This window comes from Alteromonas lipotrueae (assembly GCF_019249215.1).
Classification (GTDB): Bacteria; Pseudomonadota; Gammaproteobacteria; order Enterobacterales; family Alteromonadaceae; genus Alteromonas; species Alteromonas lipotrueae.
This window is the reverse complement of record NZ_JAESDI010000007.1, coordinates 173,014-229,910: the sequence shown is the minus strand read 5'-3', so window position 1 is coordinate 229,910 and position 56,897 is coordinate 173,014. Positions and strand designations below refer to the sequence as shown.

The 56,897-nt window shown below is 43.9% G+C and carries 57 protein-coding genes (1 of these 57 running past the window's edge); 40 read left to right on the top strand and 17 right to left on the bottom strand.

Going from position 1 to position 56,897, the window contains the following annotated elements; all coding sequences use genetic code 11:
• Positions 1–218 precede the first annotated feature (218 nt).
• From JKP82_RS10255 to speA, 5 genes are all read left to right on the top strand, one after another.
• Positions 219–1,376, top strand: coding sequence for an NAD(P) transhydrogenase subunit alpha (locus JKP82_RS10255; protein WP_159533973.1), 1,158 nt, complete (start codon positions 219–221; stop codon positions 1,374–1,376).
• Positions 1,377–1,378: 2 nt separating this feature from the next.
• Positions 1,379–1,663: an NAD(P) transhydrogenase subunit alpha part 2 gene (locus JKP82_RS10250; RefSeq protein ID WP_159533971.1), complete on the top strand. Its 285-nt coding sequence runs from the start codon at positions 1,379–1,381 to the stop codon at positions 1,661–1,663.
• 11 nt (positions 1,664–1,674) lie between these two features.
• Entirely contained in the window at positions 1,675–3,063 is a 1,389-nt protein-coding gene (locus JKP82_RS10245; protein WP_159533969.1) for an NAD(P)(+) transhydrogenase (Re/Si-specific) subunit beta, read from the top strand.
• Between the two features lie 224 nt (positions 3,064–3,287).
• On the top strand, positions 3,288–3,722 hold the full coding sequence (locus JKP82_RS10240) for an arginine decarboxylase (RefSeq protein WP_159533967.1): 435 nt from the start codon (positions 3,288–3,290) through the stop codon (positions 3,720–3,722).
• A gap of 115 nt (positions 3,723–3,837) precedes the next feature.
• Complete coding sequence (gene speA / locus JKP82_RS10235; RefSeq protein ID WP_218396899.1) at positions 3,838–5,748, top strand: biosynthetic arginine decarboxylase; 1,911 nt, start codon at positions 3,838–3,840, stop codon at positions 5,746–5,748.
• Between the two features lie 85 nt (positions 5,749–5,833).
• Here speA and JKP82_RS10230 read toward each other — a convergent pair whose 3' ends face one another.
• Positions 5,834–6,982, bottom strand: coding sequence for a serine hydrolase domain-containing protein (locus JKP82_RS10230; RefSeq protein ID WP_159533963.1), 1,149 nt, complete (start codon positions 6,980–6,982; stop codon positions 5,834–5,836).
• A 206-nt stretch (positions 6,983–7,188) separates the two neighbouring features.
• Between JKP82_RS10230 and JKP82_RS10225 the strand changes: the two genes are divergently transcribed.
• From JKP82_RS10225 to JKP82_RS10215, 3 genes are read left to right on the top strand one after another with little or no spacing between them, the layout of a single operon-like run.
• Positions 7,189–8,601 carry a DNA-3-methyladenine glycosylase 2 family protein gene (locus JKP82_RS10225; RefSeq protein WP_218396897.1) on the top strand — a complete coding sequence of 471 codons (1,413 nt, stop codon included), beginning with the start codon at positions 7,189–7,191 and terminating at the stop codon, positions 8,599–8,601.
• Positions 8,602–8,639: 38 nt separating this feature from the next.
• Positions 8,640–9,125, top strand: a complete 486-nt coding sequence (locus JKP82_RS10220; RefSeq protein WP_218396895.1) for a methylated-DNA--[protein]-cysteine S-methyltransferase — start codon at positions 8,640–8,642, stop codon at positions 9,123–9,125.
• Positions 9,116–10,006, top strand: coding sequence for a DMT family transporter (locus tag JKP82_RS10215; protein ID WP_218396893.1), 891 nt, complete (start codon positions 9,116–9,118; stop codon positions 10,004–10,006). The genes JKP82_RS10220 and JKP82_RS10215 overlap by 10 nt, the downstream gene beginning before the upstream one ends.
• A 155-nt stretch (positions 10,007–10,161) precedes the next feature.
• Here JKP82_RS10215 and JKP82_RS10210 read toward each other — a convergent pair whose 3' ends face one another.
• Positions 10,162–11,583 (bottom strand): sensor domain-containing diguanylate cyclase, encoded by a 1,422-nt coding sequence (locus JKP82_RS10210; RefSeq protein WP_218396891.1) that lies wholly within the window; start codon positions 11,581–11,583, stop codon positions 10,162–10,164.
• A 198-nt stretch (positions 11,584–11,781) separates the two neighbouring features.
• On the opposite strand from JKP82_RS10210, the gene glmU reads away from it, so the two are divergent.
• The 4 genes from glmU (at position 11,782) to JKP82_RS10190 (ending at position 16,715) form a co-directional block, all read left to right on the top strand.
• Complete coding sequence (glmU, locus tag JKP82_RS10205) at positions 11,782–13,140, top strand: bifunctional UDP-N-acetylglucosamine diphosphorylase/glucosamine-1-phosphate N-acetyltransferase GlmU (RefSeq protein WP_159533953.1); 1,359 nt, start codon at positions 11,782–11,784, stop codon at positions 13,138–13,140.
• Between the two features lie 272 nt (positions 13,141–13,412).
• Positions 13,413–14,192: a DeoR/GlpR family DNA-binding transcription regulator gene (locus JKP82_RS10200; protein ID WP_159533951.1), complete on the top strand. Its 780-nt coding sequence runs from the start codon at positions 13,413–13,415 to the stop codon at positions 14,190–14,192.
• Between the two features lie 2 nt (positions 14,193–14,194).
• Complete coding sequence (glmS, locus tag JKP82_RS10195; RefSeq protein WP_218396889.1) at positions 14,195–16,027, top strand: glutamine--fructose-6-phosphate transaminase (isomerizing); 1,833 nt, start codon at positions 14,195–14,197, stop codon at positions 16,025–16,027.
• 28 nt (positions 16,028–16,055) lie between these two features.
• Positions 16,056–16,715, top strand: coding sequence for a hypothetical protein (locus tag JKP82_RS10190; RefSeq protein WP_159533947.1), 660 nt, complete (start codon positions 16,056–16,058; stop codon positions 16,713–16,715).
• A 37-nt stretch (positions 16,716–16,752) separates the two neighbouring features.
• On the opposite strand, the gene JKP82_RS10185 is transcribed toward JKP82_RS10190, so the two are convergent.
• The gene (locus tag JKP82_RS10185) at positions 16,753–17,433 is read right to left on the bottom strand and encodes a spermidine synthase (protein WP_218396887.1); all 681 of its coding nucleotides are present in this window, start codon (positions 17,431–17,433) and stop codon (positions 16,753–16,755) included.
• Positions 17,434–17,616: 183 nt separating this feature from the next.
• Entirely contained in the window at positions 17,617–19,122 is a 1,506-nt protein-coding gene (locus JKP82_RS10180) for a S10 family peptidase (RefSeq protein WP_232370706.1), read from the bottom strand.
• A gap of 386 nt (positions 19,123–19,508) precedes the next feature.
• Between JKP82_RS10180 and JKP82_RS10175 the strand changes: the two genes are divergently transcribed.
• From JKP82_RS10175 to JKP82_RS10160, 4 genes are all read left to right on the top strand, one after another.
• Positions 19,509–19,727, top strand: a complete 219-nt coding sequence (locus tag JKP82_RS10175) for a hypothetical protein (RefSeq protein ID WP_159533941.1) — start codon at positions 19,509–19,511, stop codon at positions 19,725–19,727.
• Positions 19,724–20,146 (top strand): RNA polymerase-binding protein DksA, encoded by a 423-nt coding sequence (gene dksA, locus JKP82_RS10170; RefSeq protein ID WP_218396886.1) that lies wholly within the window; start codon positions 19,724–19,726, stop codon positions 20,144–20,146. Before JKP82_RS10175 ends, dksA begins: the two co-directional genes overlap by 4 nt.
• A 99-nt stretch (positions 20,147–20,245) precedes the next feature.
• The gene (locus tag JKP82_RS10165) at positions 20,246–20,848 is read left to right on the top strand and encodes a ZrgA family zinc uptake protein (protein ID WP_218396884.1); all 603 of its coding nucleotides are present in this window, start codon (positions 20,246–20,248) and stop codon (positions 20,846–20,848) included.
• A 40-nt stretch (positions 20,849–20,888) separates the two neighbouring features.
• Positions 20,889–21,308: a MerC domain-containing protein gene (locus tag JKP82_RS10160; protein WP_218396881.1), complete on the top strand. Its 420-nt coding sequence runs from the start codon at positions 20,889–20,891 to the stop codon at positions 21,306–21,308.
• A gap of 239 nt (positions 21,309–21,547) precedes the next feature.
• On the opposite strand, the gene JKP82_RS10155 is transcribed toward JKP82_RS10160, so the two are convergent.
• From JKP82_RS10155 to JKP82_RS10145, 3 genes are read right to left on the bottom strand one after another with little or no spacing between them, the layout of a single operon-like run.
• Entirely contained in the window at positions 21,548–22,303 is a 756-nt protein-coding gene (locus JKP82_RS10155; RefSeq protein WP_218396880.1) for a DUF3299 domain-containing protein, read from the bottom strand.
• Positions 22,304–22,319: 16 nt separating this feature from the next.
• On the bottom strand, positions 22,320–22,775 hold the full coding sequence (locus tag JKP82_RS10150; protein ID WP_218396878.1) for a hypothetical protein: 456 nt from the start codon (positions 22,773–22,775) through the stop codon (positions 22,320–22,322).
• 3 nt (positions 22,776–22,778) lie between these two features.
• Entirely contained in the window at positions 22,779–23,366 is a 588-nt protein-coding gene (locus JKP82_RS10145; RefSeq protein ID WP_218396876.1) for a DUF3299 domain-containing protein, read from the bottom strand.
• Positions 23,367–23,569: 203 nt separating this feature from the next.
• Between JKP82_RS10145 and JKP82_RS10140 the strand changes: the two genes are divergently transcribed.
• The 4 genes from JKP82_RS10140 to JKP82_RS10125 all read left to right on the top strand — a co-directional run bounded on the left by JKP82_RS10140 (position 23,570) and on the right by JKP82_RS10125 (position 28,116).
• Positions 23,570–24,313, top strand: a complete 744-nt coding sequence (locus JKP82_RS10140; protein ID WP_159533927.1) for an ABC transporter ATP-binding protein — start codon at positions 23,570–23,572, stop codon at positions 24,311–24,313.
• Positions 24,313–25,548: an ABC transporter permease gene (locus JKP82_RS10135; protein WP_159533925.1), complete on the top strand. Its 1,236-nt coding sequence runs from the start codon at positions 24,313–24,315 to the stop codon at positions 25,546–25,548. Before JKP82_RS10140 ends, JKP82_RS10135 begins: the two co-directional genes overlap by 1 nt.
• Positions 25,549–25,691: 143 nt before the next feature.
• Positions 25,692–27,029, top strand: a complete 1,338-nt coding sequence (locus JKP82_RS10130) for a serine hydrolase domain-containing protein (RefSeq protein ID WP_126874010.1) — start codon at positions 25,692–25,694, stop codon at positions 27,027–27,029.
• Between the two features lie 94 nt (positions 27,030–27,123).
• Positions 27,124–28,116 (top strand): LLM class flavin-dependent oxidoreductase, encoded by a 993-nt coding sequence (locus tag JKP82_RS10125; protein WP_159533921.1) that lies wholly within the window; start codon positions 27,124–27,126, stop codon positions 28,114–28,116.
• 111 nt (positions 28,117–28,227) lie between these two features.
• Here the strand turns inward: JKP82_RS10125 and JKP82_RS10120 are convergent, their stop codons facing one another.
• Complete coding sequence (locus JKP82_RS10120; protein ID WP_201299285.1) at positions 28,228–28,743, bottom strand: cupin domain-containing protein; 516 nt, start codon at positions 28,741–28,743, stop codon at positions 28,228–28,230.
• A gap of 407 nt (positions 28,744–29,150) precedes the next feature.
• Here JKP82_RS10120 and JKP82_RS10115 point away from each other — a divergent pair, with 407 nt between their 5' ends.
• Genes JKP82_RS10115 through JKP82_RS10105 form a run of 3 tightly spaced genes read left to right on the top strand, consistent with a single transcriptional unit; the run spans position 29,151 to position 33,230 of the window.
• Positions 29,151–30,173 (top strand): ABC transporter substrate-binding protein, encoded by a 1,023-nt coding sequence (locus JKP82_RS10115; RefSeq protein ID WP_159533916.1) that lies wholly within the window; start codon positions 29,151–29,153, stop codon positions 30,171–30,173.
• A 19-nt stretch (positions 30,174–30,192) separates the two neighbouring features.
• A complete protein-coding gene (locus JKP82_RS10110) occupies positions 30,193–32,094 on the top strand; it encodes an ATP-binding protein (RefSeq protein WP_159533914.1) in 1,902 nt (633 codons plus the stop codon).
• 47 nt (positions 32,095–32,141) lie between these two features.
• A complete protein-coding gene (locus JKP82_RS10105; RefSeq protein WP_218396874.1) occupies positions 32,142–33,230 on the top strand; it encodes a diguanylate cyclase in 1,089 nt (362 codons plus the stop codon).
• Between the two features lie 23 nt (positions 33,231–33,253).
• On the opposite strand, the gene JKP82_RS10100 is transcribed toward JKP82_RS10105, so the two are convergent.
• Complete coding sequence (locus tag JKP82_RS10100; RefSeq protein WP_218396872.1) at positions 33,254–34,252, bottom strand: NADP-dependent oxidoreductase; 999 nt, start codon at positions 34,250–34,252, stop codon at positions 33,254–33,256.
• 335 nt (positions 34,253–34,587) lie between these two features.
• Here JKP82_RS10100 and JKP82_RS10095 point away from each other — a divergent pair, with 335 nt between their 5' ends.
• Positions 34,588–35,910 carry a porin gene (locus JKP82_RS10095; protein WP_159533908.1) on the top strand — a complete coding sequence of 441 codons (1,323 nt, stop codon included), beginning with the start codon at positions 34,588–34,590 and terminating at the stop codon, positions 35,908–35,910.
• A gap of 74 nt (positions 35,911–35,984) precedes the next feature.
• Here the strand turns inward: JKP82_RS10095 and JKP82_RS10090 are convergent, their stop codons facing one another.
• Entirely contained in the window at positions 35,985–36,869 is an 885-nt protein-coding gene (locus tag JKP82_RS10090; RefSeq protein ID WP_159533906.1) for a LysR family transcriptional regulator, read from the bottom strand.
• 353 nt (positions 36,870–37,222) lie between these two features.
• Here JKP82_RS10090 and JKP82_RS10085 point away from each other — a divergent pair, with 353 nt between their 5' ends.
• Positions 37,223–38,230: a 5'-methylthioadenosine/S-adenosylhomocysteine nucleosidase gene (locus JKP82_RS10085; RefSeq protein ID WP_218396870.1), complete on the top strand. Its 1,008-nt coding sequence runs from the start codon at positions 37,223–37,225 to the stop codon at positions 38,228–38,230.
• A gap of 134 nt (positions 38,231–38,364) precedes the next feature.
• Here JKP82_RS10085 and JKP82_RS10080 read toward each other — a convergent pair whose 3' ends face one another.
• Complete coding sequence (locus tag JKP82_RS10080) at positions 38,365–38,808, bottom strand: DUF2721 domain-containing protein (protein WP_159533902.1); 444 nt, start codon at positions 38,806–38,808, stop codon at positions 38,365–38,367.
• 279 nt (positions 38,809–39,087) lie between these two features.
• Between JKP82_RS10080 and JKP82_RS10075 the strand changes: the two genes are divergently transcribed.
• Positions 39,088–41,193: a TonB-dependent receptor gene (locus JKP82_RS10075; protein ID WP_218396868.1), complete on the top strand. Its 2,106-nt coding sequence runs from the start codon at positions 39,088–39,090 to the stop codon at positions 41,191–41,193.
• Between the two features lie 241 nt (positions 41,194–41,434).
• Positions 41,435–42,727 carry an NAD(P)/FAD-dependent oxidoreductase gene (locus tag JKP82_RS10070; protein ID WP_159533898.1) on the top strand — a complete coding sequence of 431 codons (1,293 nt, stop codon included), beginning with the start codon at positions 41,435–41,437 and terminating at the stop codon, positions 42,725–42,727.
• Between the two features lie 95 nt (positions 42,728–42,822).
• Here the strand turns inward: JKP82_RS10070 and JKP82_RS10065 are convergent, their stop codons facing one another.
• Complete coding sequence (locus JKP82_RS10065) at positions 42,823–43,389, bottom strand: YceI family protein (RefSeq protein WP_159533896.1); 567 nt, start codon at positions 43,387–43,389, stop codon at positions 42,823–42,825.
• Positions 43,390–43,411: 22 nt separating this feature from the next.
• Positions 43,412–43,939 carry a cytochrome b gene (locus JKP82_RS10060; RefSeq protein WP_218396866.1) on the bottom strand — a complete coding sequence of 176 codons (528 nt, stop codon included), beginning with the start codon at positions 43,937–43,939 and terminating at the stop codon, positions 43,412–43,414.
• 262 nt (positions 43,940–44,201) lie between these two features.
• Between JKP82_RS10060 and JKP82_RS10055 the strand changes: the two genes are divergently transcribed.
• The 4 genes from JKP82_RS10055 (at position 44,202) to JKP82_RS10040 (ending at position 46,245) form a co-directional block, all read left to right on the top strand.
• Positions 44,202–44,495, top strand: coding sequence for a hypothetical protein (locus JKP82_RS10055; protein ID WP_218396864.1), 294 nt, complete (start codon positions 44,202–44,204; stop codon positions 44,493–44,495).
• Between the two features lie 51 nt (positions 44,496–44,546).
• Positions 44,547–45,110, top strand: coding sequence for a CBS domain-containing protein (locus tag JKP82_RS10050; protein WP_159533890.1), 564 nt, complete (start codon positions 44,547–44,549; stop codon positions 45,108–45,110).
• 173 nt (positions 45,111–45,283) lie between these two features.
• The gene (locus tag JKP82_RS10045; RefSeq protein ID WP_159533888.1) at positions 45,284–45,733 is read left to right on the top strand and encodes a hypothetical protein; all 450 of its coding nucleotides are present in this window, start codon (positions 45,284–45,286) and stop codon (positions 45,731–45,733) included.
• Positions 45,734–45,819: 86 nt separating this feature from the next.
• Positions 45,820–46,245, top strand: coding sequence for a hypothetical protein (locus tag JKP82_RS10040; RefSeq protein WP_159533886.1), 426 nt, complete (start codon positions 45,820–45,822; stop codon positions 46,243–46,245).
• A gap of 43 nt (positions 46,246–46,288) precedes the next feature.
• Here JKP82_RS10040 and JKP82_RS10035 read toward each other — a convergent pair whose 3' ends face one another.
• Positions 46,289–47,245 (bottom strand): alpha/beta fold hydrolase, encoded by a 957-nt coding sequence (locus JKP82_RS10035; protein ID WP_159533884.1) that lies wholly within the window; start codon positions 47,243–47,245, stop codon positions 46,289–46,291.
• 138 nt (positions 47,246–47,383) lie between these two features.
• Between JKP82_RS10035 and arfB the strand changes: the two genes are divergently transcribed.
• From arfB to JKP82_RS10015, 4 genes are all read left to right on the top strand, one after another.
• Positions 47,384–47,797 (top strand): alternative ribosome rescue aminoacyl-tRNA hydrolase ArfB, encoded by a 414-nt coding sequence (arfB, locus tag JKP82_RS10030; RefSeq protein ID WP_159533882.1) that lies wholly within the window; start codon positions 47,384–47,386, stop codon positions 47,795–47,797.
• A gap of 150 nt (positions 47,798–47,947) precedes the next feature.
• Positions 47,948–48,625 carry a hypothetical protein gene (locus JKP82_RS10025; RefSeq protein WP_159533880.1) on the top strand — a complete coding sequence of 226 codons (678 nt, stop codon included), beginning with the start codon at positions 47,948–47,950 and terminating at the stop codon, positions 48,623–48,625.
• Positions 48,626–48,798: 173 nt separating this feature from the next.
• A complete protein-coding gene (locus tag JKP82_RS10020) occupies positions 48,799–49,458 on the top strand; it encodes a RodZ family helix-turn-helix domain-containing protein (protein WP_218396862.1) in 660 nt (219 codons plus the stop codon).
• A 152-nt stretch (positions 49,459–49,610) separates the two neighbouring features.
• On the top strand, positions 49,611–50,615 hold the full coding sequence (locus JKP82_RS10015; RefSeq protein ID WP_218396860.1) for a hypothetical protein: 1,005 nt from the start codon (positions 49,611–49,613) through the stop codon (positions 50,613–50,615).
• 29 nt (positions 50,616–50,644) lie between these two features.
• On the opposite strand, the gene JKP82_RS10010 is transcribed toward JKP82_RS10015, so the two are convergent.
• Positions 50,645–51,991, bottom strand: coding sequence for a S8 family serine peptidase (locus JKP82_RS10010; protein ID WP_218396858.1), 1,347 nt, complete (start codon positions 51,989–51,991; stop codon positions 50,645–50,647).
• Positions 51,992–52,238: 247 nt separating this feature from the next.
• Here JKP82_RS10010 and JKP82_RS10005 point away from each other — a divergent pair, with 247 nt between their 5' ends.
• Genes JKP82_RS10005 through JKP82_RS09995 form a run of 3 tightly spaced genes read left to right on the top strand, consistent with a single transcriptional unit; the run spans position 52,239 to position 54,083 of the window.
• Positions 52,239–52,727, top strand: coding sequence for an RNA polymerase sigma factor (locus tag JKP82_RS10005; protein WP_159533872.1), 489 nt, complete (start codon positions 52,239–52,241; stop codon positions 52,725–52,727).
• Complete coding sequence (locus tag JKP82_RS10000; RefSeq protein WP_218396856.1) at positions 52,724–53,572, top strand: anti-sigma factor; 849 nt, start codon at positions 52,724–52,726, stop codon at positions 53,570–53,572. Before JKP82_RS10005 ends, JKP82_RS10000 begins: the two co-directional genes overlap by 4 nt.
• Positions 53,562–54,083 (top strand): CC0125/CC1285 family lipoprotein, encoded by a 522-nt coding sequence (locus tag JKP82_RS09995; protein ID WP_159533868.1) that lies wholly within the window; start codon positions 53,562–53,564, stop codon positions 54,081–54,083. Before JKP82_RS10000 ends, JKP82_RS09995 begins: the two co-directional genes overlap by 11 nt.
• Before the next feature lie 114 nt (positions 54,084–54,197).
• Here JKP82_RS09995 and JKP82_RS09990 read toward each other — a convergent pair whose 3' ends face one another.
• Together JKP82_RS09990 and JKP82_RS09985 are read right to left on the bottom strand one after the other, a co-directional pair.
• Complete coding sequence (locus JKP82_RS09990; RefSeq protein ID WP_126874026.1) at positions 54,198–54,389, bottom strand: CsbD family protein; 192 nt, start codon at positions 54,387–54,389, stop codon at positions 54,198–54,200.
• Between the two features lie 196 nt (positions 54,390–54,585).
• A complete protein-coding gene (locus JKP82_RS09985; RefSeq protein ID WP_159533866.1) occupies positions 54,586–55,365 on the bottom strand; it encodes a siderophore-interacting protein in 780 nt (259 codons plus the stop codon).
• Between the two features lie 491 nt (positions 55,366–55,856).
• On the opposite strand from JKP82_RS09985, the gene JKP82_RS20845 reads away from it, so the two are divergent.
• Positions 55,857–55,988 (top strand): hypothetical protein, encoded by a 132-nt coding sequence (locus tag JKP82_RS20845; RefSeq protein ID WP_258544374.1) that lies wholly within the window; start codon positions 55,857–55,859, stop codon positions 55,986–55,988.
• Positions 55,989–56,678: 690 nt separating this feature from the next.
• On the top strand, positions 56,679–56,897 hold the 5' end (the start) of the coding sequence (locus tag JKP82_RS09980; protein ID WP_218396854.1) for an efflux RND transporter permease subunit. 2,367 nt of this gene lie beyond the right edge of the window; only the first 219 of its 2,586 coding nucleotides appear in the window; the start codon lies at positions 56,679–56,681; the stop codon falls past the right edge of the window.

Below are 56,897 nucleotides of genomic sequence, written 5' to 3'. Positions count from 1 at the left end.
GTTGAGCATGTGCAAATGCCGTAAGTTCTTTTGCTGAGTGGTAAAAGTGGTGAACAGTAGTGGCTACTTTTATGACTTTTAAAAGAAGTGTTTTAGCGTAAATAAGGGATGAGAACAGTTTTGATTTCCAAAAGGCATGTTAAGCATAAGTGAATAAAATGGCTTGTTCATCTATAAAGGATGTCATTCTCGTGGAGCCTGGACGTGAGGAGAAGCGTGTGAAAATCATAGTATTAAACGAATCGAAAATACCGATGCCACTATCCAATGTGGAGAAGCGCTGTGCAGTAACCCCATCAAGTGTACAACGCTTGGTGAAGAAAGGGGCTGAGCTTCACATAGAAAGTGGGGCAGGTTTGTTATCGGGGTATGCCGATAAAGAATATGTAGATGTGGGTGGAATTGTTATTGATGATGTGAATAGTGCATTATCAACAGCCGATATGCTTGTAAGCGTAAATAAACCGGCTGAATCCCAACTGTCGGTGATGAAAAAAGGGGCCATTGTGGTTGGCCATCTTGACCCTTTCTTTGAGCAACCGCTGGTTGAGTCAATAGCAAACAAAGGCTTAACGGCTATTTCGGTTGAAATGATCCCCCGCTCATCTCGAGCCCAAAAAATGGATGCGCTAAGTTCACAAGCGAGCCTTGCTGGCTATGTAATGGTAATGCAAGCCGCGAACTACTTACCTTCTATATTACCTATGATGATGACACCGTCGGGAACAATAAAGCCCGCCAAAGTGTTCATTATTGGTGCTGGCGTGGCTGGCTTGCAAGCTATTGCCACGGCGAAACGATTAGGGGCGAACGTACTCGCCTACGACACGCGCCCCGTTGTTGCTGAGCAAGTGGAGTCTCTAGGCGGTAAGTTTCTTAAAATCGATATTGGCGAAACCGGTCAAACTAAAGACGGCTACGCCAAAGAACTCACCGATGAACAAAAAGCGAAACAGCAAGACGCGCAGCGTGATGCAATTGCTGATTCAGATATTGTTATTACCACCGCACAGCTGTTTGGTCGCAAACCACCAGTGCTAATTAGCAAAGAGACTTTGGCACTAATGAAGCCTGGTAGCGTGGTGGTCGATATGGCAGCCCAATCAGGCGGTAACGTTGAAGGTTCTGTGGCCGGTGAAGTAGCCCAAGTGAATGGCGTAACAGTGATAGGCACCGGTAACTGGAGCCAAGCGGTTGCCCGCGCAGCCACTGATATGTATGCGAACAATATTTATAACTTGGTAGATGAATTCTACGACACCGAAAGCAACGTGTTTGGTTTGAATCTAGAAGACGATATTTTAAGTGGCTGTGTTATTGCTCATAACGGTGCCATTACCAACGATATGTTAACCAACGCCTACAAAGGAGCGTAATTATGGAAATTATCTATTTACTATTTATTGTGCTGCTTGCTGGTTTTCTTGGATTTGAGTTAATTCGCAAAGTACCTGCGACTTTACATACGCCATTAATGTCGGGCTCTAATGCTATTTCAGGTATTACCTTGGTGGGGGCATTGGCAGCGTCTGGTGGCGATAACAATGTGTTGACCACGATATTAGGAACCGCGGCGGTAGCGCTTGCCAGTATAAACGTTGTGGGTGGTTACTTGGTAACCGATCGCATGCTAAGCATGTTTAAAAAGAAAGATAAAAAATAAGGAGTATGCAAGTGAATGATATCGAAACCATAATCAATCTTGCGTACGTTGTAGCCGCAGCGTTATTTATTTTAGGGCTAAAATTACTTAGCCATCCAGATACAGCAAAACGGGGTAACTTTGTTTCTGCTGTGGGTATGTTGATTGCCGTTATAGTGACGTTGCTCGATCAACAAATAATCACTTATCAATGGATTATTTTAGGCGTTGTTGTTGGTGGTGCGTTTGGTGCTTGGAAAGCCAAATCAGTTGAAATGACAGCCATGCCAGAAATGGTGTCGTTGTTTAATGGCTTTGGTGGTGCAGCTTCATTATTGCTCGGTTGGGCTACATTGTCTGGCATGAGCATGGTTGCCCTTCAAGCCGCTACTGCGTTTACGTACATTACCTTGTTCTTCACTATTTTAGTGGGGGGCGTTACGTTCTCTGGTTCTGTGGTAGCGTGGGGTAAGTTGTCTGGCAAAATGTCGTCTAAAGCCGTAATTTTTACCGGTCTTCGCGAACTTAGCGTACTGCATCTAATTGCTATGCTAGTAGTAGGGTACTTTTTTACCACAGAACCCCAAAATACCCTGTGGCTATACTGCGCTATTGCGCTGGCGCTCAGCTTCGGCCTGTGGGCAACTATCTCAATTGGTGGCGCCGATATGCCAGTGGTTATTGCCTTATTGAATAGTTATTCAGGTGTAGCGGCTACGGCGGCAGGTTTAGCCACCGGCAACACTATTTTGATTGTTACTGGTTTGTTGGTTGGTGCTTCAGGTCTTATTCTTACTAACATTATGTGTAAGGCAATGAACCGCTCGTTAATGAACGTGTTGTTGTCTGGGTTTTCGAAGCCTGTGGAAGCGGGTGAAAAAATTGAAGGCGAAATTAAGATTTTGTCTGCCCAAGATGCATTTTATGTATTAGAAGCGGCGCAGTCGGTATTGGTGGTACCTGGTTACGGTATGGCAGTAGCGCAAGCGCAACATGCGGTGCGTGAAATGCAGTCGTTGCTGGAAGATAACGGGTGCACCGTAGACTATGCCATTCACGCGGTAGCCGGGCGTATGCCGGGCCACATGAATGTTCTGCTCGCCGAAGCCGATGTTCCGTATGACCAACTGTACGAAATGGATGATGTTAACCCGCGTATGGAAAACTACGATGTGGTTATTGTTATTGGGGCTAACGACGTGGTTAACCCTGCCGCGAAAGAAATGAAAGGTAGTCCAATTTACGGGATGCCGGTTATTGAAGCATATCGCGCTAAGACCGTATTCGTGCTTAAACGCTCTGCCAATGCTGGTTTTGCTGGGGTAGATAACCCGCTCTTCTTTAAAGACAATACCCGTATGGTATTGGGCGATGCTAAAGAAACAATTAACAGTATCGTGAGAGAGTTTGGTGACGATTAAGGTATAAAATATCAGTGGCAGGTATGAAAATGCCTGCTGCTGTTTTGTCCTCAGCGATAGCTGTTAATTCTAAGTTGCTGTTTTTTAGTTGATTTCATTTCTTAATATGCACCATTTTTTTTCCACGAAAAAGATGAGACATTTCTTGTACAACGATAATAATCACCTTTACCATTGCATATGCTACTTTAGTCGAGCTTTTGAAAGGGATTGCAGTTAGACAGATGTCAAATCAGTATTATCACATTGAAGTGTTTCAAGATCTTATTTTGGTAACACTGCGCGGGCGTTGGGACATGAGCACCAACATTCAGTATCTAGCAACGTTTGCGGATACGCTCAACGCTAGGCGAGGAAAAGCCTTTCATATCATTGTAGATATGCGGTCTTGGGAAGTGCCAGATTCGGAGTTTTTTGCCCGAATGAAAGCGCCGATACAAATTGATAGACGAAATCAGAAAATTGAAATTTGGCTTGAAGACGACAAAACTGTCGCCGATCACATAGCCGCAAAATTCTTTAATGAGCAAAACTTCACATTGCACCGTACCAAAAACCAAGATTCGTTTATTAGGCAAGTCGATTCGGTGTTTAGTGGTGAAACAAAGGCGTATATTCTTGAATGGGTTAGCCGACAAGTCATCGATAAACAAAATTAGTCGAGACAATCGATATTTTACGTAGCACCACATTGTACGTTGTCTATAATACCGCCCTATTTCGCATTAATTTCTGAACAGCAGCGTTCAGCATAGTTTTTAAAAGGTGACTACATTGTCAGATTGGAGCATTGAAGAAGCAGAGCGCGTCTATGGCGTGTCTCAATGGGGTGGCGGCTATTTTCAAGTTGGTGAAAATGGTAACGTACATGTGACTCCAGTTCCTGATGATCCCAGTATTCGCATCGATTTTAAATCGGTTGTTGAAGAGATTCGAAAAGAAGGGGTTCAATTCCCTGTAGTAGTTCGTTTTCACGATATCTTACGCTCCCAGGTTGCTAGTCTGAATAAGGTGTTTCGTAGCACTATTGAAGAAGCTGAGTACAAGGGCGTATACCAAGGCGTTTATCCGGTAAAAGTAAACCAGATGCGTGAAGTGGTAGAAGAGATTGTAGAGGCAGGCGCACCTTTTAACTATGGTTTAGAAGCGGGCTCAAAAGCTGAGCTGCTTACCGTACTTGCCATGAACAACAACGAAGATTCCCTGACCATTTTAAATGGCTATAAAGATGATGAGTTTATGCGCCTAGCATTGTTAGGTCGAAAGCTTGGTCGCAAGATAGTGGTGGTGGTTGAAAAGTACAGTGAACTACTGCTGTTGGTAAAAGTGTCTAAAGAACTGAAAATAGACCCTATTATCGGCGTGCGCGCTAAAATGACGGTGAAAGGCCGTGGTAAATGGGAAAGCTCTGGTGGCGAACGTGCCAAGTTTGGCCTTACCATTACCGAAATCATTAAAACCGCCCGTTACCTTGAAGAGCAAGGTATGTCTCATTGTCTTAAGTTACTGCATTTCCACATTGGTAGCCAGCTTACCGATATTCGTGCGGTAAAAGAGGCCATGACCGAAGGCGCACGTATTTATGCAGATTTGCACAAGATGGGCTTTCCACTAGATTATGTGGATGTAGGTGGCGGCTTAGGCATTGATTACGACGGTAGTAACTCTACTAACGAATCTTCACGCAACTACAGTATGCAAGAATACGTCGCCGACGTGGTTTACGGCATGAAAGAGATGTGCGACCTAGAAGGCGTACCGCATCCCAATTTAGTGAGTGAAAGTGGCCGAGCTATCACCGCACACCACAGTTGTGTAGTGACAGAAATTGTGGGCGAAATTAAGTCGAATGCGGCACAAATCGATACGTCTGAAAATGCAAACGAACATGTGTTTTTGAAAAATATGCGTGAGTTGTCAGACGATTTCGAGAATCAAACCAACATGCACGAAGTGTATAACGATGCGTCGCAATATAAAGAACAAGCACTCGGTGCCTTTAAATTGCGCGTGTTGTCTTTAGAAGAGTTGGCAAAAATTGAAACCCTTTACTGGGATATCATGGCGCGTTTGCAAATATGGTATCGCAAAGAAGAGTACGTACCTGAAGAACTGCAAGAGTTAGATTACAGCTTGTCTTCGCAATACTTGTGTAACTTTTCGGTATTTCAGTCTGCCGCTGATACATGGGCCATCGACCAGTTGCTTCCGGTCGTGCCGCTTACGCGCATGAACGAAAAGCCTACGGTGAACTGCTCATTGGTTGATATTACCTGTGACAGTGACGGCAAAATTGATCAGTTTTCTATTGGCCGTGAAATTACCGATGTATTGCCGATGCACCCGCTTAAGAAAGATGAGCCTTACTATATTGGCCTATTCTTAACTGGCGCATATCAGGACGTAATGGGTGACATGCACAACTTGTTTGGTCGTTTGAACGAAGTGCACATCTTTAGCTACGATGACGATCCAGAAGACTTTTATATCGAAGAAGTGGTGAAAGGCTCTTCAGTTGAAGATGTTTTAAACATTATGCAATACAACCCACGGGCTATGGCATCTGATGTGAAACGTCTTATCGACAGACAAGTGTCAGGTGGGAAAATTAACCCGAAAGAAGGTGTTCGCTGGACCGATTTTTACGAAAATTGCTTAAGCGGTTATACCTACTTAAAGCCGTAATTTCGGCGGGTTAACGTAAGAACAAACACACGGTGGCGCTTAAAATTCGTATTCGTAATAGAGAAAACGAGTGTTAAGTGCCAGCCTATTCCTTAGCCTCTGCTTGTTTAAAATAACGCTTCCAAAACTCAGCCGTTGTAGAATTTATCATATTCGATTCGGCATTCATCAGCATCACATATCCGGTTTTATAATCGGGCGCAAACGCCACATCAGCACGATACCCTTTTACCCAACCTCCATGATAGTTAATGCGCTTGCCGTCAAAGTCATAAACGCGCCAGCCTAGCCCATAATGGGCGTCTTTAAGCATTCCGCGCCAACCTCTGCGCCTAGTTTCGCGCTGGGTTTTAACCCGTGGTGTGGTGACTTCCTCAATCATGTCAGGTGAGATCACCGTAGGAAATTCGCCTAGCAAAGCCTGCAAGTAAATGGTCATATCGGTAATGCTTGCGTTTACACCCGCTGCGGGTGAAAAGCGGTAGTAGTTGCTTTCAACCGCGCCTTCCCGCCATCTATCTCTGGCAATAGCAATGTGTGGGCGAGCCCAGGATGCAGAAGCAAGCAACCCGCCTTTTCCTACACTTGCGGTATTCATGCCCAGCGGAGTAAACAGCTGAGTTTGTACTTCCCGAGAATAAGAAGAATAATTGTTCGTAAAATAGTACTCGAGCGCCCCAAAAAGCGCATTTTGGTAGGTGTAGCACTCACCAGGTACGCACAAAGGGTCGAGTTCACTCAATGACGTTAGCACCCGTTGCAGCGAATAGTCGGCTTCAATTAAGTTGTCGTAGGCATTGGGCATAAAACCGCTAGATTGGCCCACAATGTGCTGAAGCTGCAATGTTTCCATACCGTCCACAGCAAAGGGAATATCAGGTAACAGGGTGGAAATGGGGGTGTCCCAATGCAAACGTTGTTGTTCAACCAGTTTGGCAGAAAGAAGCGCGGTGAAGGTTTTTGATACCGAGGCTAGGCGAAAGACGGTGTCTTCGGTGATCCGCTTCCCGCCTTTGTGAGTTCTGCCATAGACATAAACTTGTGGTGCCTTGCCTTGCTCGTAATAAACAAAGGTATAGCCGGGCACATTATATTTTGCGGCCTCGCGCTGCACATAGTTGGCATAATCAGAAAGCCAATCGGCGCTTAATGCGGGAAGTGTCACGATAAGCGTGAAAAAGAATAGGCTAATTCTAATCAGGCGCGTTACTAAATTGCGCGTGGTTTGCAACATGAATTGGGCTCTGTAAGGGCGCACCCCAAAGGTGGCAGGCACTATTATTTTTACGCCATTATGCGGTTGCTAGTGGCGATTATCAACTCTACTGATATTTTACTGTCAGTTCCGATTTTGTCGCACCCTTGCAAGGGGAACAGGATACAATTAATTCTTAATAGCGCAGTGACTGTTTAAACCCGCACATCAACCAGAGCCATAGTATGAACACTGACATAAAAGATTCAGCGCATGTAGACAATGAGCACCGCGATACTTACGCTAAAGCTAGGGTAAGTAGAGATGCCCGTTTTGATGGTCGCTTCTTTGTGGCGGTGAAAACCACGGGCATATTTTGTCGGCCAATTTGCCCTGCCAAATTGCCAGATGAAAAGAACGTGGCTTACTATAACCACGCTGCTAAAGCCATGAGCGATGGCTTTCGTCCCTGTTTACGATGCAGGCCCGACAGCGCACCGTCTTCTTTTGCGTGGTTAGGGGTAGGGACAACGGTGACAAGAGCGCTAACGCTATTAAGTGATATACCCGTGCAGTCTATTTCCACTATTTCAAGCCGATTGGGTATTAGTGAGCGTTACTTAAATAAACTCATGGTGTCGCATACGGGGTTGTCGCCCAAACAATATCAAGATTTACAAAGGGTGCTGTTTGCTAAGCAGCTACTACAACAATCTACCATGAAGCTTACTGATATTGCGTTTAGCGCCGGATATGCCTCTACAAGGCAGCTTCAGCGGGCAGTGCAAACCTATTGCAAAAAAACGCCTACCGAATTACGAAGCAAACGCCATGCTGCATTGCCTGAAATATCCCTTAGGTTGCACTTCAGGCCACCTTACCACTGGCAGCAAGTGCGCGAATTTCTTGCTTTGCGCGCTATTCGTGGCGTAGAAGAGGTGTGTGAAGATACCTACTGCCGTTATATAAGTGTTAAGGGAGAATTGGGGTTTATTAGCGCAACTTTCAACGAGAGCGTAAATGGCTTCGATGTGAAAATGCGTTTGCCAAATTTAGGTTATGTGTATAAAACGGTAGAACAAATCAAGCAGCTACTCGATTTACATGCAGCCCCAGAGTTAATAGAAAAATCGCTATTAGCAGCGGGCTTGCCTGATAATCTTCTTACTAAAGGGTTGCGGCTTCCTGGTACATGGACGGTATTTGAAAGTGGGTGCAGAGCGATAGTAGGGCAACAAGTCAGTGTAAAAGCCGCGATTAATCAAGCGGGGCTGCTTGCACAGCATTTAGGGGCGGTAGCCGCAGAGGGGCCCGTCGAGCAAAACCAACATTATTGTTTTCCAGAACCCGAAGCGGTTGCGAATAGTGAGTTAACTTTTTTGCGTATGCCTAATGCCCGTAAGCTTGCACTTCGCGATTTTGCGGCGTTGTTTTGTAACGGTAACCAGCCAACTCATGATGAAATATTGTCAATCAAAGGGGTTGGTCAATGGACATTAGATTACCTTAAGATGCGAGGTGAACGTAACCCTGATGTGTACTTGGCTGGCGACCTTATTGTAAGAAAAATGGCAGAGAAATATCCGGTGTTGCCGCAAAAGGCTGCACCATGGCAAAGTTATTTAACACTACAGTTGTGGCAGTTAAGCAATAGTTAACGTGTTGTTGGGTATAAACATATCAGTAGGAATAAGTCATGACAGTATGCAAAAGCTACCTTGATTCACCACAAGGGCTTATTGAAATAGCGGCAACTAGCAAAGGAATTAGTGCGATTGTATTTGTAGATAGCGCTAATGGTGACGTTGACGGCGGCGTTACCAGCAATGATTTCACTGAAGCAGCAAAAGTGCAGCTAGCAGATTATTTTAATGGAAGCCTCACCCAATTCGACTTACCCTTTGATGCCAAAGGCACTGCGTTTCAGCAAGCGGTATGGAAGGCACTGTGTGATATACCTTATGGTGAAACCGCCAGTTATGCAGATATTGCCAATAAGTTAAATAATCCCAAAGCAGTTCGTGCCGTGGGCATGGCTAACGGACGCAACCCTATTGCGATAGTGGTACCCTGTCACCGGGTTATTGGGAGCAATAAAACCTTAACGGGATACGCGGGTGGGCTTGAACGTAAGCAATACTTATTGAAATTAGAAGGAGCACAAGGCGTACTATGGGCTTAAGAGATATTGCTGCACTATTACTATTAGCATCGATTTGGGGCGGCTCATTTATTTTTATGCGGGTGGCGGCGCCTGAGTTTGGGATTTATGTATTGGTAGCCATTCGTACCGTACTGGCTACCAGTGTGTTACTGCCTGTTTTGATGATGACCGGTGGCGTGAGCCAAATTTTCAGGCATTGGTTTCCCATTGCACTGGTAGGGCTAGCGAATACCGCCGTGCCCTTCGCGTTATTCAACTACAGCAGTTTGCATCTAGAAGCGGGAGTTAATGCTATTTTAAACGCCACCGCGCCAATGTTTGGCGCGTTAGTGGCGTGGCTATGGTTGGGCGACAAACTTACTCCTACTGCCATTGGAGGCTTAGCGCTCGGGTTCTTGGGTGTAACGGTTATTAGCCAGCAAAAGCTAGGGGAAGGTGATATTAGCTTTGTGCCTATTCTAACCGCTTTACTTGCCACTACCTGCTACGGCATTGCTGCCAGCATGATGAAACGATGGCTGCAAGGCGTGCGACCTTTAGTGGTGGCTACAGGAAGCCAAGCGATGGCATCTGTTATGTTAGCACCGTTCGCATTAAGTACATTACCAGCCACTATGCCAAGTACTAATGCTTGGCTAAATGCGGTTGCACTCGCCATTTTAGGTACTGCTATTGCTTATATTTTGTATTTCAAATTGATTGCCAATGTAGGGCCAGCAAAAGCGATTTCGGTGGCCTACATGGTGCCGTTATTTGGCATTATTTGGGGCGTATTGTTCTTGCAAGAGCACTTGTCGTTACAAACCATTATTGGCGGGGTAATGATACTAACGGGTGTGGCACTCACTACCGGTGTGATAGGTATAATAAAACGTAGCAGGGCAGCCAAAACGGCGTAATAAACTTGTTTGCTCGGTTTGAAAGGACGTTAGCATCACCCTAGTATACGTAATACAGCTTAGTACCATTAAGTACAGCTAATACGTGTGGTGATGCTAAGCGTTATATATTGAAATCTGTTTATTAAATTTCAAATCAAAATTTAGCAGCTTACTTATTCAATAAGCTGCATACGCACTAAATTGTGCCCATCCCTTTTAGCCTGATACAGCGCATCTTCCGCATGGGCAGTAACTTCATTCATACTGCGGGTGGTGGCAGTGAAAGATACCCCAAAAGAGGCGGTTAATTGAAGCTGCGGCGACTCACTTAACGGCGTTAACGTGGCAATGCCATGACGTAAGTTTTGCGCAGTATCGAAGGCTTCATGCGGCCCTGTTTGAGGCAATAAGATAATAAATTCTTCACTGCTCCAGCGACCAAGCACATCTTGCTCACGTAAGTGATCAGAAAGATATGCCACAACCTTATCTAACACATCATCGCCCGCATTTCGGCCATGGGCATCAATAATATGCCCAAAGTCGTCTACGCTGATTAAAATTACACTAATAGAACGCTGTTCTTTTAATAACGATTGGTAGATAAGTTCTAAGTTAGTGCGGTCGGGCAAACGATTAGCATGACGCACAATTAAGTCGGGCTGCATGTCTCGTCTGAAATAATAGAGCAAATTATATATAAGCAAAAAGAGTGAGAAAACAACCACTAGCAAAGTAACCACACTGAAGATAAAGGCTTGCGATATTTCGGTCTGCCTGTCTTCTAATGGGCTAAGTAAAAAGACGGTCCATCCAAACTGGTTCAATTTAACTTCGGCAATCAAAAAGTCTTTTTGATCGATAGTCACTAACTTATTATTAAGGGCTTGCTCGTCTTGCACCGTAATCGGAAGGCTGGCATACCAAGGTAGCTCTGAAAGGTTGGTAAAGTCAGAATACGAGGCCACAAGAGAAGGGTCGGAAGACAGCATGATGTCTCCCTTTTCATCGACAAAAAGAAAGTCGTAGCCGTATTGTTCTTTGTAAGAATCGAAGACACTAATAAAACTGCGTAAGCTTTTCCCTATGCCAAAGAAGCCCAGAAACCGGCCATCGTCATCAAAGACCTTAAGGTCGATATAAAAATGGGTGTCTTCCCATTTACCAATATCCGCCACTGCATCCTGAGATCCATCACGGTACTTAAAATACCAACTGACTTCGCCCTCAATTAACTCAATGGTAGTGCCATCGGAATTATATTGTCGTTTGGCGCTCTCGCTGGCAATAAAGAAGGATAAACCAAACTCTCTTTCAAGACGGTTTAGGGTGTTAAATATCGCGGCCTCGTTAACCTCGTCGCCTTCCATTAAGGTGACTAATTCAGTGGAATGGCCTAACGCTTCAGACGTATGAAGCGGCTTTAATAACTGCTCGACAATAAGAGACACCGCTGGCGATAGTGACTGTTGCTGTGCTCTGCTTTGCTCCGCTACAATTTTAGAAATACTAAAATGCACTAGGGTAACAATAGCTAGAACCACGACGGCAAACAGCACCAATATACTTCGGTGAAGTGTTCGAAAAGTATTCACTGACTACGCAAGCTCCTTTGCTGCTACAATCCAATTCAGTTGAGAACAAAGTATACCCGTTGATTTAATGAACTACTAGGCTGTTCAGCTCAGATATAGACTTAAGAATGAGCCCTTAAAAATCAATCGCTGACATATAATCACGGCTTAGATACACTAGGCAAAAGTTCGTATTATCGATTTTCGTAAAGGAATAGCATGGCATTTTCAGTGGTAGTTTTAGCCGCAGGCAAAGGCACGCGCATGAAGTCTTCGTTACCAAAGGTACTTCACAAAGTGGGCGGAGTGCCCATGGTGCAGCGTATTATCAACACCGTTCAAGCCCTAGAGGCTGATAGTATTCATTTAGTTTATGGTCATGGAGGCGACAAGCTAAAGGCCACATTAACAGGCGAAAACTTAAACTGGTGTTTGCAAGAAGAGCAGTTAGGCACGGGTCATGCGGTGCAGCAAGCCGCGCCTCACATTAGCGATGATGAAGATGTGCTTGTACTAGTTGGCGATGCACCCCTTATTCGTCAAGAAACCTTGGCCAAGCTAAAAGCCGTGAAAGCTGAGTGTGATTTAGCCCTGCTTACCGTTGAATTAGACGACCCAACAGGTATGGGCCGAATTATTCGTAAAGACGACAACATTACCGCCATTGTTGAGCACAAAGATGCCACCGATGCGCAAAAGCAAATTTGTGAAATCAATACCGGCATGATGATGATGGCCGGAAGCGATTTAAAACGTTGGTTGGGTGCGCTAAGCAATAGCAACGCACAAGGTGAGTATTACCTTACTGATGTCATTGAAATGGCGGCTAATGAAGGCAAGCGTATTCAATCGGCACAACCACAAGAAGTGGTTGAGGTTGAAGGGGTAAATAACCGCATTCAATTGGCGCATCTAGAGCGTGCGCTACAACTTCGCCAAGCGAACGAATTAATGACCAATGGCGTGGCATTGGCCGACCCTCAACGTTTCGACCTAAGAGGCACACTAACCACGGGGCAGGACGTAAGCATTGATATTAATGCGGTGGTAGAAGGTAACGTTATTTTAGGCAATAACGTAACGATTGGGCCGAACTGCGTTTTGAGAAATTGTGAAATTGCCGACAACGCAGTCATTGAGGCAAATTCTATTATCGAAGAAGCCATCGTAGGTGAAAGCTGCACGGTAGGGCCATTTGGTCGCTTGCGCCCTGGCGCGGTTATGCATGCAAAATCTAAAGTCGGTAACTTCGTTGAAATGAAGAAAACCGTGCTAGGTGAAGGAGCTAAGGTTAATCACCTTACTTACCTAGGTGATGCGGAAGTGGGCGCTAATGCCAATATTGGTGCTGGCACTATTACTTGTAACTATGACGGCGTGAATAAATCTAAAACCGTTATAGGTCAGAATGCCTTCGTGGGCTCTAATTCTTCGTTAGTGGCTCCCGTAACGATTGGTGACAATGCCACGGTAGGTGCTGGCTCAGTCATTACCACCGAAGTAGAGAGTGCGGCATTAGCAGTAGCACGAGGCAAGCAGCGTAATATTGCTAACTGGCCCCGCCCGACTAAAAAATAGCGAGTATGTAATAGCTTTAGAGCTTTTTACCGCTTAATGAAAGGACAGCTATGGTTGTCCTTTTTTGTGCCCGCTTGTTTCTACCCTCGTTCGTCGCTTTATAATAATTGTGCAAAAAACTTGCGAAATAAAGTCGAATAGCTTACATTTCTTTCACTTTGTAAATTATAGCTTTCGTTTTGAAAGTCATGATGTAGAAGTAATGTAGAAATAGTTTAGAAATGGTGTAGAGAAAACACTGTGGTTTTCGTCATATCGGGGTTGGGTTGAGTGTGAAAACAAGTCGTTCTGTAGATCAGCGCCGCGCTGGCATTATTAAATGGGTAAATACTCACGGCTACGCGCAAGTTGAATTCCTCGCGGCCCAGTTCAGTACATCTGAAGTGACTATCCGAAAAGATTTAGCCGCCTTGGCAGACCAAAAAAAGCTTATTCGTCAATTTGGCGGTGCCGCGCCATTATCTGCTTCTCAAGGTGAAACCAATGTAGTGAATTTACCTTCATCGATAAAACAGAATATAGGTAAGCTTGCTGCTAGTCGCATTCAACAAGGCTCAAAAATAGTATTAGATTGCGGCAGTACCATCGCTGCGCTTTTACCTTGCCTTCGTGACATACCCAATCTGGTAGTGATGACCAATGCCTTAGATGCAGCGAGTCAGCTGACCAAAAGCAATAACGAACCGACTATTTTAATGACAGGTGGTACCTGGGACTCGGCATCTCGTTCATTCCAAGGTGCAATGGCCGAACAATTAGTATCGGCATATAGTTTTGATATGGCGTTTATTGGCGCGGCGGGTATTGATGTAAGTCGCGGAACTACTACCTTTAATGAATTAACCGGGCTTACTCGTGCCATGGCACGTGCTGCCCATGAAGTTGTTGTAATGGCAACGTCAAATAAGCTTTCGAACAAAATGCCCAATTTAGAATTGGGCTGGGAAAATATCTCTACCCTTGTGACTGATAATGGCATTAGTGACGAGGATAAATATCTAATTGAACAACAAGGCGTAACGGTGCTGGTCGCTGCGCAAAACGGAGAGTAATTATGTGTGGAATTGTCGGTGCTGTTGGCGAGCGTAATGTTGTTGAAATTCTATTAGAAGGCTTAAAGCGACTTGAATATCGTGGTTACGACTCTTCAGGCGTGGCCTTGTTGCAGCAAGATGGCACACTAAATCGCATAAGAAGTACCGGTAAGGTACAAGAGCTCGTCGATATTATTGCTAACGATGAAGCGTTAGGGACGACCGGTATTGCGCATACCCGTTGGGCCACCCACGGCGGTGTTACTGTAGCCAATGCCCACCCTCATTTCTCTAGCGACCGCGTTGCGGTAGTGCACAATGGTATTATTGAAAACTACCAAACCCTACGCGAACAGCTTTCAGCAAAAGGCTATGTATTTAGCAGCGACACTGACACCGAAACCATCGCCCACACGGTTCATGAAGCATTAGATGCTGGCAAAGACTTATTAGAAGCGGTTCAGACCTCCGTTAAAACATTCCACGGCGCTTACGGTACTGTTGTTATCGACAAAGAAGATGTGGGCCGTATGGTAGTAGCGCGCTCTGGTAGCCCGTTAGTAATTGGTTTAGGGTTAGGCGAAAACTTTGTTGCGTCTGATCAAATGGCACTGTTACCAGTTACACGCCGTTTTATATTTTTAGAAGAAGGTGATGTTGCCGATATTACTCGCCGCACCATTGCTATTTATGACAAAGACGGTAATGCAGTTGAACGTGAAATTATTGAATCTAACGTTGAACACGACGCCGGCGATAAAGGCGCTTACCGTCATTATATGCTCAAAGAAATTCACGAGCAGCCAGTGGTTGTGCGCAATACGTTAAAAGACAGACTAACCGAAAATGGATTAGCGGCAGATGTGTTTGGAAACGGTGCCGATGATATTTTTAGTAAAATTAAACATGTGCAAATTGTAGCCTGTGGTACCAGCTATCATTCCGGTATGACCGCCCGCTACTGGTTAGAAGAATACGCCAATGTGTCGTGCAATATCGAAATTGCCTCTGAGTTTCGTTACCGCAAGTCAGTGGTTCACCCGAATAGCTTACTTATCACCATTTCACAGTCGGGCGAAACAGCCGATACTTTAGCGGCACTACGTTTAGCCAAAGAAATTGGGTATAGCGCAAGTTTAGCTATTTGTAACGTACCGGGTTCTTCGTTGGTACGCGAGTCAGACTTAGCGTTTATGACCCGTGCAGGCGCCGAAATTGGCGTGGCATCAACCAAAGCCTTCACTACCCAGTTAACTGCATTCTTAATGCTAACCCTAGCGTTAGGTGAGAAAAACGGTATGGCTGAAAGTGATAGTAAAGACATCATCAGCGCACTTCAAAGCTTGCCCGCCAAGCTAGAAGAAACCCTAACCATTACCCAAGGTATTGAAGATTTAGCCGAAGAATTTGCCGATAAACAACACAGCTTATTCTTAGGCCGTGGCGATCAATACCCTATTGCCATGGAAGGCGCGCTTAAGCTAAAAGAGATTTCGTATATTCACGCAGAAGCCTATGCATCAGGCGAATTAAAGCACGGCCCATTGGCACTTATCGATGATGAAATGCCGGTTATTGTGGTTGCGCCTAATAACGAATTGCTAGAAAAGCTTAAATCGAATGTGGAAGAAGTACGCGCTCGTGGTGGCATCATGTATGTGTTCGCCGATAAAGACGCCGCGTTCAAAGGTGACGACACCATGCGTGTAATCAATGTACCGCACTGCGAAGCACCTATTGCCCCTATCATTTATACCTTGCCGTTACAGTTGTTGTCGTACTACGTAGCGTTAATTAAAGGTACGGATGTTGACCAACCTCGTAACTTGGCGAAGTCGGTTACTGTGGAGTAGTTCTCTATAAGCGGCTGAGGAGTCTCTTTTGTTGTACCATATTTTAGGTACCGTGAGCGCAGCCGCTTTTTTGCTGACGTGGTACGGGTTAGCAAAGCAAATCACTAATATAGAGACGCTTCGTAAAAGTCATTTGCCTGCTACTCAAAGCTTGTCGGTAAACCAGTTTGCCTCAAGCTTTTTTGCGTTTTATGCCAATTTTATTTTCGGTATTGCGATAGAGCCGCTTAGTCATTATCTCGTCTGGACTCGCTTTGGTGCGCTCCTTCTGATATTGGCAATCCTTTATCAGATTTGGCGAGACAGGCGGTCAATCTCAACTGGTTTTATCGTCAGTTTGTGTGCCGTTGGTGTGGTGATTGGGCTCTGTTCTATAGGCTTTCGTCCTTACCCCAATCTGGCCAAACTTGGGGCTAACAGCCTAATGTTGGTAGTAACAGTGCTACTTATGCAGGGCACACTGCACCAAATAATGGTGTTAAGACGCAGTCGCGTTATCGGTGCGCTGTCGCCAACCTTATTTCGCAGTATTCTAATTAAAGATGTCACTACACTCGCGTTCGCGTTTACGATGCCTATTGCCGTCGCTTGGCCACTTATTCTTCTTAATGGGGCCAGTGTACTCACTCGCGGTAGTTTGTTAATTCAAATGAAAAAAATAAAAAATAATGAGGTCAGCGTTAATTAAACCTAAAATCGCTCTGACCTTTTAACCCCAATTTTTGTTAACCGGCTTTTCTAGCCAAGAATATGGTGTGCTTACTTCCTTTACCCTTGCGGGCTCTGGCAATACGAGTACTCACTACGTAGCCTACGTTTTTTAGGCGAACAGAAAACAAGTAATCAGGCCCAGCAGACCATATGGCTAGCATGCCATTGGGTTTTAGCACTTCATAAATATCTTCTAAGCCGTCGATTGAATAAATCCAATTATTGTCAGAATGGGTTAACCCTTCAGGGCCATTGTCTACATCAAGTAATATGGCGTCGTAGGTAGGTGTTTTAGTATTTAAAAGGTGTTTTACATCACCTACTTTAACATTCGTTCTAGGGTCTTGAAGTGGGTTTTTAGCGCAATTACCTAGTGGGCCTTTGTTCCATTCCACCACCTCAGGAATTAACTCTGCCACCGTTACTTGTGAACTAGGCGTCACTGCTTTTAGCGCAGCTGCAAGGGTGTACCCCATTCCTAAACCGCCTACCAAAACGTGCGCATTATGTGTGGATTTAAGATGCTCGCAGCCCATTTGAGACAGCTCTTTTTCTGAGTTGTATACACGGCTATTCATCAACTCGCCACGAATACCGGATAGGCGAATACTGAATTCTTCATCTCGCTGAGAAAACGTTAATTCACCACCGTTATTTGGAATTTGAGCTGTACCTAATTTAACCCATGGAACCATGTGAAGGCTTTTCCTTTTGACCGCAATTTGTTGCTTGAACTGAATCTAGGCGCGCAGGATAGCACATTTGCCGAGCATTGATGGAGTTAGCGCCTTTAAAGGCGCAAAGTGAAAATTGAGTAAATAGGGTCAGTGTTAATTAACCTTAAAAGTACACTGACCCCATATTCTTTTTATCGCCTTTTATCGGCGATACATCGCGGGTTCACCCTTTTTAGGTGTGCTGTTATTGATAAACTCACGTAAGTCTTGATTAGACTGTTTTAAATCGTCTCGTCGCAAGTACATCATATGCCCGCTTCTATAGCCTTTAAAGCTTAAACGGTCTTGCAAAATGCCGCTTTGATCAAGCTGCCACATAGTATATTTGGCATCAAAATAGTTGGTGGCGCCGTCGTAGTAACCTGCTTGAATCATCACATTCAAGTATGGGTTTTGTGCCATGGCAAGACGCAGGTTTTCGCCAGATTTATTGCCACTTCTGTCCCACGGGTGAACATCGCCAAACATATTATATTTGGTGTCAGTTTTGTAATTTAACTCTTCTCTCAAGTAGTAATTAATGGCGGGAGTAAACGAATGCAGCCATGAAGTAAGCTCTGCCCAGTAATCTGGTCTATCGCCGCTTTGCTTGGCATCTATACCTAAATAGCGGCTATCTAATCGGCCGAGTGTTTTACCTTCATCACGCAGTAGCGATTTCCAAAAATAGGCGGTGCTGACATCAAGGTTGTTTTGTGAAATCGCGTCTTCTGATAACCCCGAATAGCGCGCCATTTTTTTTAGTACAACTCGTTTTTCCTCAGCACCAATAAAGCCACCTTTTGCTAGCGCTGGAATAAGCGTGTTGATGGTGAAATCTTCCACTTCAGGAAGCAGTTCAGTTAAATCTTTATTTTGGAGTTCACGGTCTAACTTTTTGTGATACCAAGCAGTAGCGGCAAAATAAGGTAGGCGATTCGCGGCTTTTACTGGGCCATTGCGTTCAATACCAATATCGGTAGGTGATACTAATATTACGCCATTTAAATACATCCACTGGCGGTTTTGTAATTCAAGGGCTAAACCCGAAACTCGAGTAGTACCATAGCTCTCACCAATGAGGTATTTAGGCGAACGCCAGCGATTATGGCGAGTGACAAAGGTATTTACCCAATCTGCCAGGTAACTGATATCAGCGTTGACGCCAAAAAACATGCTCTTCTGTGCGTCCTTTGAAGGCATTTCACCTTCTTCATTCTCAAGTACGCGGCTGTACCCAGTATTAACGGGGTTAACAAATACGATGTCTGCTACATCTAATATTGAATATGGGTTGGTTTGCACGCCGTACGGCTGTAAGGGGTAGCCTTCATCATCAATATTTAAAATTCGAGGGCCTGTATAGGCCACGTGCATCCATACTGATGCTGAACCGGGGCCACCATTAAAAGAGATAACAAGCGGGCGAGACTCATTGTCTTTTATATCAGTGCGCTGATAGTAGGTGTAAAACAAGGTGGCGACCGCGTCATCCTTGCTATTCCACACCGGTTGCGTACCTGTTGTAGCGCTGTATTTCACGCGCTTACCTAATATTTTGGTTTCATGCTCGGTTACTACACTACTATCGATATCGATGGTGCGTTTATGTGTTTCTTCTGCTGCATTAGCGGTAATAGCGAACAATGCCACTAAAACAAACCACATAGCTTTGCTTTTGATTATTGAATTTATTGAGTTCATCGCGTTTTCTTTTCGTTGTTATTCATCTAATAAATGCCACGTACCTCACTATACCTTGCCGCAGAGGTATAGTGATATTTGCACGACAAAATAGCTAATATTTCCGACTTATACCTATGAGCCTTCCAGCTGAATAGAAAGTGATGGCATAAGCGAGTGTAGCTAGGAAAGGCGCGAAATCCCAAATACTCGCGCTAAGAAACTCAGCACTAAACTGAGCGAGAAGCTAATTTGCACATTCTATCGATGTGATGTTATAACATAATCAGTACGGATTGATAAATAGTAAGGCTCTATTAAATGGACCCTTTGAAATCATATTCTTAGTTTACTGTTAATAAGGTAATCGAATGAAAACGCCAATCATTCCATCAAATTACGGGCAATGGGAGCATTGCATTATAGAAGAGTGTGGTATTCCACTGACGGTATCTTTTGTCGATGAGCGCATCGCAGCAATGAGCGATGTGAAGAATGAGTACACACGACATTTTTTGAATTGCTACGGTAAAAATCATTACGACAATACGATGCGTTGGTTGATGCAAGCGAAGGAAACACTGTCATGAATCAGATAGTCGATAAGCAACAGCTTTTAGATGCCCCTACAGAAGAATATATGAACGAGGCCCAGCTTGATTTCTTCAAAACGCTACTTACCGATTTAAAGAGGAAAACAATGTTGCATATAGAGGAAATGAAGGTTCAATTAAGTGATCCTCCTGAGATAAATGATGATGTAGATCGAGCGCAATACGAGGAGGATTCGCGCATCGGTTTGCGCATTATGGATAGAGAAAGAAAGCTCATACGTAAAATAGACAAATCACTGAAGCGTATTTCAGATGGTGACTTTGGTTATTGCAAAGAGACGGGTGAACCTATTGGCATACCTCGGCTTTTGATTAGACCAATTTCAGAATATTGTGCAGACGTTAAACAAGTTAATGAAGGAAAAGAGCGCCATTTTCAACGAGAGCGAAAGTAACTTAAAAGGCCATTTATGGATGGCCTTTGTTTATTTTAAAAGCGCTAAACGTTAGTGTTCACACGTTATGTAGATCAAAATTTATAAAAAGGTATATTCATGAAAAAGCCCTATTTAGCGGTCTCTTTACTCTTTTTTTCTAGTGTAGGGTTTGCAGTAAATGCACAGCAGCATGTGCACGGGCAAGGCGAGCTTTTAGTTTCTCAAGAGGGCAGCATGCTTCACCTTCAGCTTGTATTACCTGCCGCAGATGCCCTTGGTTTTGAGCACGAGCCTGAAACGACCGAGCAACTAAGTAGTCAAAATTTGCTTGCCGAAAGGTTCACCTTAAATACCAACGTGATAGATGTGGAGGGTAAATGCGAGTTAGTGGGTGTTGAGCACACATTAGAAGCGCATGATGACCATCATAAGAGCGACCATGAAGATGCTCACGAAGCGCACTCGGGTGATCACGACGAGGCGCATGAGAGCGAGCATGCTTTGCACAAAGAACATGACGAACATGAAGGGCACGAAGAAGAAAAGCATCAAAATATTGAAGTTGAATATCAATTTCACTGTGATGATGCGGTGTCTGGCATTACCGTTACCCTATTTGAATCAATGCCATCGCTAAGTGCTATTCAAGCTCAGTGGATCACTGAACGTGGACAAGGTCTTTCTGAGTTATCTGCCCGTCAGCCAACGTTACGTTGGTAAGCTAAGAATCTGGTAGGTTAAAAATAAGGAACCATACTGAATGAATTTTCAAAAAATAAGCGATAAAACTGCCATAGCACTGTCTATGCTATGCGTGGTGCACTGCTTATTATTGCCTGTTTTATTACTTCTTCTCCCACCGCTAGCGGGTGTATTAGCTTTAGATGACGAGTTGTTTCATAAAACGTTGCTTTTCTTCGTTGTGCCAATCAGTGTTATTGCTCTCATGATGGGGTACTTTTATCACCGAAATCACACCATGCTTTTGGTGGGTGGTGTAGGGCTATCATTGCTTATTTTAGCCGTAGTGTTAGGACACGACGTGTTGGGTGAATACGGCGAAGTGGCGTTAACGATTATAGGGTCTAGCTTTATTGCATTTAGTCATATTCGAAACCTAAGACTACGCCGTCAAACAGATAATGAAACCGATTACCCGCACATCATCACACATAAATAACGGCGTACAGGAAGGGTGTGTATTACAACAAGTAAGCTTGAAAAATTAAGTGCTATTCCAACCAATATTATCAGTGGTTTTTTAGGTGTGGGAGCAACAATTAGTTGCATGCCTGCTAGATGAAAACCAAATGCCCTCTGTACTAAATGCTCACTAAATTCCCTTTAAATGCCTAGGATAATAGCTAACGCATACCTGTCAGCGTTTGTGAAAAATAGCATCTATTGTTCTTGATAAACCTAGTGAGCACGAAAGTCATCGGGCTGACCATGGTAAGCCTCAATGTCGTATACGTTAAGGATATACGCTGAGGTTCCAAGGGGGTCTTCAAACATACCCTGTTCTAAAATACCCGTTAACGTAAATGCGTCGGCTAAATTGTGATGGGCAAATCCATCGGGCAGTTGTACAAAAATAATTTGATTGGGTGGTGGAGGGGGAAAGTGAATACAAGCGCCGTAGTAAGGCACCACGAAAAAGCTTTGTAGTGTGCGATCTTCATTCACTTCTATCGGTACAATAAAGCCGGAAATAGAAATCGCTTTGCCTAAAATGGTGTGTACTATATTGGTGGAGTGAAGGGCTGAAATGTAATTTTCATCGCTACTGGCTTGAATAGATAATAGCAATTGATTCGTTATAGACTGAACGGTGCCGATTTGGGTAGGCGATAAGTCACTTGTGTCGTTCCCTGATTGATATTGACGTAAGGTGGCTTCTTCTTGTTCTGGCAGTAAGTCTTGCCAACCTAAGCGTATTACACTTTTTTGTTCAACTTCTTGGCTGAATAAGGCCTGTAACTCGGGGTTGCTGGTCTGATAAAGTGCTTCGCTAGTGTACAACTGATGTTTTATGCTGGGCCAATATAGTTGAACTAGCCTAGTGAATACACTGCCAGCCACTAAGAAAACGAAAAGAAGTAGTACTATCTTCAATGGTTTGCGCTTAGCGATAACTGCAGCCGGCTCGTTTTCTTTAGCAGCGACTTTACTCACTCCCTTATCCACTTTTTTATGCTGAGCGTAGTTCAATTTTCTGACTCAGTGAAAAAGGCTTCCCGTCACTTAACCCATTTATTTGGATGGAAATGTGCGATTGGCCTGGGCGCTTTACCGTAAACGTTAAGTTATAAACGCCAGCGTCTTGTTCCAGTAACACAGCGCTATTTCCCACTATTTCTACGCCATCGCTACCTATAAAACTAACGTTTACATCACGATAGCGTAGCGGTATCACGTAAGATATTTTCGCTGTGGCGGCTTCATCAACAACAACGTCCACCTGTTTAGCGTGTTTAACCGACAGGGTTTGGAAAGCCGACACCTGATAATGTTGCTGAGCAAGGGGGTGTAACCGATTAAAGCCAAAGCCCAAATTACCACCGCCATGCAGGCCGCAAGCATGTGCGGCAGAAACCACTGTCAAAGAGGCTAGCAGGGCAGATAATAGTTTATTAAATCGTGTCATCAATTATCCCTCGTATGGTTTCACATTGACGTGATCTAAACGGTACGCCGCGGTGCCCATCGCATTTTCAGTGGTGTCGATAGCCAAGGTGCCTTCGAACCAGAAAGGATCGTACAAACTTTCTAGTTCAACACCTTGCTCAATACTCACATATATAATCTGATTCGGGGGCGGTGGAGGCATATGAATGCATGCACCGAAGTAAGGTACGATAAAAAATTCTGTGACCATTTGCGATTCGCTGCTTTCAAGAGGAACAATAAAGCCAGGAATACGGATAGGCTTATTCTCAAAGGTTTTAACGACTTGCGTTGATGTCAGCGCTTGCTGAAAGCGGTTGGTAGCTTCGTTATCAAACTCTTGATTACCAAAGGCTTCCACAGAATCTTCTTGAGAGCCGTCTTCAATACCGGCTAAATAATCTGGTGGATTTAGCAGCGCAGCTAAATCTTCTTCAGGCATTAACTGTGTCCATTCCACCTCTTGGTAGTCAGATGCTTCGATATCTTCAGCATATGTTGTAGGATAAAAAAGCATGCCTGCTATCGCGACAAAAATACCAATGCGGGCGCGTAAGAAGAGGTTCATCATTTTATTTAGCCAAGAATTATTATAACAATTAGTGTAAAACGTTATAACATAACATGGTTAAGTTGTATATTTGAAGTCTGGCTGAGCGTACTCCTACAGCAAAGTAGGCTTAGTTTGGCTTGCATGGCGGCCTAATAGAATTAGAGTCAGCGACATCCACTTTTACGCAAGCATCGCGTAACGCATAAAGGAGATGATTCACATTGTCAGCAGCACCAGAGCAACCATTGAAAAATGAAGCACACTCCAAAAACACAGCGCCTAACCAAGGCAATGCTTTTGCGCTTAATGACGTTAAATATCATTATGCAGATTCAAACAGCAGTGGGCTGCATATACCTACGTGGAAGGTGAATTACGGTGATCGTGTTTTCCTACATGGTCATTCAGGCTCTGGCAAAACCACCTTGCTTAATTTGTTAGCAGGGGTGCTAACGCCACAAAGCGGCGAGTTATCGTTACTCGGCAAGCCATTTTCCGCCTTGTCAGCCAGGCAGCGCGATAAGTTTCGCGCGCAGCATATTGGCGTGGTATTTCAGCAATTCAATTTGATTCCCTACCTAAGCGTGCTTAAAAATATTGAGCTGGCCACATATTTCGCAAAAGCTGGCAAAACCAATGTGGCCGATGCGGCCGAAGCGTTGCTGATAGGGCTTAAATTGCCTGCTACTATTCTTCAGCAACCCGCTAATACGCTAAGTGTAGGCCAACAGCAGCGGGTAGCCATTGCCCGTGCGTTAATCAATAAACCAGAAATATTGCTTGTAGATGAACCCACGTCTGCCTTGGATGCTGCCGCACGAGACGCCTTTATGACCATTCTTATCGATATGTGTAAGCAGCACAACACGACACTGATATTTGTAAGTCACGATATGTATTTGAAAAAGTTTTTTGAAACCAGTGTAGAAATGTCCTCTCTAAAACAGCCAGCGGAGAGCATGTAATGTTAGTGTCGTTAGCGTGGAGTAGCTTAGGTAGTCGCAAAAAATCAGTGATATTAACGTTTCTTTCGTTGCTGATTAGTATCAGTGTATTGCTAAGCGTTGAGCACATTCGCCAGCAGGCAAAAGAGAGCTTTAACCGTACGATTTCAGATGTCGACCTTATCGTTGGCGCCCCAAGCGGTCAGCTCAATCTTTTATTGTATTCAGTGTTCAGGATGGGAAGCCCCACCAGTAACATCAACTATGCAAGCTATGAAGCACTGCAAGAAAGTAAATTAGTAGAGTGGGCAATTCCTATCTCTTTAGGAGATTCTCATCGCGGCTTTCGGGTAATGGGGACGAACGACAACTATTTTCAGCATTTCAAGTTTGGTAACAAGCAAGCGCTCAGTTTTCAAAACGGTAATGCCTTCGCGAGCTTATTTGAAGCGGTGATAGGCGCTGATGTGGCCAAAGAGCTGGGTTATAAAGTGGGAGACAGTGTGGTGATTTCTCATGGTATTGGTAACACCAGTTTTACCAATCATGACAATACCCCTTTCACTATCACCGGCATACTTTCAGCCACTGGCACGCCGGTAGATAAAACCGTGCATGTAAGCTTAAACGCGATTGAAGCTATTCATTTATCGGCGTCAAAGCAAAGCCAATTGCTCAACGATGCAACCTCGGTAAATACCACGCCAGACAGCGTAACAGCGGTAATGCTTGGGTTAACCTCAAAGTTTGCAACGTTTAAACTTCAGCGCGATATCAACAACTACAAAACAGATAGGCTTATGGCCATACTGCCTGGCGTGGCGCTAACCGAGCTTTGGCAAATGATGGGTACGGTAGAAAACCTACTGCGAGTGATTAGCATTTTAGTGCTTATATCTTCATTGTTTGGTTTATCGACTATGTTGTTAGCCTCTATGCAGCAGCGTAAAAACGAAATTGCCGTATTGCGAGTATTAGGTGCAGGCCCAGGCGTTATCTTTACCTTGGTATTAGTAGAAGCGTTAATCTTAGTATTGTTAGCGATTGTGGCGGCGATTGGGTTGCTTAGCGCAGCGTTAACCTTATCGAGTGATTGGCTTGCGTCTCAGTATGGTCTATTTTTAAGTGCGAATTTGCTTACCCTGGAAACGCTGAAAGTGGTAAGTGTGATTACCTTGGCGGCTATTGTCACTTCGGCAATCCCAGCCTTTGAAGCGTATAAAAACGCACTGCATAGTTCACTTTCTTCGAAGTAGCGGGTGGTACTGTATACTGATGGGTGACTGGTCAGCAACTTAGTTTACAGCGGCGAGCGTAGTCTTCACAAAGCACGCTTACGCGCTTAGTTAAATGGAATGATTTATATTCGCTCATAGCATGAGCCTGCAAGGAGCAAAAAATGAAAAAGTGCTTTAGTTTACTTCTCTTTATCTGCATTTTTAATGTGTCTGCGCAAAGCTTTGATACCGCTAAATTAGATAAGTATCTAGCTGCGCTTGATGAAAATGAAAAGGCAATGTTTAGTTTGGCAGTGGTAGAAGATGGCAAGCCTGTTTACGAAAATTCAATAGGTTATGCCGATTTAGCCACGAAGAAGAAAGCCAATAAACACACTCAGTATCGCATAGGGTCGATTACTAAAGTGTTTACATCTGTAATGATTTTTCAGCTCATCGAGGAGGGGAAACTTTCTTTAGATACTACATTGGCAGGCTTCTATCCCAATATTAAAAATGCCGATAAGATCACAATCTCTATGTTACTTAGCCACCGAAGTGGGATTCATAATTTCACTAACAAACCTGAATTTAGTCAATATATGACGTCACCCAAGTCAAAGGGTGAAATGATAGGAATTATCGAAGCGCTAGAAAGTGACTTTAAGCCAGGCAGCCAAACGCGCTATTCGAACAGCGGATATTTACTGCTGGGCTTCATCATAGAAGATATTACGAAAGCGACTTACGCCCATCAACTAAAACAGCGTATTAGCATGCCATTAAACCTAACGAGAACGATTTATGGTGCGGCTATTGATGTAAAGCGCAATCAAGCTAACTCATATAAACCTATCTCATCGGGTTGGGCTCCTGCAAGCCTCTCCGATATGAGTATCCCCCATGGCGCAGGTGCAATTGTCTCTACGCCCACCGAGGTCGCCTTGTTTCTCTCTGCCCTTTTTTCCGGTGAGCTAGTTTCTGAGGATTCGCTGAACCAAATGAAACAGGTAAATCAAGGTATAGGGCGTGGCTTGTTGCAATTCCCCTTTCACGACAAAAGGGCTTTTGGACACAACGGGCGAATTGACGGTTTTAATTCAGTCGTGGCTTATTTTGCTGACGATAACGTTGTTTTAAGCCTGGTTTCCAATGGGTTAAATTATGCGCTGAACGATATCAATATAGCCGTATTGAGTATTTATTATGGCCTTGATTATGAAATACCTGACTTGACCCAGATGCCAGTGGAGCTTGCGCAAGAATACCTTGTTAACTACGAAGGTGTGTTTATCTCCCCAGACATTCCTCTGAATATCACGTTAAAAGTCGATGATAGTGTGCTAACGGCGAAAGCTACAGGTCAACCGGTACTTGGTCTTACTCCGTATTCAGCCTCGGAATTTCGTTTCACGCCAGCAGGTATTGTTATTGTGTTTGAAAATGCCGGCGGTCTAGTTGACTATACTCGCTTCGAGTTACAACAAGGCGGCGGGAAGTTTAGGTTTACTCGAGAGTAAACCTAATATCGCGTATCTCGTGTGAACCGTGGCAAAGCCTTTCGGCGTATATTGAGTTTGCGATACACTGCAAAAAACGTTTACGAGGTTAGCCATGTCATTACCCCTTTCACTACTCGATCTTGCCCCTATTTCAGACGGGCAAAGCATAAGCGATGCATTAAGTAACTCGCGAGAGTTAGCTAAGCAAGCTGAGCGTAGTGGATATCAACGTGTGTGGTTGGCAGAACATCACGGTATGCATGGTGTGGCGAGTTCTGCTACCGCCGTTATGTTAGGCAACATTGCCGGCGCTACTAACCACATTCGTGTAGGTGCAGGTGGTGTAATGCTACCAAATCACGCACCATTGGTTATCGCCGAGCAATTCGGTACGTTGGAAACCTTGTACCCAGGTCGCATAGATTTAGGGCTTGGCCGAGCCCCAGGTACCGACATGGCTACCGCAAAAGCATTGCGTCGCAACCTTAGCAGCAACGCGCATGTAGACACCTACCCTGATGACATAAAAGAGCTTCAACATTATTTGGGAGCCCCAGAGCCTGGGCAGAAAATTATCGCGGTGCCGGGTGCCAACACACATATTCCGTTATGGTTGTTGGGTTCAAGTTTATACAGTGCGCAATTGGCTGCATCGGTTGGGTTGCCTTATTCTTTTGCGTCGCACTTTGCACCAGACCAGCTGTTCGATGCCTTGCATGTTTATCGTTCTATGTTTAAACCATCAGCGCAGCAAGAAACGCCTCACGTGATGGCGGGGTTAATGGCGGTTGTAGCCGATACCGATGAAGAAGCTCAGTACTTGTTCACGTCGGTTCAACAGCAGTTTATGAATATGCGGCGCGGGCTGAATAAGCCTTTCGCTAAACCTGTAGATGATTTATCTAATATTTGCAGCGAAGCCGATTACGCTATGCTGTCTCATGTATTGCGTTATGCGTTAGTAGGCTCAAAAGCGACGGTAACCACGCAGTTAGCTAAGTTTGTAGAAGCCACAGAAGTGGATGAGTTAATTGTTTCAATGCCCATTCATAATCTAGAGGCACGACTAAAAAGCGTTGCGCTTTTGGCCGAAGTGAAAATGTAGTCGAAACCAACGTCTAGCAGAAATGCGCCTATCTCTAAATGTGGATATGACACTTTGAATGGAATTAGAAAAGCCTGCTAAGAGCAGGCTTTTTACGTGTAGCAACGGGCATTATTTCTTATTCGCAAGGCGCTCAATAAGCGCTTTATGCTGAGGGAATTTTTCTAACAATTCATGCTGAAAAACTTCAATCATATCTTCAGGCTCCCACCCAGGGGATACCGCTTCGCTCACCAAACCATAGTCGCCATCAGTTAATTCGGCCGCTTTATAAGTGCCACCGGGAACAGCAAGCTGCAACTGCTGGCCGTTGGCAATATCAGGCCCTACTACCACTTTTTCGTAATGGCCATCTGGGTAAATCATATGGTAAGTAATGGGCGAGCCCATATGGTAAAACTCAATGCCATCGGAATACTTAGTATGAAAATGGTCAATACTATTGTCGTTCGTAAGCATATAATAAATAGCGGTCATGGTGGTGCGTTCACCACGCGCCGTTGTTACTTTGTCTCTGTGATCCGCTTTAAAGCTTTGGCGAAAATACCCACCTTCGAAGTGATGAGAGAGGTTGAGTTGTTCAATGACTTGTTCTTTCGTTAACGTCTTCATATTATTGTTCGTCATTTTCTGGTTCCTCATTTCGTTGTTAGCGATAGGCGAAAAGCTTGCCAGGCATAGGCTTAAACCTATACCTAGCGTTGTCATTTTTTTGCTAGAACATATATTTGGGGGAGTACTAGGGATAAGAGATTTTATTCGCCTCATAATATGGTTATTATCCTTGATAGGTTTAGCCGTAACGGGTTAGGCATTTTATATGGCCCTTAAATTATAATGGGCTCCAAATCATAGATGGTTAGTACGCTAGGGCACTTTTTAACGCTTAATCTAGCGCAAACTACCTACAATCACACTGATGGGTGTTTTAAGCCTATATTATACGAACTTCAGCTATGCAGCGAAGTCGATTAACACTATGATATTTCAAACTAATCACCTACTCACAAGCTTAATAGTTGGGCTAAATAAAGATGAAAAAAACGTCACTACTCATTGTGAGTATACTCCTTTGTTTTGTATTTCACGCTCAGGTTAACGCTAAACCACTACGTGTGGTCATAATAGAAACGGGTCCTTTACCGGTAGTGATAAATACAAAAGATGCCTTTATCGATGAACTTACGCTGGTTATGCCCGATCATGAAATAGACGTAGAAATATATAATGCAGAGGGTCTAGAAGAAAAGGCGAGGTCTATTGTGGAAACAATCACCGAGCAAGCAGCGCCGGACCTGTTAGTACCAATTGCTACGCTTGCCACTAGGGCGGTTTACAACTTTTCCGCTGCGGCTGAGATTCCTACTTTATTTATGACAGTGGCAGACCCTGTAAAAGAGGGCATAGTCACTGCGTTTGGCGAACATAGCACGTCAAACATAACCGGTGAATCTCACGTATTAGATGCCAAGGTGAAGTTGGATATGCTTGATGGCTTACTAAAAGCCTCTGCACTGGAGGAACCCATCACTATTGGGCTGGTGCACTCAGAATACCCATCTTCAAAAAGTTCGGTAGAAAGCCTGTTAGCACTCGAGAGTCAGTATGATAACGTGAAGTTTGTGACGGTGAGCACCGCCTATGTTGAAGGCACTTTAGGGTTAGGTGCTATGCGTGCTGGTATAGTGGAAGTGCTTAAAGAAAAAGTAGAAACATCTGGCCTCGATGCTTATTGGCTTTCCACTGGCCCCTTGCTTCAAGCCGACGATCTCATTAATGTTATTTACAAAGAAACTAAACTATTACCGATTTTTGCCGAAAGTATAGAGTCTGTACAGCAAGGTGCGTTACTTGGCGTTGTAGCAGATGAAAAGAGTATCGGTAAATCAGGTGCATTACGCGCCAAGAGGATCTTAAGTGGCGAGAGGGCGAATACCATGGCTGTCACTAGAATGGATAAATACACAATAGGGGTGAATGTATCTACCGCCATAAAGATGCACATTCCTATTCCCTCGACGTATTTAAAGTTATCGAAAGAGCACGTTTATCAATAAAGAGTAGTACCAGATATTTATGCGAATTAAGTCGAAGCTTTTAGCTATTTATATCCCCATTCTGTTTACAGGAATGGCGCTAACGGGCTATTGGGCCTATTTGACGGCTTATGAATCAGTGAGAGAGCGAGAGTATCAGTTACTGACTCAAACTCTGTCATTAACCTTTATTGAGTTTGTGCGAGAGCGGCACGATTTGTTAGTGGATTCGGGTTTAGAAAATGTGCCTGTATTTAGAGATGCCTATCAAAAAGAGGTATTTGACGAGTTAGCAGAGCTTCATCAGTCAACTGGTAAGCATTTTGCGGTAAGCGATAAGTCTACTGGCGCTGAGCTATTTAGTACCTATGAAGAGTGGGCGCCCATCAATACCGCTAACGCTAACATTACCACTATCAATGCTACCGATATTGCATTTGGCGAGTCTGAATGGAGAGACCAAGATGTACTCTTTGCCTGTAGTAAGTTCGACCCTTGGAACTGGAAGCTTACGGTTAGCCAATCTACCGATGAGCTAGAATTATCATTGTCAAAAATAGCCTGGCTGACCATTGCTATTACCTTGTTTACGGTGATTTTGGTGAGTTTATCTATAGGAAAAATTACCCAGTATTTTGTGATTTCCCCTATCGGCAAAATTAAGAATGCGACAAGCAGTATCGCAGGTAATCATAAACGGGTAAGCATTGATGTCAGCGGCAAAGATGAGTTGAGTGAATTAGCCCAAGATGTCGAAGCGATGTCTGCAGACATCGAAAATTATGTGGAACGGGCACAAGCTGCCAATAAAGCCAAAACGGACTTTCTTGCCGTCATGAGCCACGAAATTCGCACGCCGTTAAATGGTATTCAAGGGCTTGCTACTTTATTGCTAGATACGCCGTTAGATGACAAGCAAAAGCAATATGCTTCAGATTTACGCTCTTCAGCTACCATTCTTGCCAATGTGATCAATGACGTACTCGATTTATCCAAAATTGAATCTGGCATGTCAGACGTTGATGTGACTGAATTTAATTTAGATAGCATGCTGAACGATCTTATTACCTTGTTAGGTATTAATGCGAGTGCAAACCACACGCGGTTAGAATATAAAAGTAAGAATTTGGACTCGGTAATGGTCACGAGTGATGTGACTAAACTGCGCCAGATAGTGATTAACCTAGCCAGTAACGCCATCAAATTTACGCACAAAGGCACGGTGACGGTTACAGCGAGTCTTAAAAACGTAGCCGGTCCAACGGTAGAAGAAAACCGTTTAGTCATTTCTGTGAAAGATACAGGAATTGGTATAGAACCAGATAGGCTTGAACATATTTTCGATAAGTTTACTCAATCTGATTCTTCTATTTCCCGTCGTTATGGTGGTACCGGTTTAGGTTTATCCATTGCTAAAGAGCTATCGCAACTATTAGGTGGCGATGTCAAAGTGGCAAGCCAAGTGGGTGAAGGGTCGTGTTTCACAATGTCTGTCATGGTAAGCGCTCGTGTTATTGATAGCGCGTCACTGCAAGAAGCGCAAAGTAACCTAAATAAAAATATAATCCTTAAACCGGGTATTAGTGTATTACTGGCAGAAGACAATGCGATAAATGCTGTGGTGGCTCAAGCACTGTTAGAACAACTTGGGTGCACGGTTACTCATGTCGACAACGGTTTAAAAGCAGCCGTTAAAGTTGAAGAGGAAAAATTCGACGTTATCTTTATGGATATTCATATGCCTGTGATGGATGGTGTTGAAGCCACTAGACGCATTCGAAGTTTACCAAGTGACGCAAGCCAAGTCCCTATTATCGGGCTAACAGCAGAAGCCTTTAAAGAGCGCCATGACGCCTTTAAACAGGATGGTATGAACGACGTGGTCACCAAACCTATCACCATTGAAGCATTAAAAGATAGTCTACTTAAGCTAGTCTTATAGAAGCGTCTATACTTACTGAAAGAGGTTACCCATGTTGGGAGAAGCAGGTGGAAGTGGTTGGAAAGCATAGAGAGATTTTAAGACTTCGTGTTGCTCTTATTATCGGCGCTTTGTTGTTAGCCTCTTTTGTTCTCGCGGATATGGTGATGTTACCGTCCCCCTTGTACGAGTTTTATTTGCAAAACCGTCTTATGTATCAATTGCCCATCATTTTTACGGTTATTGTACTTTCGTTCTTTCGATTCTTTTATGCTGCCAAGAGCTGGATTTTTGCTGGGTTGATGGTGGTGTTAACTTTTGCGAATTATGTGCTTATTTACCAAAGTTGGGTATTACACCAATTTGCTTTTCCTTACGAGGGCACGATTTTATATGCATTCTATTGTGTATTCGCGTTGGGTGTTACTTACAAGCTGGCGCTGGTGGCATCGGTAATAAGCATCGCTGGGTTTATGGGGTTAATGGTAATAGCGCCGGTATATGGCGACCGCGTCATGATTTCAACGTCATTTGTGGTAGGCTCGTTATTTATATGTGCTTATGCAAAATATCGATTAGACAGAATAGTTATTCTTTTAAAATCAACAAATAAAAAGCTAAACACCTTAAGTCGAGAAGATCCGTTAACCAATCTTCTTAATAGACGCGCGCTGATGAAAGAAGGCGAGAGATTACTGTCGCTCAGTAAAAGGCAGAACCTTTCTTTCGCTGTATTTATGCTCGATTTAGACGACTTTAAGAAATACAACGATGCCTTCGGTCACCAACAAGGTGATGATGCCATTGTGGCGCAGGCCGATGTGATGCGCGCTGTATTTCAACGACAAACCGATATTTTGGGGCGTTATGGCGGCGAAGAGTTTATGGTTATTGTTAGTGGATTTTGCGCAAGGCAAGTAGAAAAAAGCTGCCAGCAAATACTCGATACATGGGATGAAAAAGCCTTACCACATGCACCAAATGCGTCAGCGAAAACCGTCTCTTGCTCTATTGGTGCAGTGGTTGTTAATAATGTGAAAGGGCAAACATTAGAAGGCTTAATTAACCAAGCTGATAATGAGCTTTACCAAGCAAAGTCTGCGGGGAAGGGGACTTATTTACTATCGACGCTAAGTGAAATTAGCGTCGATAGTTAATGTAGAAAACATAAGCGTTAGGCTTAAAGTTTAACGATCATTTTTCCTTTGTTATCTCCAGAAAACAGCATCTGCAAACCCGCTACTGCCGACTCGATCCCCTCAACCATATGAGAGCGATATTGAATCTTGCCTTGTTGTACGTAGGGCGATAGCTTTGCAACAAGTTGAGGTACTTCGCCCCAATGATCAGGCATGGCAAACCCGCGAACGTTAATGCGTTTTTTAATTAATGGGATCCAGTTCGGGCCGGGAGCAGGCTGTTCCGATTGATAATCGGCAATCATGCCGCAGACCACAATACGGCCATGCGTATTCATACGATTGAAAATATGATGTTGAATAGGGCCGCCGGTGTTTTCAAAGAACACGTCAATTTTATCGGGGGTGAGCTCAGTTAATTTCGCTTCTAAATCGTCAGTTTTGTAGTTTACGGCACCGTCGAAGCCGAGTTCGTTGATAATCCAGTCTGCTTTTTCATCACTGCCTACTACGCCAATAACGCGAAGGCCGTCTGCTTTTGCGAGCTGACCAACTATCGAGCCTACTGAGCCAGCAGCGCCAGTGACAACCAAGGTTTCACCTTCTTTAGGCTCACCAAAGTTATATAAGCCCGTGGTAGCGGTTAAACCAGGAAGCGCAAATACGCAAAGGGCCATTTCTTCGGTAATACCTGGCTGAAGTTTATTGAAGCCTTCACCACTACTCACCAAGTATTCTCGCCAGCCGGTCATCCCCATGAGTTTGTCGCCAACAGAGAAATCCGCGTTATTAGACTCTATTACTTCACCCACACCGCTTGAGCGCATGACTTCACCAAGCTCGACAGGAGGGATGTAACTTTCACGATCTTCACTCATCCAACCTAGCATTGCAGGGTCGAGTGACATGTAAGTTTGTTTGATCAGTATTTCACCTTCACCCGGAGAAGGAATAGCTTGCTCACGAGTTTCGAACAAATGGGGACCAATTTTTCTATCGTTTGGGCGATTGACCAATAGAATTTCTTTATTGTTAGACATGTGAATCTCTCCTAAGACGGTTGAAATTATCTCGTACTATTGTTGTGGGGCTAGAAACTGCTTATACAAGCGTAATCGCTAGATAGGTCAAAAATAGCGTGTTTAATCAAGTCTCCTCCAATTGATTAGGGTGATAGGTAGACTCTCTCATTCACAAATAGTGTCAATTTTTGCAATCTATTATTTTCAAAATGTTTACAACTTCTTTAATTGTGTCGCTAAAATTGTAAAAAATGCGATAAAACAGCGTGAATGGCGTTAACTTGCATTGAACAAAACATACCGTAACCGTAGAATGCGCCACTGCATATTTCCTGTTCTATAAGAGTATTTTTATGAAGCAACATTTTTCTTTACGCGCCTCTGTATGCTTAGCACTCGCCTCTATGGCATCTTCTTCTGTGCTAGCTGCTGGTTTCCAAGTAAACGAGCATAGTGCGAATGGTTTTGGCCGCGCGATGGCGGGCCAAGCGGCAACGCCTGAAAATGCATCAATTCTTGCTACTAACCCTGCTGCTATTACTGAATTTAAAACTGCCCAGTTCAGTGCGCAGGTAAGCTACATCAACCCACAAATTGATATTCGTGGTGATATGGATGTTGCTGTGTATAACGAAAGCGGTGAAGTGCTGTTTGCTAATACTTATGATGCGAGTGAAGAAGATATTGCTACCACTGCTGTAGTGCCTTCTTTTTTCTATACTGCACCGGTTAACGACAAGGTGTCTTGGGGTATCGGTGCGTTCTCTAACTACGGCCTCGCTACCGACTACAGCAATAGCTATAACGGTTTGCACTTTGCTGATGACGCTGAAGTAACTTCATTTACACTAAACCCTGTTGTGGCTTATAAAGTAAACAACACGTTAAGCTTAGGTTTTGGCCTTAATGTGACCTACGCGGAAGCCGAAATTGGTACTGCTATTCCTCAAGCATTTGGTGCGTTGCTTGGCAGCGATGCACTAGGTAATGCAACTATCGTTAAGATGTCTGGTGACGATGTTGGCTTTGGTTGGAATGTTGGCGCGTTATGGCAAGCCACTGAGACGACTAAGTTGGCGTTTAGCTACCGAGCTGAAACTGAACTAGAGCTTGAAGGTGAAATTGAATCAGATCTAGGTGTTATTATTCCTGCAGTGGCAGAGCTATACAACCAAGGCGGTTCACTAGACCTTGATTTAGCTGCAATCACTGAAGTGGCTATTAACCAACAGCTTAACGATGAGTGGTCAGTGCAAGCCAGTGTTGTATTCACTGAGTGGAGTGCATTTGATAAGTTGAATGCAGAGCTTGATAGCGGTGACGATTTGCTACTTAAAGAAGAAGATTTCGAAGATTCATTCCGCGTAAGCGTAGGTGGAACCTACCTTTATAGTGACAAGGTTACCCTTCGTGCTGGCTACGCATACGATGATGGTGCTGTTAGCTACGAACACCGCTCGTTGAGTATTCCAGACACCGATCGTCATTGGTACACTGTAGGTGCAACATACGCATTAACTGAAAGCACCAGCATTGATATGGCTTATGCTTATATTAAAGGTCGTGAAGCGGCAGTTAGCCAGCAGCGCACTATTGGTACTATTGTCAGTGATCTTACGGCTACTGAGCATGCTAAAGCGAACGTATTTAGCTTACAGATAAATACCAGCTTCTAAGCAAATTTGATAAGAAAAAGGGCATCATATTGATGCCCTTTTTTATACTTCAGAAAGCGTCTATTTCGTATAACCTAAATCTCAGAGAACCAGTCTTGCAAGCATGTAATGGCTGCACTTATTTTGGCTGGCACCAGTTCACGTTTGGGCGTAACCGCGTAAACGGTGTAGTCAGGTAAAGACCACTCAGTAAATAGCTGTTTCATTGAACCGTCAGTAAGTAAGTGTCGCACCTCAGGCTCTGGCAGTACGGCATATCCTAGTCCGTCACGCGTAAGCTGAATCAAAGTTTGCATTGAATCCAGTTCAATGCGGCTAGATGTCAATGGGACTTTGCCTAATGTACTGTGTTTTATGACATATTCCTCTATGTGTCGATGAGACATATAGGAATATTCTTGCAATATTGCAGGTGACTCCAAATGGGATTTAGCCAACGGGTGGTCTGCCGATGCACACAGAATACGTCGCCATGTGGCCAATTCCAAACTGCTGAAATTAGTATCAGAAACCGGGGTGAATCCAAGCAGCAAGTCGGCACCAGATACAATAATATCTGTAGGCCTATCGGTAAGGGTTAGCGAGATATCTATTTTCGGAAAATCTTCACTTAACTTACGTAATGGCTGGCTTAGCAAGCCTCCACCAAAACCTTCTGGGGCAATAATATTCACTTTGCCTGAAGGTGCGTCTTGCAACGTTTCAATACGTTCTTGCGCTTCAATCGCGGTATTTAACATCTTTTTGCTGGTGTCGTAATAGATCCTTCCAGCCTCGGTAAGGCTCAAGTTTCGGGTATTACGATTAAATAAACTCAGCCCAATGTCTTGTTCAAGTTTTCTTAGTTGTTGGCTAATTGCCGAAACGGTCATATGCAGGTTTCGGGCTGCAATACTCATGCTACCGCTTTCAGCGACCTCAACAAAAATTTGCAGAGAGCGAAGTAGTTTCATGTTCATTGGTAATTGTATCCTCATCGATACGAGTCAGTTGTTCTCGCGTTGCTTTTTTAAGTCCTTTTATGTCCTATAAATGTAATCCAATAAGGGAAACTCTACATCCGTGTTCAGCTTATGAAACTGCAACTAAGCGCGTTTTATTCTATTGAGGACAAAGATCTAGGTTAAAAAGGAGAATAGAACGCCCCTCGACAAATGGAGTTTGTTAGGGGGTTGTATCCAGTGTTTTTAATATTTGTAAAATGCCGATATAACACTTTCTTTCATACCGAAAGCTGGTACGTTAAGAATTAACAGCGCACAGGCTATTGCCTCTGCCACTTCCAATAAAAAACTGAATAAGAATGGTGATTATGAAACTTCGCGTTATTTCGTTTCTGCTGTGTATGTCATTTGTTGTGGTGATATCAGGGTGTGCCAGCACTTCATCCGTAACTCAGCCTCAATATGGCCCAGTATCTTTTACTGGCGATGAATTTACCGCAGTTATGGTTGCCTACGCACCAGAAATGGAGGGGATTTTGGGAAGAATCGACTCTGATCCTAATGCACAAATTCATACCACCACCACAATAAAAGGTATTACTTATCGCATTGGCACCTACCACGATGAACCTATTCTTGTTTTCGCTACTGGAATGAGTATTGCCAACGCGGCCATGTCGACACAAATGGCGCTCGATTATTTCCCGGTTAAACAGGTGGTTTATATGGGCATAGCAGGAGCCGTAAACCCCAAGTGGCAACCAGGTGATGTTATTGTGCCAGAGCGTTGGTACTACCATGATGAAAGTGTTTACACCAATGAAGACCCTGAAAGTCCAGGTAAGTATGTATTACCAGAATACTACGCTAAGTTTATGGAAGAGCAGCCAGCACGCTTAGCAGAAGACCCACATTATCCTAAATACAAGCCTTTCCAGTTTATTCACCCTGACGAAGTGCTTATTACAAAAGACGGTATGGAAAAGCCAGAAGATACGGCTTACTTTACCGCATCATCTAGATTATTGAACGCAGCAAAAACCGCCATGGATGCGATGCCAGTTCAGCGTATTTTGAACGAACGTGATGCCAAGCTTCATGTAGGTGGAAATGGTGTTACAGGCTCAGTGTTTATGGATAACCGAGAATATCGTAAGTGGGTTCGAGATGTTTTCACGGCTGAAGTCACCGAAATGGAATCTACTGCGATTGGCCAAGTATGCACAATTAACGATGTGGATTGGGTCATCATTCGGGCTATCAGTGATTTAGCGGGTGGCCAAGAAGGCGTAAATACAGAAAATTTGTATGATAAAGAAGTGTCTCGTGTAGGCGCGAATGTATTATTTGCTGTGCTAGACGAGTTAGCTGAATAGATAGATTCTGATCTATTCAGAAGGCTGCATAGAACAGTGGCCGAGGATGAATAACATCCTTTCAAATACAAAGGGCGAGGCAGACTTATTACATTATCGAGTTTGCCTCGCTTTTTTGTTTTCTCTTTAGCTTTCTAGCGAATAGTACGCACCATATTGATGGTGGTGGTAGCCAGTTTTACTTCAACTAGAAAAACAACAAGCGCACAAATTAGAAACATCATTGCCAGTATAAATAGCGAAATAACGGGGGTTTTTAAATCGACAATCCACAAAGAACCAGCAAACAAAGCCACAATAACGGTGCACACCATTAGCCCCGAAGCCACGCATAAGCCAATGGCCCAGTTGATGACTTTCACCCTGCGCCAAAGTACTTTTATTTCTCGCTTTGAACGGTCAACAATATGAGGGTCTGAGAGGGTATGAATTTGTCTTTCCGCTACTCTTACTCTATCTGATATCCTGCCAAGTCGAGACGACATAACGTTTAAAAAACCCGCTATACCTGTCAGTAAAAAAACAGGGGCTACCGCAAATTCAATAAGTTGAGATAGGCTAGGTATTAAGGTATCCAAAAATTACCTCCGGTAATACATTGCTGCTGTGCTATCGCATTGACGCAGCTTATACGTAGATTAGCCCATTAGCGAGAAGAAGTACTGAGTGGTGGGTTAAGGCTTGCAACCAGTTTCCATGCCTCACCATCTTCGTTTTAGTGGCTAAGTCATTACTTTTACTATTCATCGCTAAATAGTTAACGATACAATTGGCGTTATAGCTAGCACCAATGTTGTGGTCGAATGACACACATTATACGTATGTTAATCTCGCCAAATCTATAGAAAGGACAAGCAATGAGCTCCACATTCAGGTTATTTTTACATAGCCTTAGTACCGTAACTGTCGTGTCATTTTCTTTTTTTGCTGCCGCGCAAACCCCAGAGGGCTCGAACAGTGGAAGAAGCGTAGAAGCAATAGAACGTGTGGTAACAACGGGAAGCAGAATTGCTAATTCCACCTCCAACGTAGGGTATGTGGTGTCCACGGTTTCAAGCGATGACATTAACTTTGTGTCGCCAAGCCATATACAAGAAGTGTTGAATTTTGTTGCAGGTGCTGGTGTTCAGCGAGGAAATGGTCAGGAATACTTACCTGCACTGCGTTCGCCAGTGCTTACCGGGGCGGGGGCGTGTGGCGGTATACTGGCCGCTGAAGATAACATTCCTTTACGCGCCGCAGGCTTTTGTAATATTAATGAGCTGTTCGAAGCGCATGGTGAAATGGCCGAGCGTATAGAGGTGTTAAAAGGCCCGGCTTCACCCCTTTATGGCGCTAACGCTATTCACGGCGTGATTAATGTTATAACCCCCGATGTAACCCAAGATACTGCCTTATATGGAATTGATTATGGTTCTTATGGTTATAGCAGGCTGAAACTGCGGCAAGGAAAAGACTTTGGTGAGTCTGGTATAGGCATAAACGCGAGTATTACCCGCGGCGGCGGGTATCGAGACGAAGAAAGTGTAGATCAAGAAAAGGTTAATCTCAGGCATCGATACGAAGTTGATAACCTAAAAGTAACCAGTGGGTTGACGTACACCCATTTAGATCAAGAAACCGCCGGTTACATTACCGGATTTGAAAGCTATAAAGATGAAGATATCGCCCAAGGTAACGACAACCCTGAAGCCTTTCGAAAAGCGAAAAGTTTGCGTGTATGGAGCAAAGTAGATGTGGCGTTAAGCGGCGACAACGCACTGTCTATTACGCCGTATTATCGCGATCAAAGCATGGAATTTCGCATGCACTTTTTACCTGGTACACCGCTTGAAGAAAATGAACAAGAAGGGTTTGGTGTACTTTCCCAGTATCACCATGTGGTGAACAACACGTTAAGTTTTGATGCTGGGTTAGACGCTGAATATACCCAAGGTAGCTTGGTGCAAGCACAAGACGGCGCTACGACTGGCTCTGCATTCTTAGTGGAAACCGTACCAGCAGGGCTTCATTACGACTACCAAGTAGACGCTACCCTTTATGCGCCGTTCATTGCGCTAAATTGGCAACAAGCGGCGTGGGCAGTGTCATTAGGTGGTCGGTATGAGTATATGGATTACGATTACACCAATAACATGATATCAGGCCGCACTCGTGATGATGGAACCGAATGTGGTTTTGGTGGTTGCCGATACGCAAGGCCTGAAAGCGGCACCAACGATTACAGTAATTTTAGCCCTAAACTCTCGGTGAGCTTTCAAAGCAGTGAAACAACCCAGTGGTATGCAGGGTTATCGAGAGGTTACCGTGCCCCGCAAGCAACCGAACTTTATAGGTTACAGCGCGATCAACAAATTGCCGACTTAGACTCTGTCATCGCCACCAATGTAGAAGTTGGTGTTAAAGGGCAACACCAAGCATTTCGCTATGTGGTATCTGTTTATAGCCTAACCAAAGATAATGTAATTTATCGTGATAGTGATTTTTTCAATGTAAGCAATGGAGAAACCTGGCACAGAGGAGTCGAGTTAACTCTAAACTATCAAATTAGCCAAGGTTTTGATGTTGCATTTGCAGGAAGCTATGCCAAACATACCTATGAGCACAGTGAACGTGTGGGGGAAGTCGATATTAGGGGCAACGATATTGATACTGCGCCAAACCTTACCTTTAATACCCGCTTAGGGTACACGTTCACCGAAAGCACTCGAGCTGAACTTGAGTGGCAGCATATCGATGAATACTATACCGATGCTGAAAACCTCAACGAGTACGAAGGCCATGATTTATTGAATCTACGTGCCTCTTGGGCAATTTCGCCTAAAATCTCAGTGTATGCAAGAGTGAATAACTTACTCGATACCGCCTACGCCGAACGTGCTGATTACACCTCGTTTACCGCAGATAGGTACTTTCCTGGGCGGCCAAGAAACGTGATGTTTAGCGTTGATTATCAGTATTAGTTAAAACCATTATCTACTCTGGTATAAAAAGCGGTAGCCTGTAGTTCACGGTTACCGTTTTTGCTTTTTTGTCGTACGCCCTGCGAGAACCACCCTGTCAGGCTTGCGAGAGTATGCGTTCAGGCGTACTGTTAGCCTCACTCATGCAGCGGATACCGTTAGTCGCGCCAGGTATATCATTTCAATAATCTTGGATTATGAAAGATGAGATACGTGGAATGATTAAATTATAGGTAAACCCATGCAAAAAATAGTTGTTGTCGGCGGTGGCGCTGGAGGTCTTGAACTCGTAAGCCGCTTAAGCCGCACCCTCGGGAGAAAGAACGAAGCAGAAATAACCCTAGTTGATAGAAGTCGTACCCACATTTGGAAGCCCTTGCTTCATGAAGTGGCTGCTGGCGTTATAGACAAGCACTCAGATGGTGTTGATTATGCTATTCATGCTGCTGCACATCACTACCGTTTTCAGTTAGGGAGTATGTGTGCCATTAACGCAGAAACCAAAACTATTACGCTTGCACCTTTATTTGATGATGAAGGTGTGTCGATTTTACCGGAGCGTGAAATACCTTACGACCAACTAATATTGGCTATTGGTAGTGTCAGCAACGATTTTGGTACCCCCGGTGTTGCGCAACATTGCTACTTTCTTGATTCACTGGTTCAAGCTGAACGCTTTCACAAAGGGTTGCTGAATCAGCTAATTCGTATTAACCAGCAAGAAGATGAGAATAGCTTTATTAAAGTGGCTATTGTGGGCGCGGGAGCGACGGGTACTGAATTAGCCGCTCAGCTACATCATGTTGCTAACTTATCCAAAACTTACGGCATGCCCGGTATGTCAGCATCCCGTTTAAAGATAACCATTGTAGAAGCCGGTGAGCGGATATTGCCCGCACTACCTGAGCGTATCGCCAATTCTGCTCGTAAGGCGCTGCATAAACTCGGTGTAGACATCAAAGAAAGCACGATGGTGGCAGAGGCTGATGAAAATGGCCTTATCACTAAAGATGGAAGCCGTGTGGATGCTGATTTGATGGTATGGGCGGCAGGGGTGAAAGCGCCTGACTTCGTAACCGAAATGGGCATTTTTGAGACCAATCGCGCAAACCAAATTCTTGTTAATGAGCACTTACAAAGCACTGGTGACGGTAATATTTGGGTCATTGGTGATTGCTGTGGCTTCAAGCAAGAAAACGGAAAGTGGGTGCCGCCTAGAGCGCAGTCTGCACATCAAATGGCAAACACGGCGGCAGAAAACATTATTGCATTGCAGCGGGGTAAAGCGCTAAAAGGCTATGTATATAAAGACTATGGTTCGTTAGTGCATTTAAGTAACTACAGTACAGTGGGCAGTTTGATGGGCTCGTTATCAAATTCAAGTATGTTTATTGAAGGTCGTTTAGCCAAATTGGTTTATATCTCTTTATACAACATGCACCAATTTGCGGTACACGGAAAGCTTAGAGGCGCACTTAAGCTGCTACTTAAGAAGCTTAGTTATGCGATTAGCCCTAAGTTAAAGCTACACTGATGTCTCAGGGTAAGACTGATGCCTAGGTAAACATTTTGCCTGTAAACGTAAAAAGCCCGCATCAGCGGGCTTTTTTATTTTATAAGCGAAAAGCGTTACTGTTTAACGCCTTCAACATGAAGTGAAAGCTCAACGGTTTGTGACGCGGGACCTAAGTCGTAGTCGATGCCATAGTCTTTTAGCGCAATAGTGGTAGTGCCTGAGAAGCCGGCGCGGTAACCGCCCCAAGGATCGCTACCTTCACCAATTTTTTTAGCTTCAATAGTCACAGGCTTAGTGACACCATGCAGCGTTAGGTTACCCATGATGTCTAACATGCCATTACCCTTGTCAGCCACTTTAGTACTAACGAATTTAGCTTCTGGGAAGTCGTCTGCATTTAAAAAATCATCACCTCTTAAATGCTTATCACGTTCTGAGTGGTTTGAATCTATGCTATCGGTATCGATAGTCACTGACACAGACGCTGCAGCAGGGTTATTTTCATCGTAGCTAAATGTGCCTTTAAAGTCGTTAAAGCGTCCAGTGAGCCATGAATAACCTAAATGCTGAATTTTAAAATTAACTGATGCATGAGCACCTTTTGAGTCAATAATATAATCAGCGGCGTGAGCTGAACTTAGCGACATGGCCGCGACTAACGCAAGTGTTAACTTCTTCATAAAATCTCCTTAATATAAGTATTTAGCGAAGCCTTAACATCTGCTTCAGTGTGTTGTCTTTATCAATAAAATGATGTTTCAATGCCGCCAACCCATGTAAAGAAGTCAGCGCGATTAATGTCCAAGCAAGGTAGAAATGCACCTCGCCAGCAAGTTCTTCTTGATTTTCAATAAACTCTCCAAATCCTGGTACCGCAAACCAGTTGAATACATCTATGGCTCTGCCATCGGCCGTTGAAATAAGATAGCCCGAGGTAAAAAGCGCTAAAAGGACAAGGTAAATAGCACGGTGTCCTAATTTACTGGCCAACGTCTCAAACTTGCTTCCAAAGGTCGGTGGTCTTTGTGTAAATGCACGTGCAATAAGCCTTACTAAAGTCATTGCGAACAATAGTAACCCTACACTTTTGTGCCAATGGGGCGCGGTTTTGTACCAATCGCTATAGTAGGTCAAATCTACCATCCACAACCCAGAAGCAAACATACCTATCACTACCAGTAAGGTAAGCCAGTGAACTAAGACAAGCCAAAGAGGCCAACGTTTTTTCATAACTGAAATAAGCAATAGAACCAAATTATAGGGATAGTCTACTGGAACAACAGAAGAGTAAATATTGCAAAGCTTATAACAGTGCGTTCTATTTATTAGAATGAACCCGTAAGGTGTAACCAAAGCTATACTTGGTAATTAGAAAATAAGCGATAAATCGTCTAAAAATTGAGGCGGGTTTAAGTGATAGTGAACAAAAAAGCCATATAGTAATAATTAGGGGCAGCTAACCCGCTCACTTAATATCGCTGGAGTTCTTCTTTTGAATCTTTTGCTATTGCTACTAACCATGTCGTTCCTAGTACCTGAAAATGGTGCTGGCAATGTATTGAGCAAAGATTACTCGCAAGTATCGAATGACATCAGCATTCAATATTTAGCCTCTTCAAATCAAGAGCAAGCCAGTGACAAAGACGAGCTTGATGATGGCGCCTACTTTTTAAGTGCTTTCTTCGCGAGCACGACTGTTCCCAGCACTCGTTATTTTGCTTATACCCTTATCAGCGATGCAAACTTTGCAGCGCATCCCATTCGCGCTCCACCCCATCTTAGTTAGACAAAATATTTATCCATCTATTAAATTTGTTAACTATTTAAGGGGAAGGTAATGCATACCTTACAACTTCATAAAACCGATGCCGCCGATCGTCTAGCTTGGCCTGTAGTTGAAAACAAAGTGTCTGTCACATCATCAGCGATGGCGGTATTCACAGACTTCAAACAATACATGCCGCACGTGATTGACGAAAATGCACCCGCCACACGCGTCGAAAAAATCATGCGCCAATCTCATGTGCGTATGATGCTGGTGGTAGATGCCAATAATGCATTCACCGGCATTGTTACGTCACAAGACGTAAGCGAACAGCATATTGTGCAGAAAATTGCTGAATTAAAAGTGCCTAGAGACGGCTTAGTGGTGCGTGATTTCATGCAGGCGAAAACGTCTTTAATGTCATTCGATTTCACAGAATTGACAAAATCGTCAGTGGGAGATGTGGTAGAAACACTTAAAGACTATGGGCAGCATCATTGCCTAGTTCTGGACAGAGACTCTCACGAAGTACGGGGTGTTATTAGCGTTAGCGATATCGCCCGTGAATTGAGAGCACCGCTTGATGTTCAAGATAAGCCCACGTTTTCTCAGTTGATTCGAGTGTTGGCCGCGTAGCTAAGTTCATAATATTACCATGACCGAGGCTTTCGACAATGCCCGCTGTCGCTTGAAATAACCGGTTTTGATATCAGGCCCTCACCATTGTTGAGGGCCCCAAGCTTACTTTATTTCGAATCTTGAAATCATTGTCTATAGTTTGGTTGTGTAGTATTGCAGTGCAGAGAATTATGAAACCAGTACATGGCTCCTTTGTTGTTACTCGGTGTGGGAACGTTATGCTTACTCAAGCTTACGGACCTTGGAACAGTGAGTGTGTTGATGGCTTAGTACTTGATTATAGAGGTAAGTCTATCAATATGCATGGTAGCCGCTGGGGGGATATCGTGATTCTAGAAGGAGAATCCTTGCTAATTCCGGATGCTGAGAGCCTTCTCGCTGAACGTATATCCGCAGTACGTCACCTTGGACTAAGTCATTTGGCGTTAGTACTTGAATCATCATTCGTAAAATCAACAACCCGAAATCAACTTGACGCGGTATACCGCCAAACAGGTGTGGACTTTTCTTTCTATGATACCTATGCAGAAGCAAGGGCGTGGTTAACTCATTTAGGTTACACCCTTGATGAAGAAGCAGAGCGCGGCCACTTTGTGAAAACCAAACAACATTGCCAGTAGTTGCATGAAACTCAGCAAGTTGGAATGATTTTCGCAATGTTCTCGATAAGGAAGATGTTTTAAACGACTTAAATCGAGGCCAAACTATGATCCATAGCACCTATCCACCCAGTGTTGTTATAAAAGCTTTCACTTGGGCTTACCAAGAAGTTGGCTTGAATCAAGCAGAGGCTGCTGATTTACTTGGCGTTTCTGAAACATCCCTATCGCAAACTACTCTGCTTGGATTCGAGCACGGAACAACAGAGTATCGTAGACAGCTCTCTTTCATCCGTATGTATCATTTACTCATTGCGCTGTCAGAAGGGGACAGTGAGGCTATGCAATTATGGTTTCAGCAATACCAGAGTGGAATAAGAACCTCGCCTAAAAACCTGTGTTTTACATCAGACGGTATTGAAAAAGTGACTGATTACTTACGCGAGCTAAAGCAAACGGCTGAGTTAAGGCCAAGTCTGTCACATTTACGAAGTGCTAGCGTAAGCACTGCTGCTAGAGTGGTTACGCATTAGACGTATTACGCGGTGCATAAACAGGACGAGAAACTTAGTTTTGTTAAGAGCGCTTACTCTGTGCGTTTACGCCGTTCACTTTGTTGATAAAATTAAAACAGGCTTCTGGCTGTGTATTAATTATCATGTGCCCCGCGTTGGGGATCACCTCAGCCATACTATTGGGAAGCGACGCAGCAATATAAGACATATGCGCGTCGGGTGATAAAATGGCATCTTGTTCACCGTACAAAATACCCACCGGGCAAGAAATTTTGTCGTAATGTTCGAACTGTTTATACAAACTTTCTGTGGAAGCTACCATGTCACAGCTAGCTTGATAAAAGCTCTCTGAATGAAGCGCCAGTGCACCACCGCTTTCACTTCCAAAATTTGAGGGTACCCGCTCTGGGAAAAAGATTTGAGCGACCTGCTTTTTACCAAGAAATATACGCAGTGGTGCGGCCAGTGTACTACTAATAATACTGCGCAATCCTTGGTAAGGAATGTACAGCACAGACAATGGACCAGGTCCTTTCGTTAAGGGGACGGTTAAGGGGCAAAGCAGCGAGATTGATTTAATTCTATCCGGTGCATCCAGCGCCATGCGTAAAGCAATAGCGCCTCCCATAGAGTGCCCTGCAACAAAAGCTTCATGTATGTTCAACTGCGACATCCAATCTAAAATAGCGGCACTTTGAACGTTAAAATCTGCCGATGTGTTACGATGACGGGTAGAAAAGCCGCTTCCAGGGCGATCAATACTATACACGGTATAATGCTTGGCTAACTGATTCGCTAAGGCAGTAAAATTAAGCGCATTCCCGGATAGGCCGTGGATAAGAATAAGAGTAGGACCATCCCCTTGTTTGGTGTAGTGAATCTTTTCTTGCTGCACGTTTGAAAATTGGCCAGGTGGGCGGAAGCTTTTTTCGATTTTCTTATCGATGTGTTGAGTAAAAAACCATGACGCCAGTAACAGGCAGAAGGCAAATGCGACAACAATATAAATGATCACCACAATGTGTTTCCTTTATTAGTGTAATTAGTAAACTAATAAGAAATGAATAAACAGTCAATGTAAGCCTTTTTCAGAGGCTAAAAGTACAATGTATAAACCGTCAAATAACGTACAAGTGAAGAATTTAACCGTTAAGCTATGATTACGATTACCCCTACTATCACGCTAGAAGATAGCGACATTGAAATGCAAGCCATTAGAGCACAAGGTGCTGGCGGGCAAAATGTGAATAAAGTGAGCAGTGCTATCCATCTGCGCCTCGATATACCTGCTTCATCTTTGTCTCAAGAGGTGAAAGATACGTTGCTAAATACAAAAGACAGTCGAATTTCGAACGACGGTGTTTTTGTTTTAAAAGCACAAAATTCTCGAACCCAAGAACAGAATCGGGAAGATGCCATTGTACGTTTAAAAGCGTGGATAGTCAGTGCCACTAAAAAACAGAAACCAAGGAAGGCAACCCGCATGAGTCGAGCGGTTAAAGCGAGGCGTGGCGAGGCCAAAAAGCAACAAAGTGTGAGAAAGTCTATGCGGAAAAAAGTGGATATTTAACCTTCTTTAGCCTAAAGTATAGCTCTTCAGCGACGTCGTTTCGTAAAATGAATGGAACATTCTACGTATTAATGAGTTAAATACGAAAAATATACGATTAAAGAATACGTTTTGCGCTCAAGCTGTTATGGATATTAGGGAACATCTTCAATGACACGGTCTGACATTATACCAATGGTACTTTTCGCTGCCATCGTTGTATCGCTTGGGATAAATACGCCACAAGCGGCTAACGAAATAATAGCGAAACTCTTCGGTAAATCTATTTCAAATAGCGAACTACAACCTAGTCAAAGTGATGTCGATCGCTTCCAGTCAATTCTTAGTGACAAATCTGAAGTTGAAATCCGCAAACTGTTAGCTCAGCGTGCGTTAGGCACTAAAATTAGCGAATCTGTTATCGCTGACTTCGCCGACGAAAACAATATTGAGCCTTCAAAAAGCGAAGTTGAGTCTGCTTACGCGGTAATTAAAACCTGGACAATCGATTTAAGCCACAATGCTGAATACTCAGATGAAGAAGTTGAACGTTATCGTTTAGCCATGGCAGAGGGTATGGCCAAGAGTTGGAAAGTGTCTAAGTCACTGTATGAAGCCTTTGGTGGAGACGTTGTTTTCCAGCAAAGTAACCCGCTTACGCCTGTTGGTGCCTATAAAGAATTGTTCGAGCAATATCGTTCACAAGGCGAGTTTGTCATTTACGATCCTGTCTTCAAAGCGGCTTTTTGGGAGTCGGTAAGAATGCGTTACTCCAATGTACTTTCTCAAGAAGATATCGATTATTCATCGCCTTGGTGGGAAGCTGGACTCAATGCTTCTGGTGATTAATGTCTTTATATGACATTGTTTTATATAACGTTTATAATATATTGAGTTGAATAAAACGCCCCGCTTTAAGCGGGGTTTTTTTATTTGTGAAAAATTTTTATCGTTTGTTGGGAATAAACTCTGAGGTTCATTCGTTATTTAAGTGTCTTTGATGAAAAACAGGAAATAAACGAATGAACAAACTACATACTGCTTTAATTGTTGCACTAGGTCTTACTTCAAACGTGGCGCTGGCTCAGGCTGTAACAACGTCTGTTTCAGTGTCCAATAGCACCCAAGCTTCAACCAATGTATCTGGTGAGCAAGCAAGTGCTACTCAGTCAATGTCCTCACAAACTTCAGCTTCTGCAAACGTAGATGCACAGTCAAATAGTGTTACAGAAACTGAAACTGAAACTGAAGCTGGCAGCGAAACGCAAAACGCAGACCAGGCTGATGCTACTGCCACTACTAACGACACATCAGAAACATCTGATGCGGCAAGCGGCGAAATGCTTACTCAACTTACCAGTGCCCAAAGTGCTCTTGTAGGCAGCGGTGCGGCAACGCAAACCATTGCTTCTAATGCTGCAGGCGCCTTAGATATTACCGCTTCAACAGCCACAGATAGGGTATCCGGCGCCGTTGATAGCAGTGTATCGCAGGCGGTTGATATCAATGGAATGGTGTCATCAACACTAACCCAGTCGGTTGAGACGGTAGCGCAATCGCAGGTTGAAGAAAGCGTGGCTAGCCAGGTATCTGGTCAAGTAAGTGGGCAAATCGAAAATACGGTTTCAAGCACTGTTGAAAATACGGTGACTGAAAGTATTACTGGCATTCTAAACCAGTAACAGTCGCGCGGATTAACGTGTTCGACGAACCGTGATCAGCCGCCACCTCTCGTTATTCCTATAACCTTGCAGGTTATAAAAAATAGGAGGGGTGGCGCTATCCTCAGCCACGCTTTTAACCACATCGTTATTCGATTTAGTAGGAAACCTGCATGAGTCATAAAACCCCCACACCAATATTGAGCGTATTGAGCTTGTCTATTGCATTAAGCTTAATTGGCAAAATTGCCATGGCGAGTCAGTCAGAAAACAGTACAGAAACTGACGAGCACAAGGTGGTAAATGTGACTGGAGAAGCCTATATCGGTGCTCATCACGACTCAAATGTGAACGTTAGTGAACTTGATACGAATACCGACACATCCGACTCAGCAATTAAAGGGAATGCGAAGCTTAAGCTAGCGTTAATGCCTACCGATAAATGGCAATTCACTGCGTCTGCACAGCATAGTGAAACGCGCTACAACGCACTGTCAGATTTTGACCTAGCTATCACTACCTTGTCGGGCGAGGCGAGTTACCAATTGTCTTGGACTAAAGTTGGCGTTCATCACTATTACGCAAATGCTGACCTTGATAACAATGCTTTTCTCACTTACCAACAAAGCGGTGTTTCATTGGCCAACAGTGCGTTTACGCAAGGTTACTGGCGATTAAGTGTCGACACCATCGATAAGTCGTTTGAATCGGTGCCAGAGCGCGACGCCGATGCGCTATCTAGCCGCATTGACGGTTTCTGGTTTTTTGAAAACCAAAGCTTTATTCAAATGGGTGTGAAATATCAAAATGAAGAAGCCCTGAACCAAGCGTTCGACTATACCAGCTATGGTATTGACGCCAGTTATACCTACCCCGCCAACTTGTGGGGTAATGCGCTCGACATAAAGCTCGGTTATGAAATGGATAATAGGCATTATGGTCAAGGTAGCCAGCGCAGTGAGCCAACCTCTTCAGGAGCGCCTTTTAGTGAGTTTGAACAACAAGCAGGCGGTAGAAGGGAGGACGATAGGCATGTCTTTAAAGCGAGCATAGAATATGCTGCTATGGAGAACTTGGATTTTATCGTAAGCACGCAATACAAAGACTATGCATCAACCCTAGTGTCGGCGGACTATCAAGAAACCATTGCTGAAATTGGTGTTAGATTTCATTTTTAATAGCACAATAGCATTCACTGTTGATTTCACTAATGGAGAATACCTACGCCAAACACCGGGTCCCGTCCCGGTGCTCCAGCATCTATAGCTTGGTCGCGCAATGTGGCTAACGCTTGGGCTGGATTTGAACTAGCACGAAATAGGCAGGCATAGCGGGCTGAAACGAGAGGGGTTGCCATCGATGTGCCTGTCTCACGGCTAGTCGTACCATCTGGATGTGCGACTTCCACTGAAACACCGCTGGCAGCAAAATCAACATAATTACCTTGGTTTGCCCATCGATAGATAACGTGCTTACTGTCTACCGCAGTTACCGCAATAGTCGATGGATATGCTGCGGGAAACATGGGTGGTGAGGCTGGTCCTTCGTTTCCAACTGCTGCAATAATTTGCACCCCTTGCTCACTGATTTTTTGTATAACGTTGGCCAGTACCGAGTTTTCTGGCCCTGCTAAACTCATATTAATAACATCAACCTGTTTGGCGACTAAATAGTTGAGACCATCAATTAATGATAATAAAGTCGCGCCCTGACTAATACTGTTTCGCGTATAAAAGACGCTAGCGTTATAAAGGTGGCTCCCTGCAAGCATGTTATCTGCTAATAAGCCGGCTACTGACGTACCGTGTGCTTGAGTAGTCGGTAACGCTTGTGGAAGAAAAGATTGCTGTTCAATGACAAGGTGTTTCAATAACTCGTGGTTTTGCGCAATGCTGGTATCTATCATTCCTATACGAACAGGCGCTTGGCAAACTTTCGGTTTATCAGTGGGCGTTGTGTTAGCGAGCACGTGTTGGCTGTTATTCTGGCTATCTGGGTTGCCCTTGCTTTGCGCTAAATAAATGTGATTTCGGCCTACCTGAGCTTTTAGAGATTCCGGTAAATTGTTTCTTATTTGAGACAGTTCATCAAGGCTAGTACTTACCTTTAAACGGTAAATCCATTGGCCTATAGCGGTTAAATAGTGAGACGATTCAATGGTGATGTCGGGGTGAGAAAAGTGAGTTCTGTCAGCCTCGCTACCCACAAACAACCACTCTCTTTCCACCGCTAAAAATCCATCAGGGACTTTTATTTCTTTTAGTACAAGACTGCCTGCAGGCGAAGTGAGGCTAAGGGGAGATGGTACAGTAAATTGTGGGGTAGGTATGTTAGCTAAGGAGCCAAATGTGCTTTCAACGCCTTGTTCTACCTGAGTTTCAAGCACATCTCGCACGGTGCCTACATCGACCGGTACACTATCAATAATAGGTGTAACGGGTTCGATTATTTGACGGCCAATAGTTAGCTGAGCATTGGCATTCGAGCTGGTCACGCTGCCCACTGAAAGTATAAAGCTGCCTACTACGAGCTGACAAAGCGATCTGCACTTCATAATTTTACCTCATTTGCTTTATGGCTGAACCTAAACTGGCATCACACGGCCTAGTGTGCTTTTTACTCACCACGAGTGGTTCACTCAATCCATAAATAAAGCTGGCATAAAACGTGCCCTTATTAATGGATAACCCTTTTCTAGTACTTAGTTAACGTTTGGTGGTGTAAAAAATTCCCTTTTCATGGGAATAAATCACGGCATCAAACGTTAACTAGGTATAAAGCATGATTTCATAGGAAGTTGTATGAAAGAAGAAGTGACTGAACTCGTTCCATCATTGAGAAAATTTGCGTTTTCACTTACCGGCAATATACACGATGCTGATGATTTACTGCAAAATACGATTGAGAAGCTACTGACTAAACCTTTGCCACAAGATGCGACACTGATGGCATGGGCGTTTCGTGTTTGTCGCAACATATGGATTGATGAATATCGTGCGCAAAAAGTGAGGGCAAATGCGGCGGTTAGCCCTGAATTACAGGTGCAGGATGAGGCGCACTTGGATGAAGCGCTTTCAGGTGGCATTACGCTAAAGCAAGTGAGTAAAGCCATGGGGGAATTACCCCCAGAGCAACGAGAGACCTTGTCACTTATTGCTATACAAGGAATGAGCTACGCAGATGCTTCAGAGGTACTTGAGGTGCCTGCTGGGACTATTATGAGCAGACTTGCTAGGGCAAGAAGCAAACTCAGTAATATGCTAAACCCACAACAAGAGGTGGTGTTATGACAATATCTGACGAAATGCTTTGTGCATTTTTAGACGCAGAACTTAGCGATGACGACATGGAACATGTCAGAACTGCTATTGCCAGTGATCTTGCACTGTCAGACCGCTTAGCGTCTTTAGCGCAGGTAGACATGATGGTGAAAGCAGCGGCTGATGCTGCAACGCAAAAACCTTTACCTAATAGCGTAGTGGCATTACTTGCAGATGATGCGACCTCAGAAGCCTATCTTAAGCAAGCGGATTTCGACTCAGACCATGTAAGTGCAAGCCAGGCAAGTGAGAGCATGCCAAGCAATGTTACTTCGTTTAATCGCAAAGCCCAAGACGCTAAACGTAGTGGGAAGTGGAAAGTCCCTTTATCGTTAGCGGCTGGAGTGGCGTTAGTGGCAGGGCTAACCTTGATGCAATCAGAGTATACAGACCCCCTTGACCCTGCTGGCACTTCGTCAACGAATAACCATTGGGCGAATGTATCTACAGCCCTCGATAATAATTTAACGGGTGAGGTGATGGTAACCGAAGCGGGCATGGAGATAGTGCCACAACTGTCGTTTATGAATAAACAATCACAGTTGTGCAGACAAGCGCAAATACAAGGTGAAGATGAACTGAATATCATGATTGCGTGTAAAAATGAACAAGGCATTTGGCAACTTCACGCGAGTAAGCTGATGACAGCGGGTCGCAACAAAAGTGAGTATCAAACGGCAAGTGCCAATAAAGTACTTGATGAAGAGATAGATTTGTTAATGGTATCGACGCCATTAAACAGAGAACAAGAGCAGCAAGCTATTAATCATGGATGGCAGTCTAAGACTGCCGAAGGAGTCGTTTATGAAAACTAAATTTATAGCGTTTCTAGCAGTAATGCTAATGGCGGGGTGCGCGAGTCAACCCGATTATCGACAGGCATCTAATGGTGGTTTTGGGTATACCGAAAGTAAATTAAGTGAAACCCAATACCGCGTTCACTTCAAAGGTAGAGGGTCTGATAAGAGTAAGGCTATGGACTATGCCATGTACCGTTCAGCGGAGCTGACCTTACTGAAAGGGTATGATTGGTTTGTAGTAACCGATCGGGAAACCATGGTAGATAAAGAGCGCGTACAAGCATCGCCTCAGGTTGGCTTTAGCCAACGCTATGCACGTGTCACTGAATGTGGTGTCATTACGTGTAGAACGTCTTATCACCCTACAACCCAGTTTGAATCTGGCATCTTCGTAGGCGGCTCGCAAAAGAGCGAAATTGAAAGTATCTTGAATATTGAGATGGGAAAAGGTACACGGCCCACGTCGGCCACCAGTTTTGATGCGAGAGAGATAAGCAACAACTTAAAACCAGACACAGAAACCTGAGGCAAATTCCTGACCCGGAATTTTACCTCTACTGGTTACGTTGTTTTATATATAAAAAAAGCCCCAAATGGGGCTTTTTTTGTACTTCGAGCCATTAAGGCTTAGGTGAAGTGCCTAGTTGAAATGGTTATCCACTTCTTTTTCGGCTTCTTCACGGCTCTTGCCGTATGCTTGCTGAATTTTACCTACTAATTCTTCACGACGACCATCTATTACGTCTAGGTCATCATCGGTAAGTTTACCCCATTGCTGTTGTACCTTACCTTTCATTTCTTTCCAGTTGCCTTCGATACGATCATTGTTCATATGTTGCTCCTTTAAAAAGAATAACCGAGTGGTTATTGTGAACTGCACTAAATAAGTAGCAATCCCCATTCCAAAGATTAACATCATGAAAAATATAGATTTTTACTGGTTTAGAAGAGGGGGCTATTGCCAGCGCTCTGCATTATTTACAGGGCGCTGAAAGTCATACAGGGTTTTATGTTTCAGCGCGCCCTAGTTAGGCAAGTTGTTGTGCAAAGGCTTCAACATCTTGGCGCTTGTCTATCTTATGCTGGTCTTCACTGCGCCCTTCACGCCAATAGCTGCTAATGTACACTTGGCTGTGGGGCACCTCTTTTTCGTCCTTAAGCCACGAACGAATTTTTCTCATTTGAGAAAATTCACAGGCAACCCATACAGCAGGGGTTCCTTGTTGCCAGTCAATACGCTGCAAGGCGTCAGACAATGTTGCTTCTTTTTTAGATATCCACTGAATCGATACGCCTTCAGGCTTTTCTAACGTGGTAGCATCGGTTTCATGTTCAATAGCTATAACTGCAATGCCTTTAGTATGGCTAGGAAGTGCTTGTAAATAGTTTCTAATACTGGGCAGCGCTGTCATGTCGCCTGCGAAAAGTACCCAGTCATAATTCTCTGCTAACGCTTTACTGCTACCAGGGCCTGCAATAGTTAGCTTGTCACCTTCTTTTGCGCTTAGCGCCCATGCGGCGGCGGGGCCAGTTACTCCATCTTTTGCATGGACTACCATATCAATGGACATTTGTGCTTTTTGTCTATCGAAGCTGTTTATCGTGTAGGTACGCATAGCAACGGGTTTATCTTTGGCAGGCTGAACGACAGGGTCACCATTTAAATCAAAAAGTAACTTAACGTAAGCACCAGGGCGAGTGTCTGGAAAGTCTTCTAATGTAGCGCCGCCAAGGACAATACGTTGCATGTTTGGTGTTATACGGAAAGACTCGATAACTTCAACAACACGAGGTGCGGGTTTAGACATGATTTTCTCCAAATACGACAGTGGATATAGCTTATTTGATAATAGTTCTCATTTCCATTTCTAAGATTGGGATGAAATCTAGCTAATAATTCTGGTTTTTAGAAAAGTAATTTTGAAGCAGGAAGTGGCATTTTATTACAGGCAAAAAGAAAGGGGCTAAAGAGCCCCTTAAGAAAAACACAACATAACTTGGAAAACACATTTACACTTCACAAAGCCAACACACTAAATGACTTCATGTATTAGTAAGAGCGGTGAAATAAAGAAAAGTTCAGCAAAATACAAAAATAAATAAAAAGTTTTTAAAACAGTGATTTTTAGGGCTTCTTTGACCTTAGATATAGTTGTTTAAAAAGAAAAAGTAAGTGCATAAAGTCACAAGCAAAAAAATGCCCGCCAAAGGCGGGCTAAAATCAGAGGTATATAAAAGGCCGGGAAGGGCCTTAGAGGGGAGAGGCACGCTGTCGAGTGACAGCACACTAATAATATCTATGATATTATTAGTGTTCCTCGATATGGCCATTGCTGAAGGCATAATGCCGGGTCAACAGAGCCAAATAGGTTACAATCCTTTGTTGCACATGGACATCAATGTCTGTGCCAGTGATGTGGGTATCCAGTAGCAATCGCGATAATAGCGTTTACTACTCTGCATCCTGCAGGCCTTTACGACTTAATCCAAGTCACCATCACATTCAACTGGCGCAAAAACAGATAATCGGTCATTCACGTCAACAAGTCCTTAAAGCAAATCAACCCACTCCGTGGTGATTGCTTTGTCGACATCAATGTCAACCTTGCTCGTCATCAAGACGCATCCTTTTTCAACATCCGTGTTGGCGTTAAACGTATTTAACTTTCCGATAAACAACAGAGCGACGTTAACCTTGCTATCAATCCTTGCATCCTTGGCCGACGAAGTTCCTTTTACGTCCAATGTTGTCAGCCTGCGCAGATAAAGTCTGTAATGTCATGGTTACCTTCGTGGTAACGGTATGCCTTCCTAGCATCATGCTCTACACCTGTTGTTATCCGTTAGTCTAATTAATGCTAAACTTGTGCCAAAACTAAAGGTCGTTCAAGTTTATTTGTAAATTGTTGATGTGTATCTATTTTGTTCTATATTTTAAACGTTTGGGGTTTTATAGGCGTATGTTTATAAAACGAGGTGGGAAATTTTTTCCTACTGCTGTGTCGTTTTTTACCGACATGTACATACACAATGTCAATCACGGTTACCTTGCTTGAAAATGTGCTTGTTTACTGCACAATTTACAAATATAATAAAAATCTAATATATTAAGGTTTTTGATATGAAATTAGCAATTGATATGCTTTTGCATGTAAGCACGCACAAAGGGCGATGGGTGTATTTTTTTCTCGCCGTGATAACGGCATTTGCCGCTTTTCAAATGCGGTTAATTCAGATTGATACCGATCCTGAAAACATGCTGGCGGAATCTCATCGTGCTCGTACCTTTCATAATGAGGTAAAGCAAACCTTCGCCATGCACGATGCGATAGTGGTTGGC

Bases quoted from the DNA above. Each gene is read 5' to 3' on its own strand.
- JKP82_RS10250 (WP_159533971.1), top strand. From the start codon at position 1,379: ATGGAAATTATCTATTTACTATTTATTGTGCTGCTTGCTGGTTTTCTT.
- JKP82_RS10240 (WP_159533967.1), top strand. From the start codon at position 3,288: ATGTCAAATCAGTATTATCACATTGAAGTGTTTCAAGATCTTATTTTG.
- JKP82_RS10230 (WP_159533963.1), bottom strand. From the start codon at position 6,982: ATGTTGCAAACCACGCGCAATTTAGTAACGCGCCTGATTAGAATTAGC.
- JKP82_RS10225 (WP_218396897.1), top strand. From the start codon at position 7,189: ATGAACACTGACATAAAAGATTCAGCGCATGTAGACAATGAGCACCGC.
- JKP82_RS10220 (WP_218396895.1), top strand. From the start codon at position 8,640: ATGACAGTATGCAAAAGCTACCTTGATTCACCACAAGGGCTTATTGAA.
- JKP82_RS10215 (WP_218396893.1), top strand. From the start codon at position 9,116: ATGGGCTTAAGAGATATTGCTGCACTATTACTATTAGCATCGATTTGG.
- glmU (WP_159533953.1), top strand. From the start codon at position 11,782: ATGGCATTTTCAGTGGTAGTTTTAGCCGCAGGCAAAGGCACGCGCATG.
- glmS (WP_218396889.1), top strand. From the start codon at position 14,195: ATGTGTGGAATTGTCGGTGCTGTTGGCGAGCGTAATGTTGTTGAAATT.
- JKP82_RS10185 (WP_218396887.1), bottom strand. From the start codon at position 17,433: ATGGTTCCATGGGTTAAATTAGGTACAGCTCAAATTCCAAATAACGGT.
- JKP82_RS10180 (WP_232370706.1), bottom strand. From the start codon at position 19,122: ATGTGGTTTGTTTTAGTGGCATTGTTCGCTATTACCGCTAATGCAGCA.
- JKP82_RS10175 (WP_159533941.1), top strand. From the start codon at position 19,509: ATGAAAACGCCAATCATTCCATCAAATTACGGGCAATGGGAGCATTGC.
- dksA (WP_218396886.1), top strand. From the start codon at position 19,724: ATGAATCAGATAGTCGATAAGCAACAGCTTTTAGATGCCCCTACAGAA.
- JKP82_RS10165 (WP_218396884.1), top strand. From the start codon at position 20,246: ATGAAAAAGCCCTATTTAGCGGTCTCTTTACTCTTTTTTTCTAGTGTA.
- JKP82_RS10160 (WP_218396881.1), top strand. From the start codon at position 20,889: ATGAATTTTCAAAAAATAAGCGATAAAACTGCCATAGCACTGTCTATG.
- JKP82_RS10150 (WP_218396878.1), bottom strand. From the start codon at position 22,775: ATGACACGATTTAATAAACTATTATCTGCCCTGCTAGCCTCTTTGACA.
- JKP82_RS10145 (WP_218396876.1), bottom strand. From the start codon at position 23,366: ATGATGAACCTCTTCTTACGCGCCCGCATTGGTATTTTTGTCGCGATA.
- JKP82_RS10135 (WP_159533925.1), top strand. From the start codon at position 24,313: ATGTTAGTGTCGTTAGCGTGGAGTAGCTTAGGTAGTCGCAAAAAATCA.
- JKP82_RS10130 (WP_126874010.1), top strand. From the start codon at position 25,692: ATGAAAAAGTGCTTTAGTTTACTTCTCTTTATCTGCATTTTTAATGTG.
- JKP82_RS10125 (WP_159533921.1), top strand. From the start codon at position 27,124: ATGTCATTACCCCTTTCACTACTCGATCTTGCCCCTATTTCAGACGGG.
- JKP82_RS10120 (WP_201299285.1), bottom strand. From the start codon at position 28,743: ATGACGAACAATAATATGAAGACGTTAACGAAAGAACAAGTCATTGAA.
- JKP82_RS10115 (WP_159533916.1), top strand. From the start codon at position 29,151: ATGAAAAAAACGTCACTACTCATTGTGAGTATACTCCTTTGTTTTGTA.
- JKP82_RS10110 (WP_159533914.1), top strand. From the start codon at position 30,193: ATGCGAATTAAGTCGAAGCTTTTAGCTATTTATATCCCCATTCTGTTT.
- JKP82_RS10100 (WP_218396872.1), bottom strand. From the start codon at position 34,252: ATGTCTAACAATAAAGAAATTCTATTGGTCAATCGCCCAAACGATAGA.
- JKP82_RS10095 (WP_159533908.1), top strand. From the start codon at position 34,588: ATGAAGCAACATTTTTCTTTACGCGCCTCTGTATGCTTAGCACTCGCC.
- JKP82_RS10090 (WP_159533906.1), bottom strand. From the start codon at position 36,869: ATGAACATGAAACTACTTCGCTCTCTGCAAATTTTTGTTGAGGTCGCT.
- JKP82_RS10085 (WP_218396870.1), top strand. From the start codon at position 37,223: ATGAAACTTCGCGTTATTTCGTTTCTGCTGTGTATGTCATTTGTTGTG.
- JKP82_RS10075 (WP_218396868.1), top strand. From the start codon at position 39,088: ATGAGCTCCACATTCAGGTTATTTTTACATAGCCTTAGTACCGTAACT.
- JKP82_RS10070 (WP_159533898.1), top strand. From the start codon at position 41,435: ATGCAAAAAATAGTTGTTGTCGGCGGTGGCGCTGGAGGTCTTGAACTC.
- JKP82_RS10065 (WP_159533896.1), bottom strand. From the start codon at position 43,389: ATGAAGAAGTTAACACTTGCGTTAGTCGCGGCCATGTCGCTAAGTTCA.
- JKP82_RS10060 (WP_218396866.1), bottom strand. From the start codon at position 43,939: ATGAAAAAACGTTGGCCTCTTTGGCTTGTCTTAGTTCACTGGCTTACC.
- JKP82_RS10050 (WP_159533890.1), top strand. From the start codon at position 44,547: ATGCATACCTTACAACTTCATAAAACCGATGCCGCCGATCGTCTAGCT.
- JKP82_RS10045 (WP_159533888.1), top strand. From the start codon at position 45,284: ATGAAACCAGTACATGGCTCCTTTGTTGTTACTCGGTGTGGGAACGTT.
- JKP82_RS10040 (WP_159533886.1), top strand. From the start codon at position 45,820: ATGATCCATAGCACCTATCCACCCAGTGTTGTTATAAAAGCTTTCACT.
- arfB (WP_159533882.1), top strand. From the start codon at position 47,384: ATGATTACGATTACCCCTACTATCACGCTAGAAGATAGCGACATTGAA.
- JKP82_RS10025 (WP_159533880.1), top strand. From the start codon at position 47,948: ATGACACGGTCTGACATTATACCAATGGTACTTTTCGCTGCCATCGTT.
- JKP82_RS10020 (WP_218396862.1), top strand. From the start codon at position 48,799: ATGAACAAACTACATACTGCTTTAATTGTTGCACTAGGTCTTACTTCA.
- JKP82_RS10015 (WP_218396860.1), top strand. From the start codon at position 49,611: ATGAGTCATAAAACCCCCACACCAATATTGAGCGTATTGAGCTTGTCT.
- JKP82_RS10010 (WP_218396858.1), bottom strand. From the start codon at position 51,991: ATGAAGTGCAGATCGCTTTGTCAGCTCGTAGTAGGCAGCTTTATACTT.
- JKP82_RS10005 (WP_159533872.1), top strand. From the start codon at position 52,239: ATGAAAGAAGAAGTGACTGAACTCGTTCCATCATTGAGAAAATTTGCG.
- JKP82_RS10000 (WP_218396856.1), top strand. From the start codon at position 52,724: ATGACAATATCTGACGAAATGCTTTGTGCATTTTTAGACGCAGAACTT.
- JKP82_RS09995 (WP_159533868.1), top strand. From the start codon at position 53,562: ATGAAAACTAAATTTATAGCGTTTCTAGCAGTAATGCTAATGGCGGGG.
- JKP82_RS09990 (WP_126874026.1), bottom strand. From the start codon at position 54,389: ATGAACAATGATCGTATCGAAGGCAACTGGAAAGAAATGAAAGGTAAG.
- JKP82_RS09985 (WP_159533866.1), bottom strand. From the start codon at position 55,365: ATGTCTAAACCCGCACCTCGTGTTGTTGAAGTTATCGAGTCTTTCCGT.
- JKP82_RS20845 (WP_258544374.1), top strand. From the start codon at position 55,857: ATGATATTATTAGTGTTCCTCGATATGGCCATTGCTGAAGGCATAATG.